Raw genomic sequence first — 57,671 nt, forward strand, 5'->3', positions numbered from 1 at the left:
CTGAACTGCAAGGATGTGGCTATGGACAAGCAGCAGGAATTCGTCCTCAGAACGCTTGAGGAGCGCGACATCCGCTTCGTACGGCTGTGGTTCACCGATGTCCTCGGCTACCTCAAATCCGTTGCCGTGGCCCCCGCCGAACTGGAACAGGCGTTTGACGAGGGCATCGGCTTCGACGGCTCGGCCATCGAGGGCTTCGCCCGGGTGTACGAGTCCGACATGATCGCCAAGCCGGACCCGGGCACGTTCCAGATCCTGCCGTGGCGCGCGGAGGCCCCCGGCACGGCCCGGATGTTCTGCGACATCCTGATGCCCGACGGCTCGCCGTCCTTCGCCGACCCCCGCTACGTCCTCAAGCGCATCCTCGCCAAGACCTCCGACCTGGGCTTCACCTTCTACACCCACCCGGAGATCGAGTTCTTCCTGCTGAAGAACAAGCCGGTGGACGGCAGCCGCCCCACCCCCGCCGACAGCTCCGGCTACTTCGACCACACCCCGCAGAACGTCGGCATGGACTTTCGCCGCCAGGCGATCACCATGCTCGAATCCATGGGCATCTCGGTCGAGTTCAGCCACCACGAGGGCGCCCCCGGCCAGCAGGAGATCGACCTGCGGTACGCGGACGCGCTCTCCACCGCCGACAACATCATGACCTTCCGCCTGGTGATGAAGCAGGTCGCGCTGGAGCAGGGCGTACAGGCGACGTTCATGCCGAAGCCGTTCTCCGAGTACCCCGGATCCGGCATGCACACCCACCTCTCCCTCTTCGAGGGCGACCGCAACGCCTTCTACGAGTCGGGCGCCGAGTACCAGCTGTCCAAGGTCGGCCGCTCCTTCATCGCCGGCCTGCTCACCCACGCCGCGGAGATCTCCGCCGTGACGAACCAGTGGGTCAACTCCTACAAGCGCATCTGGGGCGGCTCCTCCCGCGCCGCGGGCGCCGGCGGCGAGGCCCCCTCGTACATCTGCTGGGGCCACAACAACCGCTCCGCGCTCATCCGCGTCCCCATGTACAAGCCCGGCAAGACCGGCTCCGCCCGCGTCGAGGTCCGCTCCATCGACTCCGGCGCCAACCCCTACCTGACGTACGCGGTGCTGCTCGCCGCGGGCCTCAAGGGCATAGAGGAGGGCTACGAACTCCCGGCCGGCGCCGACGACGACGTGTGGGCACTGTCCGACGCGGAGCGCCGCGCGATGGGCATCGAGCCCCTGCCGCAGAACCTGGGCGAGGCGATCTCACTGATGGAGAAGAGCGAGCTGGTCGCCGAGACGCTCGGCGAGCACGTCTTCGACTTCTTCCTCCGCAACAAGAAGCAGGAGTGGGAGGAGTACCGCTCCGAGGTCACGGCCTTCGAGCTGAAGGCACTGCTGCCGGTGCTGTAGGCGCCGGTCGGCCGCATTGCGTCGATGCAGTGGCGCAAGGGTTCGGGCCGGAGGCGGTGTGCTTCCGGCCCCAGTCGCTCGTGTGACGACCGGCGACGCTCCCGCCCTCTTCCTCTTCGTGCGGCACCGCGTCGCGGAATCCGGTCCCGTGCCGCTTCCCGCTCAGTCGAACCGGCAGGCCATCTCGTCCAGGATCTCGTCGATCACCGCGGAGGGTTCGCGGGCCAGGTCCTCCTCGATCCACAGGTGCATGGCGATCCGCAGCGAGGACAGGAACGCCGTGGCCAGGACCAGGGGGCGGACCGCCTTCTCCGCCGGGCCCCGGCGCACTGCCACGGCATTGGCCAAGTCCCGTTCCAGGGTCGCGTGGTTGGCCAGTTGCCTGGCGAGCAGCGAGGGGTGCCGCATCGCCAGCCTGGTCCGCAGGGCCCACTCGCGCTCCGGCGGTGCGACCCGTTCGGCGAACTGTGTCATGGCTGCCCGCAGCGCCGCCCACGCGGTCTCCTCGGCGGGCCGTTCGCGCACGGTCCGGACGAGCTCCCTGATCTGTTGCTCCTCCCCGTACAGGAGGGCGTCCTCCTTGCCCGTGAAGTAGTTGGAGAACGTTCTGCGGGAGATCCCGGCCGCGTCCGCGACGGCCTCCACCGTGACGTGGTCGAAGCCGTGCTCCACGGTCAGCCGCAACGTCGCCTCGTGCACGGCCTGCCGCGTGGCTTCCTTCTTGCGTTCCCGCAGTCCCACAGCGCGCTCCATGGGGTCAGTATCGCCCGGCCAGGGATGATTGCGCAGGGCGCAAATCTGTGCGCGGTGGCCGTCCATGCCCCGGGCCGGGCCCGCCGGGCCGCCCCCCCGCTCCGAGACCGCCGCCGCGCGCGCCGCCGACGGGCCCGGGGCCGCCGTCCCGTGCGAGGGGACCCACGCCGAAGCCACGGCGGCGGGACGCGATCGGCTGTGCCGGCGCCCTTCGGGACATCTCCGGCAGGGGCACCGTCCGACGCCGCGGCTGCGGTAGTGTGACCCATCCCGAACACGGGGAACGACCAAGGAGGTGAGCCCCATTACCGCTGTATCAGGCTGGGTGCTCATCCCGCACGACCGCGTGGTCGACCCGACATAATCGGCCGCGGAGCGCCCATCGGCTTCCCGAAAGGCTGCGCTTCATGTCGGTTTCCGCTGCACCGCTCACCATTTCCTCCATCGTCACCACACTCCGCGCCGCCGGCTGCGTATTCGCCGAGGACGAGGCGAAGTTGATCGTCTCCACGGCTGCCGACCCCGCCGGACTCGCGGCCATGGTCGAACGGCGGGTAGCCGGTCTGCCTCTGGAACACGTCCTCGGCTGGGCCGAGTTCGGTGGTCTGCGGATCGCCGTGGACCCCGGCGTCTTCGTACCCCGCCGCCGCACCGAGTTCCTGGTGGGGCAGGCCGCCGCCCTCGCCGGGCCGGGGGCGGTCGTCGTCGACCTGTGCTGCGGCTCCGGAGCCCTCGGCGCCGCGCTCGCCGCGACGCTGGACCGGATCGAACTGCACGCCGCCGATGTCGAACCCGCGGCCGTACGGTGTGCCCGCCGCAACGTCGGTGACGCGGGCCGGGTCTACGAGGGCGACCTCTTCGACCCGCTGCCCGGCTCGTTGCGCGGCCGGGTGGAGATCCTGCTCGCCAATGTGCCGTACGTACCGACGGACGATGTCGAACTGCTTCCCCCGGAGGCCCGTATCCATGAGCCGCGCGTCGCACTCGACGGGGGCGCGGACGGCCTCGACGTCCTGCGGCGGGTCGCCGCCGAGGCTCCGCGGTGGCTGGCGCCGGGCGGGCATCTGCTGGTCGAGACGAGCGAGCGGCAGGCGGCGCGGGCCGAGGAGACCGTCGCCCGCAGTGGTCTGATCCCGCGCGTGGTCACCTCCGACGAGCTGTACGCCACCGTCGTCATCGCGACCCGGCCATCCCTGCCGCTCAGCCGAAGCGCCACCGCGTCTGGCTGAACGGGTGCTTGCCGAAGCCGAAGACCGTACGCGGAGCCACCTCGAACACCAGCGCCACATGGCCCGCGTGCCGGAACGTGCCGTCCTGGACGTCGAAGTGCCACCGAGGGCCGTACTTCGACTCCCAGGCCGCGGCCAGCCGGTTCAGCAGGTCCTCGTCCGTCACCCGCTCGGCCCGGCCCTCGACCACCACGTCGAACCCCTCCGACAGGGTGTTCCGACCGGTGGTCAGTACCACTTCCGGGTTGGCCGCCAGATTCCTGCCCTTGCGTTCCGACGCGCCCGTGCTGAAGTACAGCGCGCCCCGGGACCACACCCCGATCAGCGGGGTGACATGCGGGCGGCCGTCCGGCCGGACCGTGCTCAGCCAGTACGTCTGCGCGTCGGCCAGCAGCTCCTGTGCCGCCGGCCACGGGCGGGCCGTCGCACTCTCGTGGCTGTAGCGGGTGTCCAGTTCGGTGAGGGGTTCGAGTCCGGACATGGGGGCCTCCTGGTCGGGTCCTCGAAGCGATCCTGCCTGCGAAGTGTGGACCGCGCATCTGCTCCGAATTCATCGGTGCGGGACTAGGCTCGGAACGCTGGATGGTGTGGGCGGCGAGCAGGAGAGCGCGGAATGACGACGGTGCCGGGACGCAGGAGCAGTACGTTCACCCGACTGCTGCGGCACGGTTTCACCGACCCCTCCGCCGCCGAGCGCCTCCTCGATCTGCCCGTGCTGTCGTCCGTACGCTCCGATCCGGTGCTGCTCGACGCCCTCGGCGCCACGGCGGACCCCGATCTGGCGCTGCGCGGGGTCGTCCGGCTGGTGGAGTCTGAGGAGCCGGACGAGCGGCAGATCCTGCTGGACACCCTCGTCACCGCCAAACCGCTGCGGGACCGGCTGCTCGGAGTGCTGGGGGCGTCCGAGGCGCTCGGTGACCATCTGGCCCGCCACCCCCGCGACTGGCACGCGCTCGTCACCTACGAGGCCACCGATCTGCACCCCGGGGTGCACGAATTCGAGCAGGATCTCGCCGGAGCCGACGACCCCGACTCGCTGCGCGTCGCCTATCGCCGGTGCCTGCTGGCCATAGCGGCCCGCGACGTGTGCGGTACGACGGACGTCGCCGAGGCCGCCGCCGAACTGGCCGATCTGGCCACGGCGACCCTGCGGGCGGCACTCGCCATCGCCCGAACGGCCGCACCCGCCGACGCCGCCCTGTGCCGGCTCGCCGTCATCGCGATGGGCAAGTGCGGTGGGCACGAGCTGAACTATGTCTCCGACGTCGATGTCATCTTCGTCGCGGAACCGGCCGACGGCGTCGAGGAGAGCGCGGCCGTGCCGGCCGCCACCCGGCTGGCCGCGCACATGATGCGGATCTGCTCCGACACGACCGTCGAGGGCACCATCTGGCCCGTCGACGCCAACCTCCGCCCCGAGGGCCGCAACGGGCCCCTCGTCCGGACGCTGTCCTCGCATCTCGCGTACTACCAGCGCTGGGCCAAGACCTGGGAGTTCCAGGCGCTCCTCAAGGCCCGGCCGGTGGCCGGCGATCCCGAACTGGGCGCGGAGTACGTCGAGGCCGTCTCGCCGCTCGTGTGGCAGGCCGCGGACCGCGAGAACTTCGTCGCCGACGTGCAGAAGATGCGCCGGCGTGTCGTCGACAACATCCCCGCCGACCGCGTCGAGCGCGAGATCAAGCTCGGCCCCGGCGGGCTGCGGGACGTCGAGTTCGCCGTACAGCTCCTCCAGTTGGTGCACGGCCGCAGTGACGCCACGCTGCGCAGCGGCTCCACCCTGGAGGCGCTGCGGGCACTCGCCGCGGGCGGCTACGTGGGACGCGTGGACGCCGTGCAACTGGACGACGCGTACCGCTTCCTGCGCGCCATGGAGCACCGGATCCAGCTCTACCGGCTGCGCCGTACCCATCTGGTCCCGGAGGACGAGCGGGATCTGCGCCGGCTCGGGCGCTCCCTGGGAATGCGTACGGACCCGATCACCGAGCTCAACCAGGCGTGGAAGCGGCACGCCTCGGTGGTGCGGCGGCTGCACGAGAAGCTGTTCTACCGCCCGCTGCTCGATGCCGTCGCCCAGCTCGCGCCCGGCGAGACCCGGCTCAGCGCCGAGGCGGCCGGGCACCGGCTCGAAGCCCTCGGATACGCCGACCCGGCCGCCGCGCTGCGGCATCTGGAGGCACTGTCGTCCGGGGTCTCCCGCAAGGCCGCCATCCAGCGCACCCTGCTGCCCGTGCTGCTCGGCTGGTTCGCGGACTCCGCCGACCCGGACGCCGGACTGCTGGGCTTTCGCAAGGTGTCCGACGCACTCGGCAAGACCCCCTGGTACCTGCGGCTGCTGCGGGACGAGGGCGCCGCCGCCGAGAATCTCGCCCGGGTGCTGTCGGCCGGCCGGCTCGCCCCCGACCTGTTGCTGCGCGCCCCCGAGGCGGTGGCCCTGCTCGGCGATCCGCAGGGACTGAAGCCGCGCAGCCGGGAGCACCTGGAACAGGAGGTGCTGGCCGCGGTGGGGCGCGCGGAGGGCGCCGAATCCGCCGTCGCCGTGGTGCGCGGGGTGCGGCGGCGTGAGCTGTTCCGGACCGCGGCCGCGGACCTCATCGGCTCGTACGGTACGGAGGAGAGCCCCGCCGAGGAGGATCCCGGGGCCCTCGTCGACCGGGTCGGCAGCGCCGTCACCGATCTGAACGCCGTCACGATCGCGGGCGCCCTGCGCGCCGCCGTGCGCGAACAGTGGGGGGACACCCTGCCCACACGGTTCGCCGTCATCGGCGTGGGCCGATTCGGCGGGCACGAGCTCGGATACGGCTCCGACGCCGATGTGCTGTTCGTCCACTCACCGCGCGAGGGCGTGGACGAGCACGAGGCGGCGCGGGCCGCGAACGCGGTGGTCGCCGAGGTGCGCAGACTCTTGCAACTGCCCACCTCCGACCCGCCGTTGATCATTGACGCGGATCTGCGGCCGGAGGGCAAGAGCGGGCCGCTGGTGCGCACGCTGCGCTCGTACGAGGCGTACTACCGGCGCTGGTCGCTGGTCTGGGAGAGCCAGGCCCTGCTGCGCGCCGAACCGGTGGCGGGCGATGAGGAACTCGGCCGTGGCTTCATCGAGCTGATCGATCCGCTGCGCTACCCGATGGAGGGTCTCGGGGAGGACGCGATCCGCGAGATCCGCCGTCTGAAGGCCCGGATGGAGTCCGAGCGGCTGCCGCGCGGCGCGGACCCGACGCTCCACACCAAGCTGGGGCGCGGCGGGCTGAGCGACGTCGAGTGGACGGTCCAGCTGATGCAGATGCAGCACGGCTGGGTGGAACCGGGGCTGCGGACGACACGCACCCGCGAGGCGCTGGCCGCGGCGTGCGCGGCGGAGCTGATCCCGGTCGAGGACGCGCAGACGCTGGACGAGGCGTGGGTGCTGGCGACGCGCGTCCGCAACGCGGTGATGCTGGTACGGGGGCGGCCGGGCGACACGTTTCCGTCCGGGCCACGTGAACTCACCGCGGTGGGGCGGTACTTGGGGTACGAGCCGGGACATGTCGGGGACATGTTGGACGACTACCGGCGGATCACGCGACGGGCGCGGGCGGTGGTGGAGGAGCGGTTCTACGGGGCGTGAGGGGGTGGCCGCTGCGGCGCGGGGCCTTTCTCGGGGCTGCCGGCCCCGGGCCCCGGTCCTCAAGCGCCGGACGGGCTGAATAGTGTCCTCAAGCGCCGGACGGGCTCGGTTCTGCCCGGCGCACTGAAAAGTGTCCTCAAGCGCCGGACCGGCTTGATGCGTCCTCCGCGTCCAGCAGTGCGCGGCAGTGTCCCATGAAGGCACCCAGCGCCAGTTCGAACGCCGCGTCCGCCCGGCCCGGCCCGACCGCGGCCAGCGCCTCCGTGAGGCGGGGTGTGGTCGTGTCGTCCGGCAGTTCCCACATCGTCTCCGGGGCCGCCAGGTCCAGCGCGGAGCCGAGGACCAGGTTCTCCAGGGCGGTGATCACCGTCATCACCTCGCTCATGGCGAAGCCGACGCCCAGCAGCAGCCGTACCGCGCGCTCGTACTGCGCCAGGACCTTCGGGGCGCGCACGGGTGACGTCGTCAGCAGCGGGATCGCCTGCGGGTGGGCGGCGAACGCGGCACGGTAGGAACGGGCCCAGGCCGTCATCGCCGCGTCCCACGGCTCCACGTCCAGGGTCGCGGAGTCGATCGCCGCACAGACGCGCTCCCGGACGAGCTCGATGATTCCGCCCCTCCCGTCCACGTGGTGGTAGACCGACCCGGTCTGCACCCCGAGCCGCCGGGCTACCTGCGGGACGCTGAACTCACCCTGTTCATCGATGAGTTCGAGCGCCGTGGCAGTGATGCGCTCCCGGTCGAGCAGCGCCGTGCGCGGCCGTCCCATGTGCCGTTCTCCTGACGTATGCCTGCGGGCAAGTCTGCTGAAAGGTCTTCCCTGATGCCCGCGGACGAGGCTACATTGCCGAAACCGAAAGCCTTTAGGTTTCTGGTTCCCGGTCCTGCCCCGCCCGTCGCAGAAGGGCTTCCTTGCGTATGTCCGCGCCCACCCTCAGGAGAGGCACCCTCGGCACCGCCGACATCGCCTTCTTCGTCATCTCGGCCGCCGCACCGCTCACGGTGATGGCCGGGGTCGCCCCCATCGCCATCCTGCTCGGCGGCATCGGCGCCCCCGTCGGCTATCTGCTGGCGGGCATCACCCTCGCGGTCTTCGCCGTCGGGTTCACCACGATGAGCCGCCATGTCCGCAGCGCAGGCGCGTTCTACGCGTACATCACCCGAGGGCTGGGCCGCCCCCTCGGTATCGCCGCCGCCCTGCTCGCGATGCTCGGCTACAACGGCATGGAGATCGGCGTCTACGGGCTCCTCGGCTCGGCCACCGCCGACACCGCCCAGGCCCTGTGGGGCATCGACATCCCCTGGCTGCCGGTCTCCCTGGCCGGGCTGCTGCTCATCTGGTACGGAGGCTTCCGCTCCATCGACTTCGGCGCCAAGGTCCTCGGAGTGCTGCTCGTCGCCGAGACCGGCATCCTCGTGCTGCTCGCGGGCGGTGTGCTGCTGGACGGCGGAGCCGACGGGATCTCGCTCGCCTCGTTCTCGGCCGACCATGTCTTCGTACCGGGCATGGCGGCCGTACTGGCCTGCGCCTTCGCCGCGTTCACCGGGTTCGAGTCCACGGTGATCTACCGGCGCGAGGCGCGGAACCCGGACCGTACCGTGCCGCGCGCCACCTACATCGCCGTCGCGTTCCTCGGGCTCTTCTACTCGTTCATCGTCTGGACCGTCATCCAGGCTTTCGGTGACGCCCAGGTCGTCAAGGCCGCCGCCACCGACCCGGGCGGGCTGTTCTTCTCCGCCATCACCCACTACGTCGGCGGCTGGGCCGCGGACCTGATGCACATCCTCATCGTCACCAGCGTGCTCGCCTCGCTGCTCGCCTTCCACAACGCCATCAACCGGTACGGGCTCGCGCTCTCCGAGGAGGGGGTGCTGCCCGCCGCCCTCGGCCGCGTCCACCCCCGGCACCGTTCCCCGTACGTGGCCGGTGCGGCCCAGGTCGTGCTCGGCGCCGTGATCGTCATCGGCTTCGCGGCGGCCGGCGCCGACCCGTACGCGCAACTGCTGCTCTGGGTCAACACCCCGGGAATGATCGGCCTGATGGCGCTGCAACTGCTCGCCGCGATCGCCGTGCCGCTCTACTTCCGGCGGTTCGACCACGGCGAGGGCAGGCTCCGCACCGTCGTCGCGCCGGTCGTCGCGGCCGTGCTGCTCGCCGCCGCAATAGCCCTGGTCACGGACAACGTCGGTCTGTTCTCCGGGGCCTCGACCGGCGTGAACGTCGTGCTCGTCTCGCTGGTGCCCGCGGTCTTCCTGATCGGGCTCGCACTCGCGTACCGGCTCAAGCGCACCAGACCCGAGGTGTACGCCCGGTTCGCGGCCGAGCCGTCGCCGCCGGGAGAGGTCGGGGCCACGACCGTCCCCGACCCCATCACGCCCGCCTCCACCACCGTCTAAGGAGTCCCACCGTGCCCGCAGCCGATCTCCTCCTCACCGGAGCCCATGTCCGCACCCTCGACCCGGCCCGGCCCGAGGCCACCGCCGTGGCGGTCAAGGACGGGGTGATCACCGCCGTCGGCGACGAGGCCGGGCTGCGCGAGTGGCGCGGTACCGGCACCGAGCGCGTCGACCTGGCGGGGGCCACGCTCACGCCCGGCTTGGTCGACGCGCACAGCCACCCCGTCTGGGGCCTGGAGATGGCCGACGGCGCCGATCTCACCGCCGTCCGCGACCTCGACCAGCTGCGCGCCGCACTCGCCGGGGCCGAACGGACCGAGGGCTGGGTCATCGCCTGGGGACTGGACCACAACGCCTTCGGTGGCCGGCCCGTCGACCGGGCCCTCATCGAGGACGCCGTCGGCGGCGCCCCCGCCTTCATCCGGCTCTACGACGGACACTCCGCTCTGGTCAGCGGCGCGGCCCTGGAGCGCGCCGGAATCACGGGCCCACGCGCCTTCGCTCAGCGCTCCGCCGTCGTCTGCGACCCCGACGGGCGCCCCACCGGCCATCTCGTCGAGCACGCCGCGATGGATCTGGTCGCCGGACGGCTGCCCAGGCACTCGTCCGCCGAGCGCCGCGGCCGTCTCGTGGAACTCCTCTCCGGCATGGCCGCCACCGGTCTCACCGGAGCCCATGTGATGGACCTCGGCGACGGTTCCGTACCCGAGCTGCTGACCGCCGTGGAGGAGGAGACGGATCTGCCGGTACGGCTCCGGCTGGCCCCCTGGTGCATGCCGGGCGCCGACAAGGGGGCCCTGGACGAGCTGGTACGGGTGCAGAGCGAGGCGGGCCGGCTCTGGCGGGTCGGCGGCGTGAAGTTCTTCATGGACGGCACCGTCGAGGGCGGTACCGCGTGGCTGGAGCACGCCGACTGCCACGGGCAGGGCACCGAGGCGTTCTGGCCGGACCCGGCGGCGTACACCGCGGTCGTGCACCATCTGCACCGCGCCGGCGTGGGGACCGCCACGCACGCCATCGGGGACGCGGCCGTCCGGCATGTGCTGGACACGGTGGAGGCGCTGGGGGAGAGCGGCCGGCTCCGCCACCGCATCGAGCACATCGAGACCGTGCCGGACGGTCTGGCGGCGAGGTTCGCCTCACTCGGGGTGATCGCCTCGATGCAGCCCACGCACACCACGTACACGCGCGCCGACCACACCGACGAGTGGTCGAAGCGGCTCGGCGACGAGCGGGCCGGGCGGGCCTGGCGCTGCCGGGACCTGCGGGACGCCGGGGCGTACCTGGCGCTGGGCTCCGACTGGCCGATCGCCCCCTACGACGTACGGCAGGTGCTGGCCACGGCCCGGCTGCGCCGGCTGCCCGGGGCGTACGGCACCGAGCCGGTCACCGCCGAGCAGGCGCTGACCGGGCTGATGGCGCTGGAGGGCTGCACCTCGCACGCGGCGGTCGCCGCCGGGGAGCAGCGGGTCGCGGGGCGGGTCGCCGTGGGGTACCGGGCCGATCTGACGGCGCTCGGGGTGGACCCGGTGGCCGCACCGGCGGACGAGTTGGGACAGGCGCCGGTGCGGCTCACGGTGTGCGGGGGACGTGTGGTGCACCGGGGGTGAGGCGGTGGGGGAGCGGGTCCGCCGGGCGCCTGCTCCCCCGACGGCTTCCGCATCGGCCCCGGTCCTCGGACGGGCCGGCCGGTGCCCTCAGCGGCGTGCTGTCGCGTCCGCCGTCGGACGCGGCGTCCGGACCGGTGTGTCCGTGGACAGGCCGGCCGGCCTCGGCCTCTCCCGTGTCGGCGACACCCGTCTCGGCAGACGGTGCGGCAGCGAGCCGTGCCAGGCGTACGTGACCGCGTAACCGAAGGCCAGGCACGTCATACCGCCCAGCGCGTCCAGCCAGAAGTGATTGGCCGTCGACACGATCACGAACAGGGTGACCGCCGGGTAGAGCAGGCCCAGGACGCGGGCCCAGGGGGCGGAGACCAGCGCGAAGACGGTCAGGCCGCACCAGAGCGACCACCCGATGTGCATCGAGGGCATGGCCGCGTACTGGTTCGACATGTTCTTGAAGTTGCCCGAGGCCATCGAACCCCAGGTGTGATGGACCAGGACGGTGTCGATGAAATGGCCGCCGTTCATCAGGCGGGGCGGTGCCAGCGGAAACAGGTAGTAACCGAGCAACGCCACGGCCGTGGTCGCGAACAGCGCCAGCCGGGCCGCCGCGTAGCGGCCGGGGTGACGGTGGAACAGCCACACCAGCACGCAGACGGTGACGATGAAGTGCAGCGTCGCGTAGTAGTAGTTCATCGACACGATCAGCCATGTCACGGAATTCACCGCGTGGTTGACGGTCTGTTCCACGGAGACGCCCAGATAGGTCTCGGCCGACCAGATCCGGTCGGCGTTGCGCAGGGCCTCGGACTTCTGTTCCGGGACGGCGTTGCGCACCAGCGAGTACACCCAGTAACTGGCTGCGACGAGCAGGATTTCGAACCAGACGCGTGGCCGGCGAGGGGATCGCAGGGAACGCAGTCTCGCCAGGCCGCTGTCGCGCCGCCTGGCGTTCCGTTTCGCGTGAGCCGCCTCGTCCACGATGGGTGACGGGGTGGCCTCCGACCGGCCTTCCTGCGACGTCACACTCAATTCACCCATAGGTACAGAGTCTGCCAGAAATGTTGCTCCCGCCCGATCATCCGTCGCTCGGGAACGGGCCGCACATCTGACCGCCGGAACCGGGGAGTCCGCGCCGGAACTACGGGCTAGGAGCGGGCGTGCGATCCTGGAACGGATCCGGCCGCGGCGGTCGGACCGGGCCCGGGGCCCGCGGCCGTTGAACCGCGAACGACCAGCTCGGGCATGAAGACGAACTCGCTGTGCGGGGCGGGTGTCCCGCCGATCTCCTCAAGGAGGGTACGCACGGCGGCCTGGCCCATCGCCGTCACCGGCTGACGGATCGTGGTGAGCGGCGGATCGGTGAACGCTATGAGCGGTGAGTCGTCGAAGCCGACCACCGACAGATCGCGCGGCACCTCCAGCGACAGCCGCCGGGCGGCCCTGATCGCACCGAGCGCCATCATGTCGCTCGCGCACACCACCGCCGTGCAGCCCCGCTCCATCAGCGCCGACGCGGCGGCCTGACCACCCTCAAGGGTGAACAGCGAGTGCTGGATCAGCTCCTCCACCGCGTCCGGGGCGAGGTTCAACTGCTCCTGCACGGTGGCACGGAAGCCCTCGATCTTGCGAAGGACCGGCACGAACCGCTTGGGTCCGACCGCCAGGCCGATCCGCTGGTGGCCCAGCGACACCAGATGCGTCACCGCGAGCCGCATGGCGGCCCGGTCGTCCGGTGAGATGAACGGCGCCTGCACCTTGGGGGAGAAGCCGTTGACCAGGACGAACGGGACGCCCTGGGCGCGCAGTTGCTCGTAGCGCTGCATATCGGCCGAGGTGTCGGCGTGCAGCCCGGAGACGAAGATGATGCCCGAGACGCCGCGGTCGACCAGCATCTCGGTCAGCTCGTCCTCGGTGGAGCCGCCGGGGGTCTGGGTGGCCAGCACCGGGGTGTAGCCCTGCCGGGTCAGCGCCTGGCCGATGACCTGGGCCAGCGCCGGGAAGATGGGGTTCTCCAGCTCGGGCGTGATCAGCCCGACCAGCCCCGCGCTGCGCCTGCGCAGCCGTACCGGCCGTTCGTAGCCGAGAACGTCGAGCGCGGCGAGAACGGATTCACGGGTGGCCGCTGCGACACCGGGCTTGCCGTTCAGTACGCGGCTGACCGTCGCTTCGCTGACCCCCGCCTGAGTTGCGATATCGGCAAGCCGTGCGGTCATGGAAGTGGACTGTACCGGGCGTATGTCGGATTGCCCACCATCCACAGGAGTCGGACGACCGCACCCGACCGCTGGTCCGGGAGGGCGTCGCGGCAACTTCTTGCAAGGCCTTGCGGGCCCGGTTCGCCGACTGCGGTCAGATCGTCGTACCACGGGTTCGCGGGCTGTGGCCTGCCGCTGCCAGGAATCGACGGCCCCCGTCAAGAGGCTTGACGGCAACCGTGAGGACACGCGAATGTAACGATCGTCGAAGCTTGCAGAAATCTTCCGCAAACTCTTTCGGCGTTCTTTCATCCTTGTTACGTTCACGTCGACCCGGCGCCGCGACGGAGCGGTACGGCAGTTGAAGGAGTTCAGATGCGACGTGGCATAACGGCCACCGTCCTGGTCGCGGCCCTGGCGCTCGCGGCGACCGCCTGCGGCAGCGACGACAGCACCGACGGCACGAGCAAGAGCTCGGGCGAGCTCTCCGGCACGGTGACCTGGTGGGACACCTCCACCGCGGGCAGCGAGGACAAGGTCTTCAAGAAGCTCGCCGAGGGTTTCACCAAGCAGCACCCGAAGGTCCACGTCAAGTACGTCAACGTGCCCTTCGGTGACGCGCAGAACAAGTTCAAGAACGCGGCCCAGTCCGGCTCCGACGCCCCCGACGTCATCCGCTCCGAGGTCGCCTGGACGCCCGAGTTCGCGGACCTCGGCTACCTAGCCCCGCTCGACGGCACCGCCGCGCTGCAGAGGCCGGACGACTTCCTGAAGCAGGCCGCCGCGTCCACGAAGTACAACGGCAAGACGTACGCCGTGCCGCAGGTCATCGACTCCATGGGCATCTTCTACAACAAGAAGATCTTCAAGGACGCGGGGGTCGAGGTCCCCACGACCATCGACGAGCTGAAGACCGTCTCCAAGAAGATCAAGGACAAGACCGGCAAGACCGGCATGTACCTGCGCGGCGACGACGCGTACTGGTTCCTCTCCTTCCTCTACGGCGAGGGCGGCGACATGGTCGACGCCTCCACCAAGTCCGTCACCATCGACAACCCCGAGGGCGTCAAGGCGATGAAGGTCGTCAAGGACCTCGTCGACTCCGGTGCCGCCAAGACCGATGCCACGGACGGCTGGGAGAACATGCAGGCGTCCTTCAAGGACGGCAAGGTCGCCATGATCATCAACGGTCCGTGGGCCGTCGCCGACACCTACGCCGGCAAGGAGTTCAAGGACAAGGCCAACCTGGGCATCGCCCCGGTCCCGGCCGGCTCCGCCGCGCAGGGCGCCCCGCAGGGCGGTCACAACCTGGCCGTCTACGCCGGCTCCAAGAACCTCGACGCCTCCTACGCGTTCGTCGACTACATGACGTCCGCGGACACCCAGGCCCAGGTCACCAAGGAGCTGAGCCTCCTGCCGACCCGTACCTCCGCCTACGCCAAGCAGGACGTCGTCGACAACGAGATCGTCGGCTTCTTCAAGCCCGTCGTCGAGACCGCCGTCGAGCGCCCCTGGATCCCGGAGACCGGCAGCCTCTTCGCGCCGCTCGTCACCGAGTACACCAAGGTCCTGACCGGCCAGACCACGCCGGAGAAGGCCGTCAAGACGACCGGCGACTCCTACCGCAAGCTCCTCAAGGGCTGGAAGTAACAGGAAGGCAGGCCGGCTGATGGCTGTCCACACCAGCCAGTCGGTGGTGAAGGCCGCGGGCGACGACGTCGCCCGCGGCCGGAGCCGCGGTACTGGCACCCCCCCGCCGCCGAGCAGGCTCCGGCGGGCGCTGTCGACCCACTGGTACGCCTGGACCATGGTCGCCCCGGTCGTGCTCGTGATCGGCGTGATCATCGGCTATCCGCTGGTCCGCGGCATCTACCTGTCGATGACCGACGCCAACGAGCGCAATGTCGAACGGTCCATCGGTGTCAACCACATGCCCGCCACGTACAAATTCGTGGGCCTGGACAACTACACCGAAGCGCTCACGGGCAATCAGTTCCTCGGCACGCTCGGGTGGACCCTGGTGTGGACGGTCTCCTGCGTGGCCATCACCTTCTGCCTCGGCATGGCCCTCGCCAACATCCTCAACCGCCGGATCGCCGGCCGCTCCGCGTACCGGATGGCACTCATCCTGCCCTGGGCCATCCCCGGCTTCGTCTCCGTCTTCGCCTGGCGCTTCCTCTACAACGAGGACCGCGGGCTGCTCAACAAGATCCTCTCCGGCGGCGGGATCGACGCCGTCCCGTGGCTGAACGATCCCACCTGGGCGAAGTTCTCCGTCATCGCCGTCAATGTCTGGCTCGGCGTGCCGTTCATGATGGTCGCCCTGCTCGGCGGACTGCAGTCGATCCCCAGCGAGCAGTACGAGGCCGCGGAGATGGACGGCGCCACCGCCTGGCAGCGGTTCCGCCACATCACGCTGCCGGGACTGCGGCCGGTCTCCACCACGGTGATCCTGCTCTCCACCATCTGGACCTTCAACATGTTCCCGGTGATCTACCTGCTGACCCGCGGCGGACCCGGTGAGGCCACCCAGATCCTGGTCACCCAGGCGTACAAGTTCTCCTTCGAGATCAGCCCGCGCGACTTCGCGCAGTCCTCCACCTGGGGCGTACTGATCCTCGTACTCCTGCTGATCTTTGCCGCCGTCTACCGGCGAGTCCTGCGCACCCAGGGAGACGACTGGTGACCACCGCCCCCGCAACCGCCGCCCCCGCGACCGCCGCACGGCACCCCGCGCGCAAGGTCCGGCTGCGCGGCGAGCGTTCGCCGTTCGCCTCCGTCGGGCTGCACCTCACGCTGATCGTCGCGTCCGTGATCGCCGTCTTCCCCGTGCTGTGGGTGCTGCTCACCTCACTGAAGCCCGCCGCGTACGCGACCACCACGGACTTCTTCAAAGAGACCACGTTCGAGAACTACACGAACCTGATCCAGAACACGAAGTTCCTCACCTGGTTCGGCAACTCCCTGCTCGTCGCGGGACTCACCACACTGCTCGGCGTCATCGTCTCCGCCTCCACCGGCTATGCCGTCAGCCGCTTCCGCTTCCCCGGCAAGCGCGGGCTGATGTGGACGCTGCTGATCACCCAGATGTTCCCGGTCGCCGTCCTCATCGTGCCGATCTACAACATCATGGCCGGCATGGGGCTGCTGAATCAGCCCGCGGGCCTCGTCATCACCTACCTCACCATCTCGGTGCCGTTCTGCGCCTGGATGATGAAGGGCTTCTTCGACACCATTCCGCGCGAGATCGACGAGTCGGGGCAGGTCGACGGCCTCACCCCGTTCGGCACCTTCTGGCGGCTCATCCTGCCGCTCGCCAAGCCCGGCCTCGCCGTCACCGCGTTCTACTCCTTCATCACCGCGTGGGGCGAAGTGGCGTACGCCTCCGCCTTCATGGTCGGCGAGGACAACCTCACCCTCGCGGGCGGACTGCAGCTCTTCGTCAACCAGTACGGAGCCCAGTGGGGCGTGATGACGGCCGCGTCCGTGCTGATCGCGATACCCGCGGCCCTGGTCTTCCTCTTCGCCCAGCGCCATCTGGTCACCGGCATGTCCGCCGGAGCCGTCAAGGGCTGACGCGGCCCGCCCCGTACGCCCCGCACGCACCAAGTCACGGCGTCGCCGGTATCCCGACCCGGTCCGGCGACGCTCCCCACCCCAGACACCCCAGGGACGACATGACCCAGCACCTCGCTGCCCCCTCCACCGGCACGTCCGCCGACGCTCCGGCCCACCAGACCGGCTGGTGGCAGGACGCGGTGATCTACCAGGTCTATCCACGGAGCTTCGCCGACGGCAACGGCGACGGCATGGGCGATCTCGCAGGCGTACGCGGCAGACTCCAGCACCTCAAGGACCTCGGCGTGGACGCGGTCTGGCTCAGCCCGTTCTACGCGTCCCCGCAGGCCGACGCGGGCTACGACGTCGCCGACTACCGTGCTATCGACCCCATGTTCGGCACCCTGCTGGACGCCGACGCGCTGATCCGGGACGCCCACGACCTGGGCCTGCGGATCATCGTGGACCTGGTGCCCAACCACTCCTCCGACCAGCACGAGTGGTTCAAGCGCGCCCTCGCCGAGGGCCCCGGCTCCGCGCTGCGCGAGCGCTACCACTTCCGCCCCGGCAAGGGCGCGGACGGCGAACTGCCGCCCAACGACTGGGAGTCCATCTTCGGCGGCCCCGCCTGGACCCGGACCACCGACCCGGACGGCACCCCCGGCGACTGGTACCTCCACCTGTTCGCGCCCGAGCAGCCCGACTTCAACTGGGAACACCCGGCCGTCGCCGACGAGTTCCGCTCGATCCTGCGCTTCTGGCTCGACATGGGCGTCGACGGCTTCCGGGTCGATGTCGCCCACGGCCTCGTCAAGGCCGAGGGTCTGCCCGACCTCGGCACCCACGACCAGCTCAAGCTGCTCGGCAACGACGTCATGCCGTTCTTCGACCAGGACGGGGTCCACGAGATCTACCGCTCCTGGCGCACCATCCTCGATGAGTACCCCGCGAAGAAGGGGCCCGAAGGGCCTTCGTCGGAAGGGCGGTGGTGGGCGACGGGCGGGCGCATCCTCGTCGCCGAGGCATGGACCCCCACCGTCGAGCGCACGGCCAACTATGTGCGCCCCGACGAGATGCACCAGGCGTTCAACTTCCAGTACCTGTCCACCGCCTGGGACGCCGCCGAGCTGCGCAAGGTCATCGACAGCTCGCTCGACGCCATGCGGCCGGTCGGCGCCCCCACCACCTGGGTGCTGTCCAACCATGACGTGACCCGGCACACCACCCGGTTCGCCAACCCGCCCGGTCTCGGCACCCAGATCCGTCACGCCGGCGACCGTGAGCTGGGCCTGCGCCGCGCCCGCGCCGCCACCCTGCTGATGCTGGCGCTGCCCGGCTCGGCGTACGTCTACCAGGGCGAGGAGCTCGGCCTGCCCGATGTCACCGACCTGCCCGACGAGGCCCGCCAGGACCCGTCGTTCTTCCGCGCGGAGGGCCAGGACGGCTTCCGCGACGGCTGCCGCGTCCCGATCCCGTGGACCCGCGACGGCAGCAGTCACGGCTTCGGCAGCGGCGGCAGCTGGCTGCCCCAGCCCGACGGCTGGGGCGAGCTGAGCGTCGAGGCGCAGACCGGTGTCGCCGGTTCCACGCTGGAGCTGTACCGGGCCGCGATCGCCGCCCGCCGGGCGCACCCGGGGCTCGGCGCCGGGACCGGGGTGGAGTGGCTCCAGGCCCCCGAGGGGCTGCTGATCTTCGCCCGCCCCGGCTTCGTCTGCACGGTCAACACGACGTCCCGGCCGGTGCGCATCCCCGTGCGCGGCACCGTCCTGCTGTCCAGCACCCCGGTCGTCACCGACGGCGCCGAGATCGAGCTGCCCGCGGACACCACGGTGTGGTGGACGGTGTGACGGTCCCCCTGCCCAGGGCCTCTCTTCCGGATCGGGCCGAGCCCGGCAACCTCCGGAAGAAGGGCCCTGGAACCGGCGGTGCGCCGAGGCTCTCGGACATCGCCGGCCAGGCGGCGGTCAGCGAGGCGACCGTCAGCCGGGTGCTCAACGGGAAGCCCGGCGTCGCGGACACCACGCGTCAGCGGGTGCTCGCGGCGCTGGACATCCTGGGCTACGAACGCCCCGTACGGCTGCGTCGGCGCAGCGCGGGGCTGATCGGACTGGTGACGCCCGAACTCACCAACCCGATCTTCCCGGCCTTCGCGCAGTCCGTCGAACAGGTACTGGCCGGGCACGGCTACACGCCGGTGCTCTGCACTCAGACGCCCGGCGGCGCCACCGAGGACGAGCTCGTCGAGCAGCTCGTCGAACGCGGCGTCGGCGGGATCGTCTTCCTCTCCGGGCTGCACGCGGACCTCTCGACCGACCCCGCACGGTACGCCGCGCTCACCGAACGCGGCGTGCCGTTCGTCCTGATCAACGGCTACAACGAACGGATCAGCGCCCCGTTCGTCTCACCCGACGACTCCGCCGCCGTGCGGATGGCCGTCGGGCACCTCGCCGAACTCGGCCACCGCAGGGTCGGCCTGGCCGTCGGGCCACAGCGCTACGTGCCGTCCCGTCGCAAGCGGGAGGGCTTCGTCGCGGCGGCCGTGAACCTGCTGGGGCTGGACCGTGCCGAGGCCGAACTCCTGGTCTGCTCCGCGCTGTTCGGTGTCGAGGGCGGCCAGGTCGCGGCCGGTGCGCTGCTCGACCTGGGGTGCACGGGCATCGTCTGCGGCAGTGACCTGATGGCGCTGGGCGTGGTGCGTGCGGCGCGGGAGCGCGGGCTCGACGTGCCGCGCGACGTGTCGGTGGTGGGCTTCGACGACTCGCAGCTGATCGCGTTCACCGATCCGCCGCTGACGACGGTGCGTCAGCCCGTGCAGGCGATGGCGGCGGCCGCGGTGAGCGCCCTGCTGGAGGAGATCGGCGGCAGCCCCGTGCAGCGCACGGAGTACGTGTTCCAACCGGAGCTGGTGGTACGGGGATCCACCGCGGCGGTCCGAGGCATCTGAGGCCCGGCCGGGAGACGTCGGGCGTACGGGATCCGGGCGTACAGGAGAGGCACCGGGAGTCGGCCCTGAATGGGCCGGCGGGGAGTGAGCGACTCCGGGTGCCTCTCTTGTCCGTGACCGGCCCGGCCGGCCGGGCGCGTGGGGCCCCGGGGTCGCCGGAACCCCCGGCCGACCGGACCGGAGTCGGGACAAACGTAACAGCGCTGCAATGTGTTGCGTAAGTCCTTGCAGTAAGAAAACCGCTGGATTTCGTGGATGTAAGCGGACGGTGTCCAAAGGGTTGACCGGGACCGGGCGGGATCGTACGGTCTGCGCTGCGGCAAGGTTTGCATTCTTGCAGCAAGAACCTTCAGAAGCCTTGAGGGCAGGGCGCGTTGCCACGTGAGGCTGCACCGTCACCCGCATTTCCCCCCACAGCAGGAGGAAGCATGGCACGCAGACCACTGTCCGCGGCGCTCGCCCTGATAGCGGGCGCCGCCGCCCTGGTGGCCCCCACCACGACCGCCCAGGCGTCCACGCCGGGTGACAAGGACGTCACAGCCGTCCTCTTCGAGTGGAAGTTCGACTCCGTGGCCAAGGCCTGCACGGACTCCCTCGGTCCGGCCGGCTACGGCTATGTACAGGTCTCGCCGCCCCAGGAACACATCCAGGGCAGTCAGTGGTGGACCTCGTACCAACCGGTCAGCTACAAGATCGCCGGCCGGCTCGGCGACCGCGCGTCCTTCGCCCGCATGATCAACACCTGCCACAGCGCCGGAGTCAAGGTCGTCGCCGACTCCGTCATCAACCACATGACGGCGGGATCTGGTACCGGAACCGGCGGATCCTCGTACACCAAGTACAACTACCCCGGTGTGTACTCCGCGCCCGACATGGACGACTGCACGGCGCAGATCAGCAACTACCAGGACCGGGCCAACGTCCAGAACTGCGAACTCGTCGGCCTCGCCGACCTGGACACCGGCGAGGAGTACGTCCGCGGCAGGATCGCCGGCTACCTCGACGACCTCCTCTCCCTCGGCGTCGACGGCTTCCGCATCGACGCCGCCAAGCACATGCCTGCCGCCGACCTCGCCAACATCAAGTCGCGGCTGAGCAACCCGAACGCCTACTGGAAGCAGGAGGCGATCTTCGGGGCGGGCGAGGCCGTCTCGCCCGACGAGTACACCGGCACCGGGGACGTACAGGAGTTCCGGTACGCCCGCGGCCTCAAGCAGGTCTTCAACAACGAGAACCTCGCCCACCTGAAGAACTTCGGCGAGGGCTGGGGCTTCATGCCGTCCTCGAAGGCCGCGGTCTTCGTCGACAACCACGACACCGAGCGCGGTGGCGACACGCTGAACTACAAGGACGGCGCCGACTACACCCTCGCCAGTGTCTTCATGCTGGCCTGGCCGTACGGCTCGCCCGACGTCCACTCCGGCTACGAGTGGTCCGACAAGGACGCAGGCCCGCCCAATGGCGGTACGGTGAAAGCCTGTTACAGCGACGGCTGGAAGTGCCAGCACGCCTGGCGCGAGATCTCCTCCATGGTGGGCTTCCGCAACACCGCCCGCGGCGAGTCCGTCACCGACTGGTGGGACAACGGCGGCGACCGGATCGCGTTCGGCCGCGGCTCCAAGGCGTATGTCGCGATCAACCACGAGGGCTCCTCGCTGACCCGTACGTTCCAGACGTCGCTGCCCGCCGGTGACTACTGCGACATCCAGTCCGGCAAGGGCGTCACGGTCGACGGCTCGGGCCGGTTCACCGCGACGCTGGGCGCCGACACGGCCGTCGCGCTGCAGGTGAACGCCCGTACCTGCGCGGGCGGCGGCACCACGGAGCCCGGCACCGGCACCTCCGGCGCCTCCTTCGGCGTCGACGCCACGACCCAGCTCGGCCAGAACATCTACGTCACCGGCAACCAGTCGGCCCTCGGCAACTGGAACACCGGCAGCGCGCTCAAGCTCGACCCGGCGACGTACCCGGTCTGGAAGCTCGATGTGGACATGCCCGCGGGAACCTCGTTCGAGTACAAGTACCTCCGCAAGGACGCGAGCGGCAACGTCACCTGGGAGAGCGGCGCGAACCGCACCGCGACCGTTCCGTCGTCCGGCAGGGCGACGCTGACGGGCGACGTCTGGCGCAGCTGACGTCAAAGGCCGGTCCGGGGCCCACCCGCGGCGCCCCGGACCGGCGGACGGGCCGGGCCGCATCGGGGTGGCCGCCCCCGCCGCCCGGCAGTCCCGCCCGCCCCGAGATCCCCACCCCGCACACAAGGAGACCTTGCCCGTGTCCCGTTCCACCCTCGGACGGGGAGCCGTGGCCGCACTCTGCGCCGCGCTCCTCCCCGTCGTCCCGGCGGCATCCGCGTCCGCCGCGCCGAGACCCCCGGGCCCGCCCTCGGACGCCCGGCTGGCGGCCGAGCCCGCCCGTCACGATCTGACGCGTGAGCAGTTCTACTTCGTCATGCCCGACCGGTTCGCCAACGGGGACACCTCCAACGACCGCGGCGGGCTCACCGGTTCGCGCCTGGAGACCGGCTACGACCCCACGGACAAGGGCTTCTACCAGGGCGGCGACCTCAAGGGGCTGACCGAGCGGCTCGACTACATCAAGGGCCTCGGCACCACCGCCATCTGGCTCGCCCCGATCTTCAAGAACCGCCCCGTCCAGGGCACGGGTAAGGACGCGTCGGCCGGCTACCACGGCTACTGGATCACCGACTTCACCCAGGTCGACCCGCACTTCGGCACCAACGCCGACCTGTCGAAGCTCATCGACAAGGCCCACCGCAAGGGCATGAAGGTCTTCTTCGACGTCATCACCAACCACACCGCGGACACCGTCGACTACGCCGAGAAGACCTACGGCTACCGGCCCAAGGGCGCCTACCCGTACCTGGACCGGGACGGCCGCCCGTTCGACGACGGCAAGGGCCTGGCGAAGGTGGACGCGGACTCGTTCCCGTACACCCCCCGGAACACCGGGACCAAGGTCCCGTCCTGGCTCAACGACCCGACGATGTACCACAACCGCGGCGACTCGACCTACGCCGGCGAGTCCACCACGTACGGCGACTTCTCCGGGCTCGACGACCTGTGGACCGAGCGGCCCGAGGTCGTCTCCGGCATGGAGAAGATCTACGAGAAGTGGGTCCGGGACTTCGACATCGACGGCTTCCGGATCGACACCGTCAAACACGTCGACCTGGACTTCTGGACCCAGTGGGCGACGGCACTGGACACCTACGCGGCCCGGCACGGGCGCAAGGACTTCTTCATGTTCGGCGAGGTCTACTCCGCCGACACCGCGATCACCTCGCCGTACGTCACGCAGGGCCGGCTCGACGCGACGCTCGACTTCCCGTTCCAGGAAGCGGCCCGGCAGTACGCCTCGCAGGGCGCACCCGCCTCGAAGCTCGCGGCCGTCTTCGCCGACGACTACCGCTACACCACCGACAAGGCCAACGCCTACGAGCAGGTCACCTTCCTCGGCAACCACGACATGGGCCGCATCGGGTCGTTCCTCAAGCAGGACAACCCGAAGGCGGACGACGCGGAACTGCTCCAGCGGGCCCGGCTCGCCAACGAGTTGATGTTCCTCGGCCGGGGCAACCCCGTCGTCTACTACGGCGACGAACAGGGCTTCACCGGCGCGGGCGGCGACAAGGACGCCCGCCAGACCATGTTCGCCTCGAAGACCCCCGACTACCTCGACGACGACGAGCTGGGTACCGACCGCACCCATGCCTCCGACGCGTACGACACGAGCCACCCCCTGTACCGGAACATCGCCGCGCTCTCCGAGCTCACCAGGAAGAACCCGGCACTGCGCGACGGCGTCCAGACGGAGCGGTACGCCGAAGGCCCCGTCCACGCCTTCTCCCGTACGGACCCCGAGCAGGGACACGAGTACGTCGTCGCCACGAACAACGGCACCGGGCCGAGGACCGTCGAGCTTCCCACCGCGTCCGCCGATATGAACTTCCATACGCTGTACGGGGGTTCGGGAACGGTACGCAGCGGCGCCGACAAGAAGGTCACCGTGACGGTGCCCGCCCTGTCCAGCCTCGTCCTGCGCGCCGAGAAGACGATGGGCGAGCCCGCCGCCAAGCCCTCGATCACCCTCAAGGCCCCGGCCGCCGGAGCCACCGGCACCGTCGAGATCTCCGCGGACGTCGACGGCGGACAGCTCAACCGCGTGGTCTTCGCCGCTCGGACGGGCAACGGGAAGTGGGTCACCCTCGGTTCCGCCGACCACGCCCCGTACCGGGTCACCCAGACCGTGGGCGACACGGTCGCCGCCGGAACACCCCTGCGGTACAAGGCCGTTGTCGTCGACCGCGCCGGCCGGACCGCGAGTGCCCTCGCCTCGTCCACGGCCGGGCAGCCACCCGTCGCCGAGAAGCCCGTCGCGGTCGAACGCGACTACGCCGTCGTCCACTACCGGCGCGCGGACGGTGACTACGACGGCTGGCAGCTCAAGGCGGGCGACGAGGCCGCCGCGTTCACCGGGCGCGACGCCTACGGAGCCTTCGCCTGGGTCAAGCTCGCCGAGGGCGCCTCCTCCCTCCCGTACACCGTGGAGAAGTCCGGCACCGCCGACGGTCCGCAGCGCACCGTCGACCTCGCGAGGACCGGACAGGTCTGGATCGAGCAGGGCAAGGACGGCCAGGCGGACGAGGCGCCCGCAGGTGCCTACCCGCCGCAGGACACCACCAAGGCCGTACTGCACTACTACTGGGCCGACGGCGACTACGACGGCTGGGGGCTGCACACCTGGACCGGCGCCAAGAACCCCACCGACTGGGCCAAACCGCTCCAGCCGGTCAGGAAGGACGCCTCCGGCGTCACCTTCGAGGTCCCGCTGACCGACGGCGCCACCTCGCTCGGCTACATCCTGCACAAGGGCGACGAGAAGGACCTGCCGAGCGACCAGTCGCTCGACCTCGCCACCTACGGGCACGAGGTGTGGATGCTCGGCGCCACCCCCGGCTATCTGCTGCCGCAGACCGGCGGCGTACCCACGCCCGACCTGTCCGAGGCCGAGGCGCAGTGGATCGACTCCGACACCGTCGTGTGGAAGGTGAAGGCCACCGAAGCCACCAGCCAGCAGCTCGTTCACGCGAAGGACGGGGGCATCTCCGTCGTCGACGGGGCGCTCTCCGACGAGGGGCAGTGGCTGCGGCTCACGCCATCCGCGCTGACCGACGCGCAGAAGGCGAAGTACCCGCACCTCAAGGACTACCCGGCGTTCACCGTCGACGTCCGGGACCGGGACCGGGTGCGCGAGGCGCTGCGCGGCCAGCTGATCGCCACCCAGCGCGCCGCCAACGGCGCCCTGCTCGCCGCCACCGGCGTACAGAGCGCGGGGGTGCTCGACGACCTCTACGGGAAGAACGCGGCCACCGCCCGGCTCGGACCGGTCTTCGACCACGGCCGCCCCACGCTGTCCGTCTGGGCGCCCACCGCCCGTACCGTCGCCCTCGAACTCGACGGCCGAAGCGTCCCGATGCGCCGGGACGACCGCACCGGTGTCTGGTCCGTCACGGGCACGAAGAAGTGGACGGGCGAGCCCTACCGCTATGTGGTCGACGTCTGGGCGCCCACCGTCGGCAAGATGGTCACCAACCGGGTCACCGACCCCTACTCCACCGCCCTGACCACGGACTCCGCCCGCAGCCTCGTCGTCGACCTCGACGATCCGGACCTCGCGCCGAAGGGCTGGTCCGGGCTGCGGAAGCCCGCCGCCGTCCCGCTGCGCGACGCCGGGATCCAGGAGCTGCACATCCGTGACTTCTCGATCGCGGACCGCACCTCGAAGCATCCCGGCGAGTATCTCGCCTTCACCGACACCCGCTCCGACGGGATGCGGCACCTCAAGCGGCTCGCCGACGCCGGCACGAGCTACGTCCACCTGCTGCCCGCCTTCGACATCGGCACCGTTCCCGAGAAGAAGTCCGACCAGCGGAAACCGGACTGCGACCTGTCCGTGTACGCCCCCGACTCCGAGGAGCAGCAGGCCTGCGTCGCGAAGGCCGCGGCGCGGGACGGCTTCAACTGGGGCTACGACCCGCTGCACTACACCGTCCCGGAGGGCAGTTACGCCTCCGACCCGAACGGCACCCGGCGCACCGTCGAGTTCCGGCAGATGGTCCAGGGGCTGAACGGCGCGGGCCTGCGGACCGTCATGGACGTCGTCTACAACCACACCGTCGCCGCCGGCCAGGACGACAAGTCCGTACTCGACCGGATCGTGCCCGGCTACTACCAGCGGCTGCTGGACGACGGCACCGTCGCCACCTCCACCTGCTGCGCCAACACCGCGCCCGAGAACACCATGATGGGCAAGCTCGTCGTGGACTCGGTCGTCACCTGGGCCAAGGAGTACAAGGTCGACGGCTTCCGCTTCGACCTCATGGGCCACCACCCCAAGGCCAACATCCTCGCCGTCCGCAAGGCGCTGGACGCGCTGACCCCGGCGAAGGACGGCGTCGACGGGAAGAAGATCATCCTGTACGGGGAGGGCTGGAACTTCGGTGAGATCGCCGACGACACCCGCTTCGTCCAGGCCACCCAGAAGAACATGGCCGGCACCGGCATCGCCACCTTCTCCGACCGGGCCCGCGACGCCGTCCGAGGCGGCAGCCCCTTCGACGAGGACCCGGGCGTGCAGGGCTTCGCCACCGGCCTCTACACCGACCCCAACACCTCGACGGCCAACGGCACGAAGGCCGAACAGAAGGCCCGGCTGCTCCACTACCAGGACCTGATCAAGGTCGGCCTCACCGGCAACCTCGCCGACTACACCTTCACCGACTCCTCCGGGAGGACCGTCAAGGGGTCCGGCGTCGACTACAACGGCGCCCCCGCCGGATACGCCGCGGCCCCCGGCGACGCCCTCGCCTACGCGGACGCCCACGACAACGAGTCGCTGTACGACGCACTCGCCTTCAAGCTCCCGGCGGGCACCCCGGCGGCGGACCGGGCCCGCATGCAGGTGCTGGCGATGGCGACGGCCGCCCTCTCGCAGGGCCCCTCGCTCTCCCAGGCGGGCACCGACCTGCTGCGCTCCAAGTCCCTGGACCGCAACTCCTACGACAGCGGCGACTGGTTCAACGCCCTGCACTGGGACTGCCGCGACGGCAACGGCTTCGGCCGCGGGCTGCCGCCGGCCGCCGACAACGCGTCCAAGTGGTCCTTCGCACGGCCGCTGCTGGCGGACGCCGCGCTCAGGCCGGGGTGCGCGCAGATCGACGGCGCATCGGCCGCCTACCGGGACCTGCTCACCATCCGGGCGACGGAGAAGGACTTCGATCTCGCCACCACCGGGCAGGTGCAGTCCACTCTGTCCTTCCCGCTCTCCGGGAAGGACGAGACGCCGGGGGTGATCACCATGCGGCTCGGCAGGCTGGTGGTCGTCCTCAACGCGGCCCCCGGCACCGAGACCCAGCGGATCACCGGTCTGGCGGGGAAGCGGTACGCCCTGCATTCCGTCCAGGCCGCGGGCGCGGACCCTACCGTGAAGAAGTCCACGTATGAGCGGAGTTCGGGAAGCTTCACCGTCCCGGGACGCACAGTGGCGGTGTTTTCCCTGAACTGAGCCGCGACGGTCTACGTTGGGAGGCAGCAGCCGTCCGGGAGTGCCGCAGTACCGCACTTCCGGGCGCGCCCTCCCACCCCCGGCCGGTCCCGGCCCCCTCTCCGGTACGTCAGGTTCCTCCCATGCCTGAACCGTACGGAACCAGGGGCCGGGACCGGCCGGTCCATCTGTTTTCGGCGACGGTGACCATGGCGAGCAACATTCCCGAGGAGAGAACGAGCTTTGTCGGACGGAAAGCGGAACTTGCCCGGCTCGAACACACCCTCGCCACGCACCGGCTGACCACCCTCACCGGCAGCGGCGGCGTCGGCAAGACCAGGCTCGCGGTCCGTGCGGCCCGGCAGGCGGCGCCCGCACACCGCGACGGAGCCTGGTGGGCGGACCTCTCCCCGCTCCACGACGACGGACTGCTCATCGCGACCGTCTCCGACGCCGTCGGGCTCTCCGACCACACCCTGCGCACGCCCATCGACGCGCTGTGCGAATGGCTCGCCGACAAGGAACTGCTGCTGGTCCTCGACTCGTGCGAGCACCTGCGCTCCGCGTGCGCGCATCTGCTCGGCGAGATCCTCACCACGTCACCGGGCCTCACCGTGCTGGCGACCAGCCGGCAGCCCCTGGGCATCAGGGGCGAACGGCTCGTCGAGGTGCAACCGCTGTCCGTCGAGGGCGCCGGTGACGCACTGGCCCTGTTCCGGGACCGGGCGGCCGCGGCGGCTCCCCGGCAGGCCCTCGACGCGCCGGGCAACGCCGAGGCCGCCGAAGAGCTCTGCCGCCGTCTCGAAGGCATTCCGCTCGCCATCGAGCTCGCGGCCGGAGCCCTGGGCCGGGACACCGTCGAGCAGGTGGCCGTAAGGATCGGCTCCCGTTTCGACGTACCGACCGACGCGTCGGCCTGGCCGCCGCGCCACCGCGCACTGCGGACCGCCATCGGCTGGAGCCATGAGCTGTGCACCCCGCTGGAGCGGCTGCTCTGGGCGCGGCTGACTGTCCTGCGCGGCGACTTCGACGAGGCGGCGGCCCGCGAGATCTGCGCCGAGGGGCCGCTCACCGCGGACGGTGTGACCGAGGCGCTGAACGGCCTGGTCGCCAAGTCCGTCGTCAGACGGGACGGCGCGCGCCACCGGATGCTCAACACCATCCGCGAGTACGGACGGATGTGGCTCGCCGAACTCGGCGAGGAACGGGCCGCCGCCGACCGGCACGCCGCCTGCTTCCTCGGCCTGGCCCGCTACGCCCACGCGGGCTGGACCGGCGACGACCAGATCTTCTGGTACCACCGCATCGCCGAGTCGCACGCCGACCTGTGCGCCGCCCTCGACCACCTGCTGGCCCACGACACCGCGGCCGCCCAGGAGATGGCGGGCCGGATCGGCTTCTTCTGGTGCTGCTGCGGCCATCTGCCGCAGACCCGTGAATACGCGCAGCGCGCCCTGGACGTCGGACCGGCCGAGGGCCCCCACCGCACCCGCGTCCTGTGGGTGCTGGGCATCACCGTCATGCTCCAGGGCGACTACCCGGCAGCCCGGCGCCTGGGCAGGGAGTGCACCCGGTCGGCGGCGCACGACGGGACCGACGAAGGCATCCTCGCCGCCGCCTATCTGTGCGGGCTCACGCATCTGATGACCGGCCGCCCCGAGGCGAGTCTGCGCCAGGTCGACCGGGTGTTGCGCACCACCGGCGCCGCCACCCCGCTCGAATCGGCCTACCGGCTGCGCTGCCACCTGATCACGGTCTTCGCGCTGACCAGCCTGGGACGGCTGGACGAGGCGGTGAAGGCGGCCATGGCCCTGCGTGCGGCCTGCGAGGCCCAGGACGAGTGCTGGACCCGCAGCTACGTGGACTACCAACTCGCCCTGATCGCCCTGCTGCGGGGCGACGCCGAATCCTCCGCCTCCTACGCGCGCTCGATGCTCGCGGGCAAGCACCGCATGCGCGACAGCTTCGGTATCGCGCTCGGCCTGGACATCCTGGCCGCGGCGATCGCCGCCCAGGGCGCGGGCGCCCGCGCCGCCCGGGTGTACGGCACGGGACAGGTCTACTGGCGCATGGTCGGCCACCCGCAGCGCGGCACCCCGGAACTGGGCCCGTTGCGCGAGGCGTGCGAACGCCAGGCCCGTGCGGCGGTCGGCGACGCCGCCTATCAGCGCGCCTTCGACCGGGGCCGGACGGACAACGCGGAGGTCGGCCTGGCGGCCGCGCTCCAGGGCGAACTGCTCAGCTGAGGGCCGTCCCGGCCAGGGGTTACGGGACAGCCCTTACGGCAGTCGCTGCACGGGAACGCCCGGCACGGCGGGTGCCAGCGCGGAGAGCCGCTTCAACAGCTCCCCGAACGGCCCGTCCGCCGGTTCCTGCCCGAGGACCCGCAGCACGACGCCCGCCATCTCCGTGCTGTACGCGGCACTCACCGCGGCCAGCGCCGCGAAGTCGTGCACCAGCTGCAACTCCAGCTCCTCGCGCGCGATCTGCCGCCCGTCCAGCCAGATCAGCGCCGTCGACTCGGCCAGTGACACCCAGGAGCGCACGACCAACTCCAGCCGCGCCGGGGGATCCTCGACCCCCAGATGGGCCAGGATCTGCTCGTACGCAGCCTGCCGCACCCCGTCGATCATCGCGTTGGCCGCCGATGACCCGACCGCGGGTCCGCCCCGCATCAGTGCCGAGAATCCCGGCCCGTGTTCGTCGACGAAGTCGAAGAACCGGCCCATCACCCTCAACAGCCGTTCCCCGAGGGGGCCTTCGCGCGGCTCCACGAACCGCGTCGCCAGCTCGTCGGCCGCCCGTCGCAGCGCCGCCTCGTACAGGCTCTGCTTTCCCGGGAAGTAGTGGTAGACCAACGGCCGCGAGATCCCGGCGGCGGCCGCGATCTCGTCGATCGACACCTCGTCCGGGGAGCGGTGACTGAACAGTTCCAGCGCGACACCGATCAGCTGCTGCCTGCGCTCCTCGACGCCCATCCTGCGCCGCACCCCGGTCGTCATGGTGGACAGCGTACCGAGTGGGGGCCGTGGGGGAGGGGGCGGGCCGGGGCGGCCCACCGCGCCGGGCGACATCCGGCCATCCGCCGTCAAAGGTCCAGCACCAGCCGTTTACCCCGGCACCGCGACACGCAGATCAGCATCGAATCGTCCCGTTCCGAGTCCGTCAGTGCGGCGCCGGTGACGAGGACGGCGGTGCGCAGGCGGGGCAGGGGGAGCGGCATGGTCAGCTGGTTCCCGTCGTACGGGCCTCGGCGGCCGTGGCCGCGGGCGACTGGGCGAGATAGTCGACGGCCTGGGCGGTGCTGCCCTCCTGCGAGGGGTGGTAGGCATGGCTCAGGTAGCGGGGGATGGAGCGCAGCAGATCACCCGTCGCGGGCAGAGTGCCGCGCCTGCCGCTGGTGTAGAAGTCCTTGAACGAGGCCTTGCCGTGCAGCAGGGTCGGGTCGTTCTCCATGAAGAAACGCGTGCCGCGCTGCCAGAAGAAGAGCAGTGCGGTGAACGCCGTGGCCCAGGTCCGTACCCGCCGCCGGTAGCTGCCGTCGACATGCATGAACACGTCGAACGCGACCGAGCGGTGCTCGACCTCCTCCGCGCCGTGCCAGCGCAGCAGGTCCAGCATCGTCGGATCGGCGCCGCGCCGGTCCAACTCGTCGGCGTTCAGCACCCAGTCGCCCAGGAAGGCGGTGTAGTGCTCGATCGCCGCGATCGTCGCCACCCGCTCCATGAGCCACCACCTGCGCGCCCGGCCCGGCGGCAGCGTCCGGTCGCCCAGCAGCTTCTCGAAGAACCAGTCGACCTGCGCGGTGTACGGCGTCGGATCGAGACCGAGCTCCTTCAGACGCGGCAGGACGTCGTCGTGCGCCTGGGAGTGCACGGCTTCCTGGCCGATGAACCCGATGACGTCCCGGCGCAGCTGCTCGTCATGGATGTACGGCAGCACCTGCCGGTACACATGGATGAACCATCGCTCCCCGGCGGGCAGCAGCAGATGGAGCACATTGATGGTGTGCGTGGTGAACGGATCGCCCGGCACCCAGTGCAAGGGCGTCTTCTCCCAGGCGAAGGAGACCTTGCGGGCCATGAGGTGCGCCCGCTCGGACGCGACCGGCGCCGGCTGCGTGTTAGACATGATGTCAATGTACTGATGGGTAAGCCACGGGAACAGAGGCGTGCGTGGAAATTCCCGGCCCTCCCCGGGAGTTCGGGGCCGTCAGCGCAGGGCGCCCATCCGGTCGCCGTCCGCCAGTGTCCCGTGCAGCCGTGCCCGGTCGCCCGCCGCGGCGGGTACGGCGAGGAACCGGCTGTCGGACCTCCCCTCCACCCCGCCCGACGTGGTCAACGAGACGAACTGCTCGCTACCCGCGGCCAGTACGTACCAGTGGCCGCCGTGCGACTTCCACAGCACCCCGGCCAGCACCCGCGGATCGCGCGTTCCGCACGCCGGTGAGTCCTCGGCACGGGCCGCGACCGCTCCGGGCGGCCCGCCCGTCGCCACGGACGGGGCCGACGGGGCCTGGAACTGGGCGAACACCCGGCTCCCGGCGCCCCGCCAGGTCTCCGCCCTGGTGCACAGCCAGCGCGCCGAGCCGTTGCCCTCGGGCAGCGGCTGCTCGGCGTACTGCCAGGAGTTCACCGCTCGCACACCGTGCGAGCGGACCGCCGGCAGCAGGCAGGCGGTCCGCGCCCAACTGTCCCGCTCCGCCCGCCCCTCGACATCGTGCGGTGCGGACGGTGGGCCCGACGTCAGTCGGACGGGGGTCAGTTCGCCGAGATCCGTCATCAGCCGGGTCGTCGAGCCGTCCCGCAGTTCGATCGCGTCCCAGACACGACAGCTCCGGGCCATGACCGTGCTCCTCAGCGCGGCGGTCAGGCCGTCGGCGGTGCGGCGCAGGGGCCGCGCGCCGCCGCCCGGAGCGAGCAGATTCCGTACGGACACCGCACGCACCCAGGGCGCGGTGAGGTAGCGGATCCGGTTGCCCGTACGGCCCGCGACCAGGGCGCCCGCCGAGGCCCTGTCGGCACTGTCGACCCGGGCGAAGTCGAGCGCCGCGCCCACGGCCGGAGCGGCATCGCGCGGTTCCGCGTACCGCACGACGCGCAGCCCGTCGTAGAACAGCACCACCGTCGCCCGGCCCACCCCGCCCGCGTACAGCAGCTGAGGAGCGCCCATCGGCGGACCCGTGGGAGTGCCCGCGGTCGCCGACACGCGCACCGCGCCGTCCGGCCGCGCCCACGCGGTGAGCGCGCGGCGCAGCAGCCGGAGGTCCCGGGCGCGGTCACCCCGGGTGGGCCAGGAGCTGAAGTCGGTACGGGGCGAGCGCCGCCAGTACGTCGTCGGCACCCGGCCCAACGCGCCGGGATCCGGGGTCTGTGCGGCGGAGGCCTGACGGGCGCGCGGCGCCGCGGGCGACGTGCCGCGTCCCCAGCCGCCGCCCGGCAGCCCCAGCAGTGCCGCACACACCAGCAGCGCGGCGACGGCCGCCACCGCTGCCTTCGCGCGCCGGCGACGGCGCGGCAGATCCGGCGGGCGGGCCTGGAGCGAACAGGGATCGAACTCCGGGGACGCGAGGAGCGCGTACGGCGCCGACACGCCGTCCGCCTCCGCGAGCGCCGCATGCGGGTCCGCCACCCCGGCAGCCGCCAGCACCCGCCGTACCTCGGCGTCGGCCAGCCGCTCCAGGCCGCGCAGGACATGGGCGGCGCGCCCGGGACCGGACAACGTCGACAGGGCGTGCTCCAGGGCGAGTTCGTCCGATCCGCCCGAGTGCGGCAACAGCCGCAGCCCCCACACCAGCGGGAGGAGCGGCGGCAGTGGGACGCGGTGCCATGGACGGCCCGCCGCCAGCGCCGCACGCAGCACCCGCCCCCGGACATGGGCGTAGGACGGATCCTCTGCCGGGCCGCCGGGCCGGCGCGGAAGCGGGACGCGGTCCTCGGCCGCACCCCCTTCCCGGCGCACCGACAACAGCGACCGCTGGGCCAGCGTGTGCGCCGTCAGAACGCGGCGATGGCTGCCGAGGGACGGCGACAGCACGAGATAGCCGAGCCGGACCAGCCGCGGATAGTGCGCGACGAGCGCGGCCTGCGCCGCCCCGGCAGGGGCGGCTGCGGAAGATACCTCGGGCAGTGGGCGCACGATCGGCAGAACGAGCGAATCGTGCGATGGTCACCCCGGCGCGTCACGGTGTGCCCCGGCGCATGCGCGCACGCGGCGTCCGGGCACATGCGACAACAGGTGTGTGCGGTGCGCAACTCAATGACGGGGGAAGGGGTGGGCAATGGGGTGTGCGGCGGTTCGCCCCGATCCAGACGTTCGGCCGCCGCAACCGGGTGGGAGGGCCGCCGTCGCGGCCACGGGGGCCGGGCCGCCTCTCCCTGAGGGGAGAGAGGCGGCGGCCAAGGATCAGGCGAAGGCGGCCATGTGGGGATCCAGCGACGCCCCCGTCATCCGGTTGCCCAGCGTCGACATCGTGTACGCACCGATGCCCAGGACCACTTCGAGGGCGTTGCGGGCGGTGTACCCGTGGGCCAGGAACGCCTGGAGCGTCCCGTCGTCCACGGCTCCGGCCGTCGCGATCACGGACAGAGTGAACTGCCGTATCGCTTCCAGCCGTTCGTCCGGGACCACGCGCTGCTCGCGCAGCGCGGCGAGCACCTCGGGGCCGGCGTCGAGGGCGGTGAGCTTCGCGCTGTGCATCGCCACGCAGACGTGGCACTCGTTGCGGACCGCCATCGTCATGATCAGGGCCTCGCGGGAGAGCGGGTCCAGGGTGGTCGACTCGAAGAGCGCGCTGATCTTCAGGAAGCCGTCGAGCAGTTCGGGGGACGAGGCGAGCCGGGCGACCGCGGAGGGCAGGTAGCCCTGTTTCCGCGACACCGCCTCCATGGCGCGGCGGGCGGCGGGCGGGGCGGATTCGAGGGTGTGGTCGGGGAACGTGGGCATGGGCATGGGCATGGGTGACCTCTCGTGGTGGGCTCTCACCGTGGGTGCTCACGTTAAACTCGACAACGTGATTGACGAAAAAGTAAACCAGGTTGTCGAGTTTTGCAATGACTGAACCGAGAGCCGGGGCGGCGGGCCGGTCGTCCGCGGGCGCCGGGGCGGGCTTCGAGCTGCCCCTGCTGATGTTCGCCGGATTCCGGTCGATCATCGACGAGTTGCACCGTGAGCTCGCCGAGCGGGGCCACCCCGATGTGCGGCCCGCGTACGGTTTCGCGCTCCAGGCCGTCGGCCGTGACGGGGCGACGGCCAGCGAGATCGGCCGACGGCTCGGGGTCTCCAAACAGGCCGCGGGCAAGACCGTCGAGAAGCTGGAGGGGCTCGGTTACGTGGAGCGCGTCGACGACCCCCGCGACGGCCGGCGCAAGCTGGTCCGGCTGACGGCGCGGGGCGTCGACGTCCTGGTCGCATCGGCCGAGGGCTTCGACCGGCTGCGTGCCGAATGGGTCCGGGCGCTCGGCGAGGGCCGGGTGCGCGCACTGGAGGACGATCTGCGCGCGATGGTGCCCGCGGGTGCGTTCCGGCTGGACGTGCCGGGCTGGTTCGGCGACTGAGGCGGGCGCGGGCGCGGGTGCCGGGATCCGGTCCCGGCCCGGGTTCCACGCTTGGACTTTAGGGGCGAGAGATGGGATGTATGTTGTGCGCGCCCTTCCCGTGAGCCGTTTCGTGCGGCAGCATGCGCACGTCGACACCCAAGAGATCCGACCAATGCTGGCCGGGAATGGGAGGGAACCATGGCACGACGTACCCGTGTGCTCAGTGCGCTCGCACTGGCGGCGGCCGCCGCGCTCGTCCCCGTACAGGCCGTCGCGCAGCAGCCCGCGAACCAGCGGTCTGCGCCACCGGGCACCCCGTGCACCGCGCCCGTGAGACCCGCCTCGCAGATGACCGTCGAGTCCTGCGACAGCCCGTACCGGATCATCGAGAAGGCCGCGAACATCGTTCCCACCCGCGGCCAACTCGCCTGGCAGCAGCGGGAGGTCACCGCCTTCACGCATTTCGGGATGAACACGTTCACCGGCCGCGAGTGGGGCTCCGGCACGGAGGACGAGAAACTCTTCGCCCCCAAGGCCATCGACGCCGACCAGTGGATGCGCGCCTACAAGGCCGCCGGTGTCGAGCAGGTCATGCTCACCGCCAAGCACCACGACGGCTTCGTGCTCTACCCGAGCCGGTACACCGACCACTCGGTCGCGCTCAGCCCCGGCAGCCCCGATGTCGTGGCCGCGTACGTGAAGGCCGCCCGCAAGGCGGGCCTGAAGGTCGGGCTCTACCTCTCGCCCTCCGACGGCGCCGAACTCCCGCACGCCTGGCACGCGCAGTGGGTCGACTCGATCCGCGAGAAGCAGGCCGAGGGCAAGCCGCTCAGCCTGCCCGAGCGCATGGCCCTGGAGGACGGCGACCGCGCCCCGGCGGGTGAGGGCCGCTTCGGCAACGGCAGCGCGGTCACCCGGCGCACCATTCCCACCCTCGTCCCCGGCGACGACCGGGCCGCCGCGGTCGAGCGCGGCAAGCTGCCCACCTTCACGGTGATGGCCGACGACTACGACGCGTACTACCTCAACCAGCTCTACGAACTCTTCACCCAGTACGGGCCGATCGAGGAACTCTGGCTGGACGGCGCCAACCCCTGGTCCGGCTCCGGCATCACCCAGAAGTACGACGTCAAGCAGTGGTTCGACATGGTCAAGGCGCTCTCGCCGAACACCGTCGTCTTCCAGGGCCCGCAGGGCGTGCGCTGGGTCGGCAACGAGAGCGGCATCGCCCGCGAGACCGAGTGGAGCGTCACCCCGCACGTCACCGACCCGTGGACCGGACTCGGCAGCCTCCCCAACGACTCGACCGACCCCGACATCGGCTCCCGGGCCAGGATCCTCGACCCGGCCGTCAACTACCTGCAGTGGTACCCGGCCGAGGCCGACGTCTCGATCAGGCCCGGCTGGTTCCACCACCCGAACGAGAAGCCCAAGACGCCTGCGCAGTTGATGAATCTGTACGAGAAGAGCGTCGGCCGCAATGCCTCCCTGTTGCTCAACGTCCCGCCGGGCAAGGACGGCCGGATCGACGACGCCGATGTCGCGTCACTGACCGCCTTCGGTTCCGACGTACGCCGGATCTACGGCACCGACGTGCGCAAGCAGGGCCCGGCCCCGTACACCTTCGACCGGGTCGCCGTCCGTGAGGACATCCGGCACGGGCAGCGGGTGGAGAGGTTCGCCGTGGAGGCCCGGATCGGTGGGACCTGGCAGCGGATCGCCGAGGGGACGACGATCGGTCACCGCCGCATCCTGCCCCTGGCCGCTCCGGTCACCGCCACCTCGGTACGGGTGAAGGTGCTGGAGTCCCGGGCGACACCGCATCCGGGGGCGACGACACTGCACCTGACCACGGCGCCGTGACCGCCGGGGCCGCGCACCCCATGGGGACTGCGCGGCCCACGGCCGCGGGCCCGGTTCAGCCCCGGTCGAGGTAGGCGAGCACCGCGAGAACGCGGCGGTTGTCGTCGTCGGACGGCGGCAGGCCGAGCTTCCCGAAGATGTTCGAGGTGTGCTTGGCCACCGCCCGCTCCGTGATCACCATCTGCGAGGCGATCGCCGCGTTGGAACGGCCCTGGGCCATCAGCTCCATGACCTCCAGCTCACGCGGGGTCAGCCCGCCCATCGGCTTGTCCTGCGCGCGCCGCGACAGCAGCTGCGAGATCACCTGCGGGTCCATCGCGGTGCCGCCCGCGGCGACCCTGCGTACCGCGTCGATGAACTGGTCGGCGTCGAAGACCCGGTCCTTGAGCAGATAGCCGATGCCGCCGTTGCCGTCCGCCAGCAGCTCACGTGCGTACAACTGCTCCACGTGCTGCGAGAGCACGAGCACCGGCAGCCCCGGCCTGGCCCGCCGGGCCGCCAGCGCGCACTGCAGGCCCTCGTCCGTGTGCGACGGCGGAAGCCGGACGTCGACGACCGCGACGTCCGGCGCCGACTCGGCCAGGGCCCGGGTCAGTTCGGGCCCGGTCTCCACAGCTGCCGCGATCTCGAAGTCGTACGCCTCCAGCAGCCGGACCAGGCCGTCGCGCAGCAGGAAGAGATCTTCGGCTAGGACAACTCGCAAGGGATCTCCATGGTCACCATGGTGGGACCGCCCGCGGGGCTGCTGACGGCCATGATGCCGTCGAATGTACCGAGTCGGCGTTCGATTCCGCTCAGACCCGAGCCGGCTCCGACCGCGGCACCGCCCTTGCCGTTGTCCGTGACGGTGACCCGCAGCAACGCGTCCGCGTGGTGGATGTCCACCCAGATCCGGTCGGCCCCCGAGTGCTTGGCGGTGTTGGTCAGCGTCTCGCTCACCGCGAAGTACGCCGCCGACTCGACCGCGGCGTCCGCCCGTCCGCTCAGCTCCACCCGGACCTCCGACTCGATCGGCAGCCGCAGCGCCAACGCCTTGACCGCGTCCCCCAGTCCGCGCTCGGCGAGGACCGGCGGGTGGATGCCGCGGACCAGATCGCGCAGCTCCGTGAGGGCTTCGGCCGACGACTCGCGGGCCATGGCCAGGAGCTTCTTCGCCTGCGCCGGGTCCTTCTCGATGAGCGCCTCCACGGTGCCCAGGTTCATGCCCATGGCGACCAGCCGGGCCTGCGCCCCGTCGTGCAGGTCCCGCTCGATGCGCCGCAGTTCGGAGGCGGCGGTGTCCACGGCCTCGTGCCGCGTCTCGGTCAGCCGGTCGATGCGCCGGGCCAGCTCCTGCTCTTGGGTGGGGGCCAGCATCGAGCGGGCGATCACGAAGTGCAGCCGCAGCAGCGGTTGGCCGACCAGCAGACCGATCGCGAAGAACACCACACCGAGCGCGGCGGCGGCAAGGCCCGTCGCCTGGCTGTCGACCGGTACGAACGCGTACCAGTAACGGTCGTCGGTGAAGACCCGCCACAACCCGGCCGCCAGGACGAAGCCCTCCACCGGGTACACCAGCAGCGCGGAGGCCAGGACCGCCACCAGATAGCCGGCGGTCATGTCGACCAGCAGCCACTGGATGTCACGCCAGGTCGCCGGGTCCTTCAGCATCAGCGTCGTCCGCTCCACCTGTCCGGTGAAGCCGGAGCGCACATCCTTCGGGAAGGGGCGGTACGGGACCGGAATGCGGACGTCGCACCAGGTGACCGCGAGCAGTCGGCGCCGGTTGGCGTGCTTGCGGACCAGCTCCAGCACATAGGGGGTGGTGACCAGGCCGATGCCCAGCGGGATGAAGGCGATGGAGAGCACGGCCCACACGAAGAGGGTGATCGACCCGATCAGGCTGGCGATCGACACCACGACGCCCCGCCAGGCTGCCAGCAGCGCACCCCGTGTCCGGGTTCGTATCGCGTTCATCTCGGTCCGTCTCTCCTCGCCGGGCCCTCCTGCCGGACCCGTCCGAAGACAGTCTCACCCGGCCGGCTCCCCGGACGTCAGCCGTTTCGCCACCCGGGCGGGGTGTACCCAGCACCACCCCGCCGGCCTCGCCCTACGGCTCCGCCGGAGGGGGCTTCGACGGCTGGGGCGGACGGCTGACCCTTCCTAGATTCATCAGCGTCCGTCAGCGACGCGTTCGGCGTCGACTGCCTTTCCCTTCCTTCTGACTTCTGGGGGCGAACACGCCATGAGGCGCAACCTCGCGGCACGCATCGGTGTGTGGAGTGCACACCACCGCAAAACCGCTGTTCTCGGCTGGCTTCTCTTCGTCGTGCTCGCCGCGGGCATCGGCGGCGCATCCGGTCTGGTCGAGATGTCCGACGCGGAGAACGCCGCGGGTGATTCGGCGCGGGCCGAGCAGATCCTCGACGACGCCGGGCTCGGACAGCCCGCCGGCGAGCTGGTCATGGTGTCCACCACGAAGGCGGGTGACTGGCGGGGCGCCGCCCAAGACGTCTCCGCGGCCATCGGCAGGACCGGTGAGGTGGCGAACCTCGCGGGGCCGATCCCCTCCAAGGACGGCAAGGACGCACTGATCACCTTTGACCTGAAGGGCGACGCGGCGACCGCGCCGGACAGGGTGCAGCCCGTGCTCGACGCCGTGTCCGGTGTCCGGGCGGACCACCCCGACGTCACCATCCACCAGTTCGGCGAGGCCAGCGCCGGGAAGTGGCTCGGCGACCTGCTCGCCGAGGACTTCAAGAAGGCAGAATTCACCGCCGTACCCCTGGCCCTGGGCATTCTGCTGGTCGCCTTCGGGGCCGTCGTCGCGGCGCTGCTCCCGGTCGGGCTGGCACTGACGGCGTGCATGGCCGCCTTCGGGCTGCTGTCGCTCGCCAGCCACCAACTGCACCTGTTCCAGACCACGTACTCCGTGATGTTCCTGATGGGCTTCGCCGTCGGTGTCGACTACTGCCTCTTCTACCTGCGGCGCGAGCGCGACGAGCGGGCGGCGGGACGCGACGCCGAAACGGCGCTGCGGATCGCGGCGGCGACCAGCGGCCGGGCCGTGCTCGTCTCCGGGCTCACGGTCATGGTCGCGATGGCCGGCATGTTCCTCTCCGGACTGATGCTGTTCAAGGGCTTCGCCCTCGCCACGATCACCGTGGTCCTCATCGCGATGCTGGGTTCGGTGACGGTGCTGCCCGCGCTGCTGTCCTGGCTGGGTGACCGGATCGACGCCGGACGTGTGCCTCTCCTCGGCAGGCGAGGGGGCCGGCGCGCACGCACGAGTGGCGGATTCGCCGGCACGGTACTCAGGCCGGTCCTGTCCAGGCCGAAGGTCTTCGCGGTCGCCTCGGTCGTCGTCCTGCTCGCCCTGGCCGCGCCCGCCCTCGGCATGAAGACCGAACAGCTGGGCCTGGAGAAGCAGTTCGGCTCCGACTCGCAGCTCTCGGTCGCCTACCGGCAGATCAACGAGAACTTCCCCGGCGGCCCCGCTCCGGCACACGTGGTGGTCAAGGCCGACAACATCGAGGCACCCGCGCTGCGCGAGGCGCTCGGCGGCTTCGACAAGGTGACCGTCCACCGGACGCGGAACGTCGCCGAGATCGAGGTACCGCTCCCCGGCGGCGCGGCCGACCTCGCCGAACTGCGCGAGGAGCGGCTGCCCGCCGCGTTCGACGGGACGGGCGCCCAGGTGTACGTGACCGGGGAGATCGCCGGGTCCGTCGACTTCAACGACCAGCTGAAGCGCGGCATCGTCCCCGTCTTCGTCTTCATCACGGCGGTGACCTTCCTGCTGATGCTGTTCTGCTTCCGCTCGTACGTCATCGCCGTGACCTCGATCCTGCTCAACCTGCTCTCCGTGGCCGCCGCGTACGGAGTGATGGTCGCCGTCTTCCAGCACGGCTGGGGGGCCTCGCTGATCGGTTCGGAGGGGGTCGGCGCGATCGAGGCCTGGATTCCGCTGTTCGTCCTGGTCGTCCTGTTCGGACTCTCCATGGACTACCACGTGTTCGTGGTCTCCCGGATCCGTGAGGCCCGCGACCGCGGTCTGCACACCCGGGCCGCGATCGACGAGGGCATCCGGGCGACGGCGGGCGCGGTGACCGGTGCCGCGGTGATCATGGTCGCGGTGTTCGCGGTCTTCGGGACGCTGTCGATGCAGGACATGCAGCAGATGGGCGTCGGCCTCGCCGTCGCGGTACTGCTGGACGCCACGATCGTACGGATGATCCTGCTGCCCTCGGTGATGGCGCTGCTGGGGGAGCGGAACTGGCGTACCCCGCGCGGACTGGCCCGGCTGCCGGGCCTGGAGCACGGCGAGCCGGAGACGGGCACGTCCGAGGCGCTGGTGACGTCGGGGACGCGCGGCTGACCGACGGCCCCGGGACGCGGAGCGGCCCCGGTCCGCTACCCACCGGACCGGGGCCGCTCCGCACGGCTTCAGCGCTGTCAGGGGGCGTACTTGTAGCCGACGCGCCGCACCGTCTGGATCGACCGGCGGTGCTCGGCGCCCAGCTTGCGGCGCAGCCGGGCGACGTGGACGTCGACGGTGCGCCCGTCGCCCACGTGCCCGTAGCCCCAGACCGTGGTCACCAACTGGTCGCGGGTGTGCACCCGGTGCGGGTGTGCGACCAGATGGGCGAGCAGCTCGAACTCCAGGAAGGTGAGGTCGAGGATGTTGCCGTCCACCGTCGCGGCGCGCTGCACGGGGTCGATGCGCACCGGACCGGTGGCCGGGTCCTCCACCGGCGTCGGCACCACGTACTGGGCGGCCGCGGCGGCTGCCGCCGTGACGGCGGGCTGCTGGTCGGCCGGTACGAGCACCAGGTAGCCGATCATCGGCGGCCGGCCCGGCAGCGCCGGAACGGTGTGCTGGGGTGCGGGCAGCCAGGTGGCACCCGGCGGCAGGAACCCGGCCACATCGGCCAGCTGGACGACCTCGTCGGGGTCGACGGCACGCAGCCGGTGGCGGTTGGGGGAGAGGGAGCGGGCGGAGGTGGTGGCCGCAGCGGTCGCCGAAGGCGCCGGGGTGACGGCGGCTGCGGCGGAGAAGGTACGAGTGTTCGCCATGAGGGTCAGCTCTTTCGCGCGAAGGAGTCGTCGAGGGACGGACTTGCTTGCGTGCGCGCGGACCGAAGGCCGGGTGAGCGGCTTTAGAGGGCCTGCGCGTTCAACGCGCGGCAACACACCCGGTCGAAGTCATGATGCTGACGGGAAGGCCAGAACGGTTCGAGGTCGCTGCGACCTGTCGAGGTGTACTGGATGCCGACCATGCCCCCATTGAACCAGAGAACGCGACGGCGCAGCAGACCTCTCCCACCCGTCGATACGGACCCTTTGCGTTACCTTCCTCACCCCGGGCCGCCGCGGCCGACGGGCCGGTGCCCCCGTCGGCCCGAGGCCGGTGCCCCGCTCAACCCACCAGCCGCTTGCGCCAGTCCAGCCCGGTCAGCTCGATCGCCCGGTCCGGCGACCCGTCCCACTCCACCGTCAGCCCCGCGTCGCCGAGCGCCTCGACGACCTCCCGGCCCACGGCGGCGGTCGCGTCCGCCGCCCCGTCGAACCCCCCGTAGTACAGCGCGAGGCCGTGCCCGGACGCGGCGCCCTCGGTGCCCTGCGTGTGGAAGAAGACGAAGTCGCGCGCATCCTCACGCCCGGCGCCCCGGATCTCGGTGACACCGCACGACCGGCAGCAGGTGAAATGCTCCCTCGCCGTGATCCCGCCCCGGTCCAGCCGGGCGAACGCCCGCTTCAGCCGGTCCGCGTCGGTCACGTCCGGCCACTGCCGCTGCTCCTCGATCCGCTCCAGCCACAGCCGCTCCACCAACTGCCATGCCTGCGCGTACGTCACCGGACCTCTCGGAGTTCTCGGTCTCCACCTTGATGCCGAGCATGCGCCAACCCTGACACGGGCCACTGACAACGGCCCGGGATCAGACCTGGTCGGCCTTCTCCAATGCGGCGCAGCAGGTGTCGACGATCAGCCGCGTGACGACGTACGGGTCGACGTTGGCGTTCGGGCGGCGGTCCTCGATGTAGCCCTTCCGGTCCTGCTCGACCTGCCACGGGATACGGACCGAGGCGCCGCGATCGGAGACACCGTAGCTGTACTCGTTCCACGCCGCGGTCTCGTGCAGACCGGTCAGCCGGTCGTCGATGCCCGCGCCGTAGTTCTTGACGTGGTCCATCGGCTTCGAGCCCTCGCCCAGTGACTCGCAGGCCGTGATGATCGCGGCATAGCCCTCAGGTCCTTCGCGCATCGCCTTGGTGGAGAAGTTGGTGTGCGCGCCCGCGCCGTTCCAGTCGCCCTTGACCGGCTTCGGGTCGAGGGTCGCGGAGACGTCGAAGTCCTCGGCGGTGCGGTACAGCAGCCAGCGGGCGATCCACAGCTGGTCGGAGACCTCCAGCGGGGACAGCGGGCCGACCTGGAACTCCCACTGGCCGGGCATGACCTCGGCGTTGATGCCGCAGATGCCGAGGCCCGCCCGCAGACAGTTGTCGAGGTGCTTCTCGACGATCTCGCGGCCGAAGATCTCGTCGGCGCCGACACCGCAGTAGTAGCCGCCCTGCGCGGCCGGGAAGCCGCCCTCGGGGAAACCGAGCGGCCGGTGGCCGTCGAAGAAGGTGTACTCCTGCTCGATGCCGAAGATCGGCTCCTGGCCGGCGAACCGCTCGGCCACCGGGCGCAGCGCGGCACGGGTGTTGGACGCGTGCGGCGACATGTCGATGTCGAAGACCTCGCACAGCACGAGGACGTCCTCGCCGCCGCGGATCGGGTCCGGGCAGATGAAGACCGGCTTCAGCACCCGGTCGGAGGCGTGGCCCTCCGCCTGGTTGGTGCTCGAACCGTCGAAGCCCCAGATCGGCAGCCGGGCCACGTCCCGCGACGGGCTGCCGGCCATGATCTTCGTCTTCGAACGGAGCTTGGCGGTCGGCTCGGTGCCGTCGATCCAGATGTACTCAGCCTTGAACGTCACGGAAGCCATCCTTTGCGCGTGCTGCGGTGCTGCGGGTCCGGTCTCTGCAGCGCAGCTTCGCAAGCCGCGATTTCCCGTCCGTTGCCCGACTGTGAACCCCGTGTTACCGAGGTTCCTTCGTTACGCGCGGGACCTGAGCAGCGACTCGAAACCGGCGGCACGGATCCGGCGCACCAGTTCCTCCTCGGTCGTGCCCAGCGCCTCGGCCGCCCCCGCGAGCCGCCAGTCCGCGTCGGCGAGCCGGTGCAGCAGATGGCCGCGCCTGATCTGCGCCTCGGACAGCCGGAACGTCTTCAGGTACGCGACCTGCCCCTTGTGGTCGGTGATCGTCTCACCGATGTGCTGCCCCGCCCCACCCGTCAGGAACGGCGGCAGGAACCGCCACAGCGTGAACGAACCCATCCGGTAGACCCGGTCGAAGGCGTACGAGGTGTTCAGCAGCTCACCCGCGAACAGGGTGTCGTGCGCCTCGGCCCACTCCTGCTCCTGCGCCCGCGCCGCCGCCCGCAGACCGGCGAGCGTCCGCAGCCGCGGACCGTCGGGTATCCGCGCTGTGAACTCCGGCACCGGAGCGCCGTACAGCGCGTACTGGTGGATCAGCTCGCCGTACAGGTCCTCGACGAGCGACGGGTGCAGCAGCCGGTAGTCGTCCGGGTGCGGCAGCACGAACGCGGCGGCGAGCGCGTCGGCCGCGTACACCATCACCCCGCACTGGCCGGGATGGATCTCGAAGACCCGCAGCGCGTCACCGAGCCCGCGCACCGACCACCCCATGTACGTGTCCTCGGCGCGCGGCGAGAGCCCGTCACGCAGCGCCTGCCGCGACCACTCCTCCCAGGCGATGGCGGGGCCGCCGAAGTGCAGGGAGAGGTAGCCCTCCAGAGCGAGGTGCAGCGGCAGGAAACGCAGCCGGTCGCCCTGCCGGCGCTTCGCCATCCGGTGGTGGCGGTGGCGCTGGAGCCGCGCGGTCCGGGGCGTCGGCCGGCTCCCGGCCGGGGAGCCCGCCGCGGCGCCGAGCTGCGTGCCGTACGCGGCGGACTGCTCGCCCTCGCCGGACCAGTCGGCGACGAAGCCGTGCGGGACGACCGAGGCGTAGTGCGTGCGCGGCCCGACGTCCACGACGGCGTGTCCGTAGTCCGTGTAGAGCTCCTCATGCAGCCGCAGCCCTTCGACGGGCTGTTCGCGCACCAGCGGCACCAGCCGGATGCCGCCCCACACCTGGGCGGGGCGGGTGGCGAGCCCGGTCAGTTCGAGCCTGTTCACGAGGTCGCTCCTGCCCCGTCGGCTCCCACGAAGCGTGTCACCTGCCGGTCCAGGTAGGCGTACAGCGCCGCCGCTCCCGTACGTCCCTCGGCGAACCCCGCGATCTCCACCAGCGCCGGCAGGTCCTCCGCGTCCCGGACACCCGCCGTGGGCACGCTCGGCGCGAGGCGACGCACATCGAAACCGTCCGCGTCGTATACGGGGTTCACATGCACCACCGCCGTGCGCCGGTCCGGGTCGAGCCGGGTCCGCCAGACCCGAAGCACCTCGCCCGCGAGTCCGGGCGGCGCGTTGTCCCAGCCGTCCGAGATGATGACCAGCCGGTCGGGGCCGAGCTCCAGGGCGTCCAGCACACGGGTGCCGAGCGGGGTCGGGCCCCAGGGCCTGACCAGCAGTGGATCGGTACGGCCCGATGTCCACAGCGAGGTGTACGCGCCCGGCGCGGCCAGCGCCTCCAGCAGGAAGTGGCAGGCCAGCGCCACGGCGAGCGGGCGGCGCCGCTTCTCGCCCGACCCGGAGGACGAGTAGCTGTCGTCCAGCACGGCGGCGACCCGGCCCCAGCTCCTGGCATGCGGGCCCGCCGCGCGACGGGCCGCCGCGCGGAGCGCGTGGGTCAGCTCCTCGCGGCGTAGCCGCCGCGCCTCGAATCCGAGCGACAGCACGTACAGGGCGAGCCGGGTCAGCGGCATCACGGTCAGGTCCACATCCGCGGGCGACCGCCCGTCGTCTCCGGCAGCGCGCTGCCCCAGGGTCCGCAGCCGCTCCAGCCGGGTCATCCGCGGCACCATACGCTCCAGGAACACCTCCCGCTTCATCCCGCGCCGGGCGGCGAAGCCCTCGGCGACGGTGAACGGCAGTTCCTCGACGGCCCCCTGCTCGTAGTGGGCGCGCCGCCAGGCGTCGAGCAGCTGGTGCCGGTAGCGCGGCCGGTGCCCCGGCCGGAACAGGAAGTCCCCCGTCTCGTCCGGCTCCCCGGTCCCGCCGAATCGGAGATGGACATGGCGGGCGGCGGTCTTCAGGCCGGAGCGGTACTTCACCGCGTCATGCGCCCGGTCGGGCCGGGCGGCCAGCCAGTCCCGCATGATCGCGCGGGTGCGCCGGTTGTTGACCCCGGCCGCGCGCAGTGCCCGGAACAGCCGGTACACGCGCTGCGGGGGCAGCTTCGCCAGCCGGGCGGCGATCAGCCGGCCCTCGGGGCGCTTCTCCTCGGCGCTCGCGTCGGCGGCGTGCTCCAGCAGGCCCCGGACGATGAGCACGGCGTTGTGGTCGTTGATGTCGAGGGCGAGCGCCGCGGCGTACACCCGGCGGTAGTTGACCCGTACGTACTCGTGGAGGAAGTCCAGCGAGAGCTGCTGCTGATACGCGGTGGAGCGGAACTCGCGCTGCCCGGTCGCTGTGATTGCCGCGTTGACGAAGAGCAGCACGTCCTCGGCCGCGACGAGGCCCGCGTCGGTTCCGGTGCTGTTGGTCATGGCTTCCCCCGTGGTGTCACGCGCCGCCGTACGAAGAGGCGGAGCGCCGGCCGGGGAATGGGGGCGCGAACAGCGAAATCACTGCTTCAGAGGCAAGTCCCGGAAGTCGCAGCCGGAGTCCCGCGGCCGGCCCCGCAAACGTAACCACCGACACCGCCCCGCGCCAACTCAATACGGGACCGGCCCGGCGAACCCGGCAGACTTGCCCCCATGACGACACTCCCCCCGACCCCCCTGCGCATCGGCCTCGTCGGTACGGGCCCCTGGGCCCGCAACACCCAGGCTCCCGCCCTCGCCGCCCACCCTGGCGTCGCACTGAGCGGTGTGTGGGGCCGCCGCCCCGAGGCCGCGAACGTTCTGGCCGCCGCCCACGGCACGACGGCGTACAGCGGTGAGACGGGCATCGACGAGCTCTTCGCGGCCAGCGACGCCATCGCGTTCGCCGTGCCGCCGGACGTCCAGGCCCCGCTCGCCGCCCGTGCCGCGGCCACCGGCCGCCACCTGCTGATGGACAAGCCGATCGCGACCACCGTCACGGGAGCCCGCGAGATCGCCCGCGCCGCCGAGGAGACCGGGGTCGCGTCCATCGTCTTCTGCACCCTGCGGTTCGCGGCCGAGACCTCCGCCTGGATCAGCGAACAGGCCGCCCTGGACGGCTGGTTCACCGCCCGCGCCGAGTGGATCGGGGCGCTGTTCGCCCCCGGCGCGACCAGTGAGTACGCCGCCTCGCCCTGGCGCCGCGAGAAGGGCGGCCTGTGGGACGTCGGCCCGCACGTCCTGTCGGTCCTGATCCCGGTACTGGGCGACGTCACGCGGCTGACCGCGGCCCGGGGCCCGTCCGACACCACCCATCTGATCCTCCGCCACACCTCCGGCGCGTCGAGCACGGTGACGCTCGCACTGGGTGCCCCGGTGGGCGCGGTCGACACGGAGCTCGTGCTCAGGGGGGAAGAGGGAACTTCCGCACTGCCGCGGTGGGGCGACGTGGTCGGCTCCTTCCGGGTCGCGGTGGACGCGTTGATCGAGGCGGTCCGCACGGGGGAGCCGCACTCCTGCGACGTCCGGTTCGGACTGCGCCTGACACAACTGCTGGCCGAGGCGGAGGCGCAGGCGCGGGCGTAGGGGACGGGCGGCGCGCGTCGGTCTCCCCGCGTACGGGGCGGCAGGTTCTCCCTACAGAAGACAGGTCCTATGCGGGGCAGGCGGGTCCGTTCGTAGGGGAGGCGGGTTCTACGGGACGGGCGACGGGTCTTTCGGGACGGGAGGCGGGCCCGTTCGCCTCGGACGCTGCGTTCTCTTCGACCGCCCCGTCAGTACTCGGCGGGGGCGCGGGAGGAGCGGGAGGCGCCGTGACGGCCTGGTGAGCGGTGTGCAGAAAGCGCCGGACCGCCGCCGTCTCACGCGCGTCGAAGTCGCGCAGCACCGCCACCGTGTTCTCGATCAGCGGCCCGAAGAAGGACTGGCCCAGCTCCACCGCGCAGGGCGTCACGCCGAGCAGGACCCGTCGCCGGTCCCGCGCGTCACGGGTGCGGTGGAGGTGGCCCAGGCGCTCCAGGCGGTCGATGAGAGATGTGGTGCCCGCGGAGTTGAGGCCGAGCTGGGCGCCGAGCCAACCGGCGGTGGCGTCCGTACCGGCCCGCTCGGCGTCCAGCAGGCAGATCAGGGCGCGGACATCGGTGCTGTGCATTCCGTGCAGAGTCGCGAACTCGGCCTGGCGCAGCCCGAATTCGACCGTCACCTTGCGCAGCAGATGGACGATCTCGCGCTCGGGTTCTTGGGCGGTCACCGAGGCGTCTCCTTCCTCACTCGCCCTTATTATCTCGCTGAGCGAGATAATATCCGAGAGCATCCGACCAGGGAGGCGCCCATGAGCACCGCCATGTCGTTCCTCACGGCGTACGACGAGGTCCTGACAGCCAAGTGGCCCGCCGGAACGACGCACTCCGAGGCTCGCACCCCGTACGGCACCACCCGCATCAACAGCTGTGGCCCCGAGGACGCCCCGCCCCTGGTGCTGCTGGCCGGCGGCGGATCCACCTCCACCGTCTGGTACGCCCAGGCCGCCCACCTGGGCCGCACCCATCGCGTCCACGCGGTCGACCTCGTCGGAGATCCGGGCCGCAGCGTCGCGGGGGAGCGTCCGATCCGTACGGTGGAGGACCTGACGACGTGGCTCGACGCGGTGCTGGACCGACTGGGCGCCGACCACGGCGCGCTGTGCGGGCATTCGTACGGGGCCTGGATCGCCCTCCACTACGCCCTGCAGGCGCAGCCCCCGCGCGTCCGGAAGCTGATCCTCCTCGATCCGACCCAGTGCTTCGCCGGTTTCCGGCCGGGCTATCTGCTGCACGCGCTGCCGATGCTGCTCCGGCCCGGGGCGAAACGGACGCGCACCTTCCTGGAGTGGGAGACGGGCGGAGCGGCGCTCGATCCGACGTGGCTGCGACTGCGTTGCGCCGCAGCCGGCTTCCCGTCCGCCCGTCCCGTCACCGGACCCCGCCCCGCATCCGAAGCCCTGGGCGGACTGGGGGTGCCGACCCTGATCCTGCTGGCCGAACACAGCCGGGCCCATCACCCGACCCGCGTCGCCGCCGCCGCGGCCCGGCTGCTCCCGCACGCGCACACGGCGACGATCCCCGGCGCGACGCACCACACCCTGCCGCTGCACGAGCCGACGGCCACCGCGCTGAACCGCAGGATCGAGGAGTTCCTGACGGCCCGATAGCCCACACCGCGCGGGGACTCAGCGCCCCATGGCGTCCCGTACCGCCTCGTCCGTGCGTGCCACGACGGCGGTCCCGTCGTCCGCCGTGATGATCGGCCGCTGGATCAGCTTCGGATGACCGGCGAGCGCCGAGATCCACCGCTCCCGCGAACCGGCCTCGCGCGGCCACTCCTTGAGCCCGAGCTCCTTCGCCTCCGCCTCCTGCGTCCGCGTGATGTCCCACGGCTCCAGCCCGAGCCGGTCGAGCACGGCCCGGATCTCGTCCGGCGACGGCACATCCTCCAGATAGCGGCGGACGGTGTATTCGGCACCTTCCGCGTCGAGCAACTGCACCGCGCCGCGGCACTTCGAACAAGCGGGATTGATCCAGATCTCCATGGGGCCAACGGTACGGGAGGGATGCCGCGAAAGCCCTTCTGGCCAGCGCCGATTGTCAGTGGTGGGCCGTAAAATAGAGGTAGTTCGTGAGGGTTTCACGACCGCGCCAGGAGGATGCCCATGGCCGTTGCCGCAGTCACGACCAAGCCGCTCCACAAGCCCCTGCAGAAGAAGCCGCTCCCCGCGGGCCGGCCCCGTGAGTGGTACATCACCCACAATCGCCGCCTGAAGGCCATGCGCCTGGCGATCGCCCTGCTCGACACGGGCGTCTACTACCCGTCGACCGCGACCAACGACAAGATACGTACGACTGCCGAGCGCATCGGTATCCACCCGCCGTCCGACACGACCTGCCGCATGGTCCGCGCCCTGATCCGCTACGGCCGCTGACCGTCGGCACCTGACCCCCCGACAGCCGACAGCCGACAGTCGCTGGCCGACAGCCGCTGGCCGACTGCTGAGGAACGACAGCTCATGTACCTGAAGGAGCCCGTGCCCCTCGGACCTCCGGGGGGCACGGGTGCGCCCGGCGGTACCTTGTGCTGTGGCCGGAAGGGATGCCGGGATGCTCGCGGCGTCCGGTGCGGTGCCGCTCATGCCATCAGAGTCGGCTGTCCTCCGGTACGCCACGACTCCATCAGGTGCCCATTTTGTGAGCTCCTCTGAGGGCCTTCCGCTCCGTCCCGGCTCCTCACCCGTCCGGCGTACACGGCATGCGGCTTTGCCCACCGCACCTTTGACTGGGGCGACGGGCGAGTGCTGGGAGGCACGATGACGAGGAAAGCCGCGCGAGGCCTGTGGGCCGTAGTGCTGGCGACGACCGTGATGTCGACGGCCGCCGCCTGTTCCGGCGAGGGCGGAAAGGCCTCCAGCACGGCGTCGAAGGCCGCGTCCGCCGCAGCGTCGGTGGCGTCCAGGGGCTCCGATGTGGTGGCCTCGGCCACCGCGGCCGCGGGTGAGAAGCTGAAGGGCTTCAAGAACGGCGTGAACGCCAAGAGCGACGTCAAGTTGGGCCCACCGGGCACCGCCCCCGACGGCCACGCCACCGCGAAGGTCACTGCGACCAACAGCGCCGACTCGTCGAAGTCGTACGCCGTGCAGATCAACTTCCGCGATTCCAAAGGGAATCTGCTCGACACGGTGGTGGTGACCGTCGACGACGTCGGCCCCAGGACAGCCAAGAACGCCACGGCCCGCAGCAACCGCAAGCTGTCGGGCGCCATCAAGGTGGACGTGGGAACGGCCCTGCGGCACTGACCGATTCTCGAATCGGCACCGGCGTGACAGCGAAGTCAGAAGTGGTGTCTGTGCTGTTCCCATGAAATCGGCCTGCGCAGGGCACGCCAGGGTGGAATTTTTATCCGCTGGGACCGGCAGCAGAGCGCCATCAGCTTGTTCTCGGTGCCGGTGCCTGGCTGTGGTATCTCCAGAATGATCCGCCGGCCCGAGTGGTCGTCGACGATGAGTGCGCTCTCCTCCAGCACCATGTGGCCGGCAAAGGGATGCTTCACCTCGCGGGCCGTGACATGGTGCTTTTCGATTTCGTGCTGCTGCCACCACGCGCGGAACTCCTGGCTGTTCCGGCTCAGGTCCCGCACCAGTTCCGTGAACCATGGCTCATGGACGTACAGACCGGTGGCCGCGCGGAAATCGGCCAGCACGGACCGGGCGCTCGGTTCCCAGTTCTGAATCAGCTCGCGCATGTAGCCGCCGAAGAACAGCCACAGCATGTGACGGTGCTCAGGCGGGATTTTTTCCAGATCCCCGTAGACATCCGTTCTGGCCTGGTTCCAGGCCAGAATGTTGAAACGGGGACCGAGAGCGAATGCCGGATGCGGATGCTGGCTGTCCAGGATGCGTTGGAGCGCCGGAGGCACGCCGTCCGTGGGAATGCTCGCGCTGGAACGGGTTTCCTTGCTCGACAGGGCCAGGAGATGGTCGCGCTCTTCGGCATTGAGGCGAAGGGCCTCGGCCAGAGAATTGAGGACATGATCGGACACCCGGATGTTCCGGGCCTGTTCGAGGCGGGAGTACCAGCAGGCGCTGATACCCGCGAGATCGGCCACGTCTTCCCGTCGCAGACCGGGGGTTCGCCGTGATGTCCGTGGTGGCAGGCCGACCTCTTCCGGCTGAAGGGCAAGCCGTCGTGTTTTGAGGAAGTCCGCGAGCTCCGCTCGCCGGTGGTCATAATTCATCCGTTGTTTCCCTCTGCTGGGCGACTCATGCGGATGGTTATTACCTGGGACCTCTGCTCCTAGGATAATCGGTTTCTGGCTGCGCGCTCAGCAGGGTGTGATGCTGCTTGCTGGACGTGACGTTCGACCGTACGGCGTGCGGAAAAACGACACCGTTCGAGAGCGAGCGTCCGTCTTCCGTTCCAGTGGTCGAAGGGAGAAAGTCATGCGCGGCAAGCGGTATCTCGTCCGGCTCAGCCCGGTCCTCATCGCCTCTCTGGCATTCCCAGCGGGTTTCGCCGGGGAAGCATTCGGCGCCCCAGCCCCGGCCGCTGCGACAACAGCGCCGACAGCGGCCCCCTCGAAAGCACCCTCGGTAGGGCCCGGCGATCCGGGGTTCGGCAGCGGCGTGGCTCGTGGTGAGGTCGACGGCCAGCTGTGCGTGAACCGGGTGGGGAACTACCTGGCGATGTTCCCGCTGAACCAGCAAGCGGCGTTCACGGCGGGCTACGACCTGGGCTTCAAGTCGGTGTGCAGGCCTGGGCTGGCACAACCGCAGCGGCTGCAGCCTCGACAGCACCAGCAGCAACGGCAGCAGCAGTCGCAGTCGCAGCAATTGCGGCTGGAGCTGAACCTGCCTCTGCAGCCGGCGACGCCGCGCGCTACACCTCCGGTGACGAATCCGCCCGTGACGCCGCCTGTGACGACGCCCCCGGCTACGCCGCCCGTGACGCCGCCTGTGACGACGCCGCCGGCTACGCCGCCCGTGACGCCGCCTGTGACGACGCCGCCGGCTACGCCGCCCGTGACGCCGCCCGTGACGACGCCCCCGGCTACGCCTCCGGTGACGACGCCTGTGACGCCCCCTGTGACGACGCCGCCGGCCACGCCCCCTGTGACGACGCCTCCCGCGCCGCCGCCGGCCACGCCTCCCATGACGACGCCTCCGGCTACGCCGCCTGTGGGACCTCCCGCCACTCCGCAGCAGTAGCTGCAGCAGTCACCTAGGCGAACTGCCGCGTGGACCCGAACAAGAGGTAGCGCGTGACCCGCGGGTTACGCGCTACCGCCACGCTCTGACGGTTCTCGACGGCAGCAGACACCTGGGCATGTGGTTGGAAAAGACATCTTTGTCCGAAGCGCGCCGGCCACCCTTTTCATAGGGAAATTGATGCATGGTCACGTCTGCCGGCCTGCTGTTTGACGATCGCTCGGAAATTGCCTGGAGCCGCTACTCCTGGGATATCCGGTTTCTTGATGCGTCCCGTGCCCCATGTGATCCTGCTGCTGAAAGCGGCGTTCGCCTTTACGGGTGCTGAGAAAAGGCACCGTTCATGAACGAACGACCGTCTTTCCTTCTGGCGATCGAAGCGAGAAAGTCATGCGTGGCAAGCGGTACCTCATCCGACTCAGCCCAGTGCTCATCGCCTCGCTGCGGGTTTCGCCGGGCAGGCGTTCGGCGCCGCACCCCCAGCCGCTGTGGTGGCCTCGGCCCCAGCGAAGGCACCCCACGTCGATCCCGACCCCTCGTTCGCGGCGGGCTTCAACGCCGGGTTGGGGGTGCGTCCGTGTAGGACCACGACATTCTTGGTGCCGCAGCACCAGCAGCGGCAATAGGTTGCCTGGTCGAGCCGTCCGGCCGACACACGCCGCCTGAGGGCACATATCCCGCTGTACATGCGGGTGGCGCGAGATACGCCCCCGCTCAGCCGGTTCTCAGTTGCAGTCTCAGCGGCAGCACGACGGGGGTCGCTGCCCCGAGGTGTGGGGCAGCGACCCCCGCTGCTCTGCCGTAGATGAGATCAGGCCGACGGGCCGCCCCCCCCAGCGACGCATGAACGCGCAGGGGGCAGGGCCGACCCCGCCTCCTAGAGGTCGAAGTAGAGCTCGAACTCGTGCGGGTGCGGGCGCAGCTGGATCGGGGCGATCTCGTTGGTGCGCTTGTAGTCGATCCACGTCTCGATCAGGTCGGCGGTGAAGACGCCACCGGCCTGCAGGTACTCGTTGTCCGCCTCCAGCGCCTCCAGGACGGCCGGGAGGGAGGTCGGGACCTGCTGGACGTTCGCGTGCTCCTCGGGAGCCAGCTCGTAGAGGTCCTTGTCGATCGGCTCGGCGGGCTCGATCTTGTTCTTGATGCCGTCGAGGCCCGCCATCAGCAGGGCGGAGAAGGCGAGGTACGGGTTCGACGACGGGTCCGGGGCGCGGAACTCGACGCGCTTGGCCTTCGGGTTGGAGCCCGTGATCGGGATACGCATCGCGGCGGAACGGTTGCGCTGCGAGTACACCATGTTGACCGGGGCCTCGAAGCCGGGAACCAGGCGGTGGTACGAGTTCACCGTCGGGTTGGTGAAGGCCAGCAGCGACGGGGCGTGCTTGAGGATGCCGCCGATGTAGTAGCGGGCGATGTCCGAGAGTCCCGCGTAACCCTGCTCGTCGTAGAACAGCGGGTCGCCGCCGGCCCACAGGGACTGGTGGACGTGCATGCCCGAGCCGTTGTCGCCGAAGATCGGCTTCGGCATGAAGGTCGCGGTCTTGCCGTTGCGCCAGGCGACGTTCTTCACGATGTACTTGAACAGCATCAGGTCGTCGGCCGCGGCGAGCAGCGTGTTGAACTTGTAGTTGATCTCGGCCTGGCCGGCGGTGCCGACCTCGTGGTGCTGGCGCTCGATCTGGAGGCCGCTCTTCTCCAGTTCCAGGGACATCTCGGCGCGCAGGTCGGCGAAGTGGTCGACCGGCGGGACCGGGAAGTAGCCGCCCTTGTAACGGACCTTGTACCCACGGTTGTTCTCGACCGCACCGGTGTTCCAGGCGCCGGCCTCGGAGTCGATGTGGTAGAAGCTCTCGTTCGCAGACGTCTGGAAGCGGACGTTGTCGAAGACGTAGAACTCGGCCTCGGGGCCGAAGTACGCGGTGTCGGCGATGCCGGTGGAGGCGAGGTACGCCTCGGCCTTCTTGGCCACGTTCCGCGGGTCACGGCTGTACTGCTCGCCGGTGATCGGGTCGTGGATGAAGAAGTTGATGTTGATGGTCTTGTCGCGGCGGAAGGGGTCGACACGGGCGGTCGACAGGTCCGCGCGCAGCGCCATGTCGGACTCGTGGATGGCCTGGAAGCCGCGGATCGACGAGCCGTCGAAGGCAAGCTCTTCGGCCGGGTCGAAGGTCGCCGCCGGGACAGTGACGTGCTGCATCACACCGGGCAGGTCACAGAACCGGACATCGATGAACTTGACGTCTTCGTCGGCGATGAACTTCTTCGCGTCGTCGGCGTTCTGGAACATCCAACTCCTCCTACTCCCGGCCCGGGAGGGACGGGGTTGTAGCTCGTGGTGCGGCCAGTGCGGTGGCACACGCTGGACCCGACCATAGGCAGACCGGATTTCTCAAGCATGACCCATTTGTTTCGCAGAAGTTAACCGAGCCGGGTGTGAGCGGCACCTCGTGGCCTGTTCCGGGCCTCTCCCGAGGGCCGCGGCGCAGGCCCTCGGCGGCCCCCCGCCCGGCGGGTGACACGGGCGGGCGCAGTACCGTGGTCGGGTGGACAACAGGCAAGCAATCGGATCGTGGCTCTCAGGGCCGCGCGCGGCCGCCGAGGAAATGGGGGCCGACTTCGGCTACCGGGGCAAGCGGCTCGGCCTGCCCGAGCACGGCCCGGGATCCGTGGCTCCGCTCGGCCGGCGCTTCGGCGCGATCTTCATCGACTGGGCCCTGTGCCTGGTGATCGCATACGGGCTGCTCGCTCGCGGTGACCAGCAGGCGGCCGGAAACTGGGCGCTCGGCGTCTTTCTCGTACTGAGTGTGCTCACCGTCGGCACCATCGGCTGCACGCCCGGCAAGCGGCTCCTGGGCATCAGGGTCATCGCCGAGAGCGGTGGCCGGCTCACGTTCGGCCGAGTGGTCGTCCGGAGCGTGCTGCTGTGCATCGTGATCCCGGCCCTGGTCTGGGACCGCGACGGCCGGGGTCTGCACGACCGGCTGGCCCGCGCGGTTCAGGTGCGTATCTGAGCCGGGACCGGAAGGCCGAGGACGGACGCCGAGGAAGCGGAAGCCGGGGCCACGACGCCGGGGACGGAACAGGGAAGGGGGCGGGTTGCGAACCGGTTCGGTTCGCAACCCGCCCCCTTCCTGCGTGCGGCGGCCATGTGCGGATGCGCAGGAACAGCAGGTACGACGGACGCGTCAGCGCATCTTCCCGCCGCGCGGCATCCGCGTCCCCTTCGGCATCGGGCCCTTGGGCAGCGGCATGTTGCTCATCAGGTCGCCCATCGCGCGCAGCCGGTCGTTGGCGGCCGTCACCTGCGGGCCGGCCAGCACGCGCGGCAGCTTCAGCATCTTGGTGCGCACCTTCTTGAGCGGCACCTGGCCCTCGTCGTTGCCGACGACGATGTCGTGCACCGGTACGTCGACCAGGATGCGCGCCATCTTCTTCTTCTCGGCCGCGAGCAGCAGCTTCACCCGATTCGGGTTGCCCTCGCCGACCAGCACGATGCCCGCCTTGCCGACGGCACGGTGGACGACGTCCTGGCTGCGGTTCATCGCGACCGCGGGTGTCGTGGTCCAGCCACGGCCCACCCGGTCCAGCACCGCCGCCGCGGCGCCCGGCTGTCCTTCCATCTGCCCGAAGGCCGCGCGCTCGGCACGCCGTCCGAAGACGATCGCCATCGCGAGGAGGGCCAGCACGAAGCCCAGGATGCCCAGGTAGACCGGGTGGTCGATCACGAAGCCGACCGCAAGAAGGACACCGAAGGTGACGATTCCCACACCCGCGACGACAAGACCGATCTTGGAGTCGGTCCGCCGGGTCATCTTGTAGGTCAGGGCGATCTGCTTGAGCCGCCCCGCGTTCTCGGCGCTGTCCGCGCCTTCAGTGTTTGCCTTCCTCGCCATGTACAGAAGTTTACGTGGCTCAAGAACGGTGGTCGGCCGCGGCCTCCAGTACGTACTCGGTCTCGACCCGGTCCTTGGCCCGGCGCCGGTCCTCCAGGACGGCGGTCCAGGCATTGCGGCGGGCGGTGCGCTGGCCGCTGCTCAGCAGCAGCGACTCGACGGCACGGAGAGCATCGGTGACGGAAGGGATGGCGGTGGCGCGTACCGGCACGGCCTGCATCGTGGAAATCTCCTCGGAGCGGATGTGCGGACTGAGTGGCGTGGACTCAGCTGCCCGGGTTGAGCTACCCGGGACTGCGTTGCGCGAAGTGGGTGGCGTGCGTCGGGTGCGAGAAGCGGCGGTGGCAGCGGCCTGTGGAACCACTGCACCGTATGCACCCAGCGTCACTGCCCGGTGTTACCAGCGCATGACCGGTCGGTCAAACACCAATGAAACCTTGATCCGGGCGCAGCGCACGTCGACGCGGCCCATACGCGCCCCCGACCTGCGGGGAGCGTACGGGCCGCGTCGAATCGACTGTTACCGAGCGGTAGCCACTTGTGCTCGGATTCACACGGTGGGCGCCGCCGCGACGGCGCCGCGGCGCTCGATCGCCTGCTGGAAAAGACGGCCCGCGCGGTACGAGGAGCGGACCAGCGGCCCGGACATCACGCCGGAGTAGCCGATCTCGTCGGCCTCCTCCTTCAGCTCCACGAACTCCTGCGGCTTCACCCAGCGCTCGACCGGGTGGTGACGCACGGACGGCCGCAGATACTGCGTGATCGTGATCAGCTCGCAGCCCGCGTCGTACAGGTCCTGGAGCGCCTCGCTGATTTCCTCGCGGGTCTCGCCCATGCCGAGGATCAGGTTGGACTTGGTCACCAGGCCGGCCTCGCGGGCCCGCGTGATGACCTCCAGGGAGCGCTCGTAACGGAAGCCGGGGCGGATCCGCTTGAAGATCCGCGGCACCGTCTCGACGTTGTGCGCGAGCACCTCGGGGCGGGCGGAGAAGACCTCGGCGAGCTGCTCGGGAACCGCGTTGAAGTCGGGGATCAGCAGCTCGACCTTGGTGCGGCCGGCCTCCCGCTCCGCGGTCAGCGCGTGGATCCGGCGCACGGTCTCCGCGTACAGCCAGGCACCGCCGTCCTCCAGGTCGTCGCGTGCGACGCCGGTGATGGTGGCGTAGTTCAGGTCCA

General features: G+C 70.6%; 44 protein-coding genes and 2 pseudogenes (1 of these 46 cut by a window edge). 22 read left to right on the forward strand and 24 right to left on the reverse strand.

Annotated elements, in window-relative coordinates; all coding sequences use genetic code 11:
• The first annotated feature begins 21 nt into the window (after nucleotides 1-21).
• Nucleotides 22-1,383: a type I glutamate--ammonia ligase gene (glnA, locus tag ABZ826_RS16150; RefSeq protein ID WP_361447595.1), complete on the forward strand. Its 1,362-nt coding sequence runs from the start codon at nucleotides 22-24 to the stop codon at nucleotides 1,381-1,383.
• Between the two features lie 162 nt (nucleotides 1,384-1,545).
• Here the strand turns inward: glnA (ABZ826_RS16150) and ABZ826_RS16155 are convergent, their stop codons facing one another.
• Nucleotides 1,546-2,136 carry a TetR family transcriptional regulator gene (locus tag ABZ826_RS16155; RefSeq protein WP_361447597.1) on the reverse strand — a complete coding sequence of 197 codons (591 nt, stop codon included), beginning with the start codon at nucleotides 2,134-2,136 and terminating at the stop codon, nucleotides 1,546-1,548.
• A 407-nt stretch (nucleotides 2,137-2,543) separates the two neighbouring features.
• On the opposite strand from ABZ826_RS16155, the gene ABZ826_RS16160 reads away from it, so the two are divergent.
• Nucleotides 2,544-3,365, forward strand: a complete 822-nt coding sequence (locus tag ABZ826_RS16160) for a putative protein N(5)-glutamine methyltransferase (protein ID WP_361447599.1) — start codon at nucleotides 2,544-2,546, stop codon at nucleotides 3,363-3,365.
• Here ABZ826_RS16160 and ABZ826_RS16165 read toward each other — a convergent pair.
• A complete protein-coding gene (locus ABZ826_RS16165; protein ID WP_361447602.1) occupies nucleotides 3,337-3,846 on the reverse strand; it encodes a pyridoxamine 5'-phosphate oxidase family protein in 510 nt (169 codons plus the stop codon). The two genes, ABZ826_RS16160 and ABZ826_RS16165, sit on opposite strands and share 29 nt — an antisense overlap.
• Nucleotides 3,847-3,978: 132 nt before the next feature.
• Here ABZ826_RS16165 and ABZ826_RS16170 point away from each other — a divergent pair, with 132 nt between their 5' ends.
• Entirely contained in the window at nucleotides 3,979-6,969 is a 2,991-nt protein-coding gene (locus ABZ826_RS16170) for a bifunctional [glutamine synthetase] adenylyltransferase/[glutamine synthetase]-adenylyl-L-tyrosine phosphorylase (RefSeq protein WP_361447604.1), read from the forward strand.
• Between the two features lie 136 nt (nucleotides 6,970-7,105).
• Here the strand turns inward: ABZ826_RS16170 and ABZ826_RS16175 are convergent, their stop codons facing one another.
• The gene (locus ABZ826_RS16175; RefSeq protein ID WP_361447606.1) at nucleotides 7,106-7,738 is read right to left on the reverse strand and encodes a TetR/AcrR family transcriptional regulator C-terminal domain-containing protein; all 633 of its coding nucleotides are present in this window, start codon (nucleotides 7,736-7,738) and stop codon (nucleotides 7,106-7,108) included.
• A gap of 149 nt (nucleotides 7,739-7,887) precedes the next feature.
• Here ABZ826_RS16175 and ABZ826_RS16180 point away from each other — a divergent pair, with 149 nt between their 5' ends.
• Together ABZ826_RS16180 and ABZ826_RS16185 are read left to right on the forward strand one after the other, a co-directional pair.
• On the forward strand, nucleotides 7,888-9,366 hold the full coding sequence (locus ABZ826_RS16180) for an APC family permease (RefSeq protein WP_361447608.1): 1,479 nt from the start codon (nucleotides 7,888-7,890) through the stop codon (nucleotides 9,364-9,366).
• A gap of 11 nt (nucleotides 9,367-9,377) precedes the next feature.
• The gene (locus tag ABZ826_RS16185; RefSeq protein ID WP_361447610.1) at nucleotides 9,378-10,976 is read left to right on the forward strand and encodes an amidohydrolase; all 1,599 of its coding nucleotides are present in this window, start codon (nucleotides 9,378-9,380) and stop codon (nucleotides 10,974-10,976) included.
• An 87-nt stretch (nucleotides 10,977-11,063) separates the two neighbouring features.
• Here ABZ826_RS16185 and ABZ826_RS16190 read toward each other — a convergent pair whose 3' ends face one another.
• Both ABZ826_RS16190 and ABZ826_RS16195 read right to left on the reverse strand, forming a co-directional pair.
• Nucleotides 11,064-12,011 carry a phosphatase PAP2 family protein gene (locus ABZ826_RS16190; RefSeq protein ID WP_361447612.1) on the reverse strand — a complete coding sequence of 316 codons (948 nt, stop codon included), beginning with the start codon at nucleotides 12,009-12,011 and terminating at the stop codon, nucleotides 11,064-11,066.
• Nucleotides 12,012-12,118: 107 nt separating this feature from the next.
• Nucleotides 12,119-13,186 (reverse strand): LacI family DNA-binding transcriptional regulator, encoded by a 1,068-nt coding sequence (locus tag ABZ826_RS16195; protein ID WP_361447614.1) that lies wholly within the window; start codon nucleotides 13,184-13,186, stop codon nucleotides 12,119-12,121.
• A 357-nt stretch (nucleotides 13,187-13,543) separates the two neighbouring features.
• On the opposite strand from ABZ826_RS16195, the gene ABZ826_RS16200 reads away from it, so the two are divergent.
• From ABZ826_RS16200 to ABZ826_RS16235, 8 genes are all read left to right on the forward strand, one after another.
• The gene (locus ABZ826_RS16200; protein WP_361447616.1) at nucleotides 13,544-14,818 is read left to right on the forward strand and encodes an extracellular solute-binding protein; all 1,275 of its coding nucleotides are present in this window, start codon (nucleotides 13,544-13,546) and stop codon (nucleotides 14,816-14,818) included.
• Nucleotides 14,819-14,837: 19 nt separating this feature from the next.
• Nucleotides 14,838-15,854 (forward strand): sugar ABC transporter permease, encoded by a 1,017-nt coding sequence (locus ABZ826_RS16205; RefSeq protein WP_361447618.1) that lies wholly within the window; start codon nucleotides 14,838-14,840, stop codon nucleotides 15,852-15,854.
• On the forward strand, nucleotides 15,851-16,744 hold the full coding sequence (locus ABZ826_RS16210) for a carbohydrate ABC transporter permease (RefSeq protein WP_361447620.1): 894 nt from the start codon (nucleotides 15,851-15,853) through the stop codon (nucleotides 16,742-16,744). The genes ABZ826_RS16205 and ABZ826_RS16210 overlap by 4 nt, the downstream gene beginning before the upstream one ends.
• 101 nt (nucleotides 16,745-16,845) lie before the next feature.
• A complete protein-coding gene (locus tag ABZ826_RS16215; RefSeq protein ID WP_361447622.1) occupies nucleotides 16,846-18,573 on the forward strand; it encodes a glycoside hydrolase family 13 protein in 1,728 nt (575 codons plus the stop codon).
• 98 nt (nucleotides 18,574-18,671) lie between these two features.
• On the forward strand, nucleotides 18,672-19,670 hold the full coding sequence (locus ABZ826_RS16220; protein WP_361447739.1) for a LacI family DNA-binding transcriptional regulator: 999 nt from the start codon (nucleotides 18,672-18,674) through the stop codon (nucleotides 19,668-19,670).
• Nucleotides 19,671-20,098: 428 nt separating this feature from the next.
• The gene (locus ABZ826_RS16225; protein ID WP_361447624.1) at nucleotides 20,099-21,805 is read left to right on the forward strand and encodes a carbohydrate-binding module family 20 domain-containing protein; all 1,707 of its coding nucleotides are present in this window, start codon (nucleotides 20,099-20,101) and stop codon (nucleotides 21,803-21,805) included.
• Nucleotides 21,806-21,944: 139 nt separating this feature from the next.
• A complete protein-coding gene (gene pulA, locus ABZ826_RS16230; protein WP_361447626.1) occupies nucleotides 21,945-27,257 on the forward strand; it encodes a pullulanase-type alpha-1,6-glucosidase in 5,313 nt (1,770 codons plus the stop codon).
• 188 nt (nucleotides 27,258-27,445) lie between these two features.
• Nucleotides 27,446-29,482, forward strand: coding sequence for an NB-ARC domain-containing protein (locus ABZ826_RS16235; protein WP_361447742.1), 2,037 nt, complete (start codon nucleotides 27,446-27,448; stop codon nucleotides 29,480-29,482).
• A gap of 33 nt (nucleotides 29,483-29,515) precedes the next feature.
• Here the strand turns inward: ABZ826_RS16235 and ABZ826_RS16240 are convergent, their stop codons facing one another.
• The 5 genes from ABZ826_RS16240 to ABZ826_RS16260 form a co-directional block, all read right to left on the reverse strand.
• On the reverse strand, nucleotides 29,516-30,238 hold the full coding sequence (locus ABZ826_RS16240; RefSeq protein ID WP_361447628.1) for a TetR/AcrR family transcriptional regulator: 723 nt from the start codon (nucleotides 30,236-30,238) through the stop codon (nucleotides 29,516-29,518).
• An 86-nt stretch (nucleotides 30,239-30,324) separates the two neighbouring features.
• Nucleotides 30,325-30,459, reverse strand: coding sequence for a hypothetical protein (locus tag ABZ826_RS16245; RefSeq protein ID WP_361447751.1), 135 nt, complete (start codon nucleotides 30,457-30,459; stop codon nucleotides 30,325-30,327).
• Nucleotides 30,460-30,461: 2 nt separating this feature from the next.
• Entirely contained in the window at nucleotides 30,462-31,367 is a 906-nt protein-coding gene (locus ABZ826_RS16250; protein WP_361447630.1) for a metal-dependent hydrolase, read from the reverse strand.
• 81 nt (nucleotides 31,368-31,448) lie between these two features.
• A complete protein-coding gene (locus ABZ826_RS16255; RefSeq protein ID WP_361447632.1) occupies nucleotides 31,449-33,374 on the reverse strand; it encodes a hypothetical protein in 1,926 nt (641 codons plus the stop codon).
• A 267-nt stretch (nucleotides 33,375-33,641) separates the two neighbouring features.
• Nucleotides 33,642-34,187: a carboxymuconolactone decarboxylase family protein gene (locus ABZ826_RS16260; protein ID WP_361447634.1), complete on the reverse strand. Its 546-nt coding sequence runs from the start codon at nucleotides 34,185-34,187 to the stop codon at nucleotides 33,642-33,644.
• Nucleotides 34,188-34,288: 101 nt separating this feature from the next.
• Here ABZ826_RS16260 and ABZ826_RS16265 point away from each other — a divergent pair, with 101 nt between their 5' ends.
• Nucleotides 34,289-34,792 (forward strand): MarR family transcriptional regulator, encoded by a 504-nt coding sequence (locus tag ABZ826_RS16265; protein ID WP_361447636.1) that lies wholly within the window; start codon nucleotides 34,289-34,291, stop codon nucleotides 34,790-34,792.
• Nucleotides 34,793-34,972: 180 nt separating this feature from the next.
• Nucleotides 34,973-36,637 carry an alpha-L-fucosidase gene (locus ABZ826_RS16270; RefSeq protein WP_361447638.1) on the forward strand — a complete coding sequence of 555 codons (1,665 nt, stop codon included), beginning with the start codon at nucleotides 34,973-34,975 and terminating at the stop codon, nucleotides 36,635-36,637.
• A 55-nt stretch (nucleotides 36,638-36,692) separates the two neighbouring features.
• On the opposite strand, the gene ABZ826_RS16275 is transcribed toward ABZ826_RS16270, so the two are convergent.
• Nucleotides 36,693-37,340, reverse strand: coding sequence for a response regulator transcription factor (locus tag ABZ826_RS16275; RefSeq protein WP_361447640.1), 648 nt, complete (start codon nucleotides 37,338-37,340; stop codon nucleotides 36,693-36,695).
• The gene (locus tag ABZ826_RS16280) at nucleotides 37,325-38,593 is read right to left on the reverse strand and encodes a sensor domain-containing protein (RefSeq protein WP_361447642.1); all 1,269 of its coding nucleotides are present in this window, start codon (nucleotides 38,591-38,593) and stop codon (nucleotides 37,325-37,327) included. Before ABZ826_RS16280 ends, ABZ826_RS16275 begins: the two co-directional genes overlap by 16 nt.
• A 268-nt stretch (nucleotides 38,594-38,861) precedes the next feature.
• On the opposite strand from ABZ826_RS16280, the gene ABZ826_RS16285 reads away from it, so the two are divergent.
• A complete protein-coding gene (locus ABZ826_RS16285) occupies nucleotides 38,862-40,994 on the forward strand; it encodes an MMPL family transporter (protein WP_361447644.1) in 2,133 nt (710 codons plus the stop codon).
• Nucleotides 40,995-41,071: 77 nt separating this feature from the next.
• On the opposite strand, the gene ABZ826_RS16290 is transcribed toward ABZ826_RS16285, so the two are convergent.
• The 5 genes and pseudogenes from ABZ826_RS16290 to ABZ826_RS16310 form a co-directional block, all read right to left on the reverse strand.
• Nucleotides 41,072-41,692 (reverse strand): winged helix-turn-helix domain-containing protein, encoded by a 621-nt coding sequence (locus ABZ826_RS16290; protein ID WP_361447645.1) that lies wholly within the window; start codon nucleotides 41,690-41,692, stop codon nucleotides 41,072-41,074.
• Nucleotides 41,693-42,035: 343 nt separating this feature from the next.
• Nucleotides 42,036-42,476, reverse strand: a pseudogene (locus tag ABZ826_RS16295) (hypothetical protein); the annotation flags it as partial.
• Nucleotides 42,477-42,555: 79 nt separating this feature from the next.
• Nucleotides 42,556-43,599 carry a glutamine synthetase gene (gene glnII, locus ABZ826_RS16300; RefSeq protein WP_361447647.1) on the reverse strand — a complete coding sequence of 348 codons (1,044 nt, stop codon included), beginning with the start codon at nucleotides 43,597-43,599 and terminating at the stop codon, nucleotides 42,556-42,558.
• Nucleotides 43,600-43,719: 120 nt separating this feature from the next.
• On the reverse strand, nucleotides 43,720-44,862 hold the full coding sequence (locus ABZ826_RS16305; RefSeq protein ID WP_361447649.1) for a hypothetical protein: 1,143 nt from the start codon (nucleotides 44,860-44,862) through the stop codon (nucleotides 43,720-43,722).
• Nucleotides 44,859-46,334, reverse strand: coding sequence for a hypothetical protein (locus ABZ826_RS16310; protein ID WP_361447651.1), 1,476 nt, complete (start codon nucleotides 46,332-46,334; stop codon nucleotides 44,859-44,861). The genes ABZ826_RS16305 and ABZ826_RS16310 overlap by 4 nt, the downstream gene beginning before the upstream one ends.
• Nucleotides 46,335-46,544: 210 nt before the next feature.
• Here ABZ826_RS16310 and ABZ826_RS16315 point away from each other — a divergent pair, with 210 nt between their 5' ends.
• The gene (locus ABZ826_RS16315) at nucleotides 46,545-47,456 is read left to right on the forward strand and encodes a Gfo/Idh/MocA family oxidoreductase (RefSeq protein WP_361447653.1); all 912 of its coding nucleotides are present in this window, start codon (nucleotides 46,545-46,547) and stop codon (nucleotides 47,454-47,456) included.
• 250 nt (nucleotides 47,457-47,706) lie between these two features.
• Here ABZ826_RS16315 and ABZ826_RS16320 read toward each other — a convergent pair.
• Nucleotides 47,707-48,120 (reverse strand): annotated as a pseudogene (locus ABZ826_RS16320) (MarR family transcriptional regulator); the annotation flags it as partial.
• Between the two features lie 81 nt (nucleotides 48,121-48,201).
• On the opposite strand from ABZ826_RS16320, the gene ABZ826_RS16325 reads away from it, so the two are divergent.
• Nucleotides 48,202-49,059 (forward strand): alpha/beta hydrolase, encoded by an 858-nt coding sequence (locus tag ABZ826_RS16325; RefSeq protein WP_361447655.1) that lies wholly within the window; start codon nucleotides 48,202-48,204, stop codon nucleotides 49,057-49,059.
• Between the two features lie 18 nt (nucleotides 49,060-49,077).
• On the opposite strand, the gene ABZ826_RS16330 is transcribed toward ABZ826_RS16325, so the two are convergent.
• Complete coding sequence (locus ABZ826_RS16330) at nucleotides 49,078-49,437, reverse strand: arsenate reductase family protein (RefSeq protein ID WP_361447657.1); 360 nt, start codon at nucleotides 49,435-49,437, stop codon at nucleotides 49,078-49,080.
• A gap of 120 nt (nucleotides 49,438-49,557) precedes the next feature.
• Here ABZ826_RS16330 and ABZ826_RS16335 point away from each other — a divergent pair, with 120 nt between their 5' ends.
• Nucleotides 49,558-49,827: a hypothetical protein gene (locus ABZ826_RS16335; protein ID WP_361447659.1), complete on the forward strand. Its 270-nt coding sequence runs from the start codon at nucleotides 49,558-49,560 to the stop codon at nucleotides 49,825-49,827.
• A gap of 381 nt (nucleotides 49,828-50,208) precedes the next feature.
• Entirely contained in the window at nucleotides 50,209-50,694 is a 486-nt protein-coding gene (locus tag ABZ826_RS16340) for a hypothetical protein (RefSeq protein WP_361447661.1), read from the forward strand.
• Nucleotides 50,695-50,729: 35 nt separating this feature from the next.
• Here the strand turns inward: ABZ826_RS16340 and ABZ826_RS16345 are convergent, their stop codons facing one another.
• Nucleotides 50,730-51,632 carry a helix-turn-helix transcriptional regulator gene (locus ABZ826_RS16345; protein WP_361447663.1) on the reverse strand — a complete coding sequence of 301 codons (903 nt, stop codon included), beginning with the start codon at nucleotides 51,630-51,632 and terminating at the stop codon, nucleotides 50,730-50,732.
• A 510-nt stretch (nucleotides 51,633-52,142) separates the two neighbouring features.
• On the opposite strand from ABZ826_RS16345, the gene ABZ826_RS16350 reads away from it, so the two are divergent.
• A complete protein-coding gene (locus tag ABZ826_RS16350) occupies nucleotides 52,143-52,619 on the forward strand; it encodes a hypothetical protein (protein ID WP_361447665.1) in 477 nt (158 codons plus the stop codon).
• Between the two features lie 860 nt (nucleotides 52,620-53,479).
• Here the strand turns inward: ABZ826_RS16350 and glnA (ABZ826_RS16355) are convergent.
• Nucleotides 53,480-54,889: a type I glutamate--ammonia ligase gene (gene glnA / locus ABZ826_RS16355; RefSeq protein ID WP_361447667.1), complete on the reverse strand. Its 1,410-nt coding sequence runs from the start codon at nucleotides 54,887-54,889 to the stop codon at nucleotides 53,480-53,482.
• Between the two features lie 256 nt (nucleotides 54,890-55,145).
• Between glnA (ABZ826_RS16355) and ABZ826_RS16360 the strand changes: the two genes are divergently transcribed.
• Nucleotides 55,146-55,613 carry an RDD family protein gene (locus tag ABZ826_RS16360; protein WP_361447669.1) on the forward strand — a complete coding sequence of 156 codons (468 nt, stop codon included), beginning with the start codon at nucleotides 55,146-55,148 and terminating at the stop codon, nucleotides 55,611-55,613.
• Between the two features lie 174 nt (nucleotides 55,614-55,787).
• Here the strand turns inward: ABZ826_RS16360 and ABZ826_RS16365 are convergent, their stop codons facing one another.
• The 3 genes from ABZ826_RS16365 to lipA form a co-directional block, all read right to left on the reverse strand.
• The gene (locus ABZ826_RS16365) at nucleotides 55,788-56,495 is read right to left on the reverse strand and encodes a DUF4191 domain-containing protein (RefSeq protein ID WP_361447671.1); all 708 of its coding nucleotides are present in this window, start codon (nucleotides 56,493-56,495) and stop codon (nucleotides 55,788-55,790) included.
• Nucleotides 56,496-56,514: 19 nt separating this feature from the next.
• Complete coding sequence (locus tag ABZ826_RS16370) at nucleotides 56,515-56,715, reverse strand: hypothetical protein (protein WP_114244165.1); 201 nt, start codon at nucleotides 56,713-56,715, stop codon at nucleotides 56,515-56,517.
• A 330-nt stretch (nucleotides 56,716-57,045) separates the two neighbouring features.
• Nucleotides 57,046-57,671, reverse strand: partial view of a lipoyl synthase gene (lipA, locus tag ABZ826_RS16375; protein WP_361447673.1) — the 3' portion only. Its footprint extends 340 nt past the window's final position; only the last 626 of its 966 coding nucleotides appear in the window; its start codon lies off the right edge, out of view; the stop codon is at nucleotides 57,046-57,048.

This window comes from Streptomyces sp. NPDC047515 (assembly GCF_040643055.1).
In the GTDB taxonomy this organism is placed as follows: domain Bacteria; phylum Actinomycetota; class Actinomycetes; order Streptomycetales; family Streptomycetaceae; genus Streptomyces.

Bases quoted from the DNA above. Each gene is read 5' to 3' on its own strand.
- glnA (WP_361447595.1), top strand. From the start codon at position 22: ATGGACAAGCAGCAGGAATTCGTCCTCAGAACGCTTGAGGAGCGCGAC.
- ABZ826_RS16155 (WP_361447597.1), bottom strand. From the start codon at position 2,136: ATGGAGCGCGCTGTGGGACTGCGGGAACGCAAGAAGGAAGCCACGCGG.
- ABZ826_RS16160 (WP_361447599.1), top strand. From the start codon at position 2,544: ATGTCGGTTTCCGCTGCACCGCTCACCATTTCCTCCATCGTCACCACA.
- ABZ826_RS16165 (WP_361447602.1), bottom strand. From the start codon at position 3,846: ATGTCCGGACTCGAACCCCTCACCGAACTGGACACCCGCTACAGCCAC.
- ABZ826_RS16170 (WP_361447604.1), top strand. From the start codon at position 3,979: ATGACGACGGTGCCGGGACGCAGGAGCAGTACGTTCACCCGACTGCTG.
- ABZ826_RS16175 (WP_361447606.1), bottom strand. From the start codon at position 7,738: ATGGGACGGCCGCGCACGGCGCTGCTCGACCGGGAGCGCATCACTGCC.
- ABZ826_RS16180 (WP_361447608.1), top strand. From the start codon at position 7,888: ATGTCCGCGCCCACCCTCAGGAGAGGCACCCTCGGCACCGCCGACATC.
- ABZ826_RS16190 (WP_361447612.1), bottom strand. From the start codon at position 12,011: ATGGGTGAATTGAGTGTGACGTCGCAGGAAGGCCGGTCGGAGGCCACC.
- ABZ826_RS16195 (WP_361447614.1), bottom strand. From the start codon at position 13,186: ATGACCGCACGGCTTGCCGATATCGCAACTCAGGCGGGGGTCAGCGAA.
- ABZ826_RS16200 (WP_361447616.1), top strand. From the start codon at position 13,544: ATGCGACGTGGCATAACGGCCACCGTCCTGGTCGCGGCCCTGGCGCTC.
- ABZ826_RS16205 (WP_361447618.1), top strand. From the start codon at position 14,838: ATGGCTGTCCACACCAGCCAGTCGGTGGTGAAGGCCGCGGGCGACGAC.
- ABZ826_RS16215 (WP_361447622.1), top strand. From the start codon at position 16,846: ATGACCCAGCACCTCGCTGCCCCCTCCACCGGCACGTCCGCCGACGCT.
- ABZ826_RS16225 (WP_361447624.1), top strand. From the start codon at position 20,099: ATGGCACGCAGACCACTGTCCGCGGCGCTCGCCCTGATAGCGGGCGCC.
- ABZ826_RS16235 (WP_361447742.1), top strand. From the start codon at position 27,446: ATGGCGAGCAACATTCCCGAGGAGAGAACGAGCTTTGTCGGACGGAAA.
- ABZ826_RS16240 (WP_361447628.1), bottom strand. From the start codon at position 30,238: ATGACGACCGGGGTGCGGCGCAGGATGGGCGTCGAGGAGCGCAGGCAG.
- ABZ826_RS16245 (WP_361447751.1), bottom strand. From the start codon at position 30,459: ATGCCGCTCCCCCTGCCCCGCCTGCGCACCGCCGTCCTCGTCACCGGC.
- ABZ826_RS16250 (WP_361447630.1), bottom strand. From the start codon at position 31,367: ATGTCTAACACGCAGCCGGCGCCGGTCGCGTCCGAGCGGGCGCACCTC.
- ABZ826_RS16260 (WP_361447634.1), bottom strand. From the start codon at position 34,187: ATGCCCATGCCCACGTTCCCCGACCACACCCTCGAATCCGCCCCGCCC.
- ABZ826_RS16265 (WP_361447636.1), top strand. From the start codon at position 34,289: ATGACTGAACCGAGAGCCGGGGCGGCGGGCCGGTCGTCCGCGGGCGCC.
- ABZ826_RS16270 (WP_361447638.1), top strand. From the start codon at position 34,973: ATGGCACGACGTACCCGTGTGCTCAGTGCGCTCGCACTGGCGGCGGCC.
- ABZ826_RS16280 (WP_361447642.1), bottom strand. From the start codon at position 38,593: ATGAACGCGATACGAACCCGGACACGGGGTGCGCTGCTGGCAGCCTGG.
- ABZ826_RS16285 (WP_361447644.1), top strand. From the start codon at position 38,862: ATGAGGCGCAACCTCGCGGCACGCATCGGTGTGTGGAGTGCACACCAC.
- ABZ826_RS16290 (WP_361447645.1), bottom strand. From the start codon at position 41,692: ATGGCGAACACTCGTACCTTCTCCGCCGCAGCCGCCGTCACCCCGGCG.
- ABZ826_RS16310 (WP_361447651.1), bottom strand. From the start codon at position 46,334: ATGACCAACAGCACCGGAACCGACGCGGGCCTCGTCGCGGCCGAGGAC.
- ABZ826_RS16315 (WP_361447653.1), top strand. From the start codon at position 46,545: ATGACGACACTCCCCCCGACCCCCCTGCGCATCGGCCTCGTCGGTACG.
- ABZ826_RS16325 (WP_361447655.1), top strand. From the start codon at position 48,202: ATGAGCACCGCCATGTCGTTCCTCACGGCGTACGACGAGGTCCTGACA.
- ABZ826_RS16330 (WP_361447657.1), bottom strand. From the start codon at position 49,437: ATGGAGATCTGGATCAATCCCGCTTGTTCGAAGTGCCGCGGCGCGGTG.
- ABZ826_RS16335 (WP_361447659.1), top strand. From the start codon at position 49,558: ATGGCCGTTGCCGCAGTCACGACCAAGCCGCTCCACAAGCCCCTGCAG.
- ABZ826_RS16340 (WP_361447661.1), top strand. From the start codon at position 50,209: ATGACGAGGAAAGCCGCGCGAGGCCTGTGGGCCGTAGTGCTGGCGACG.
- ABZ826_RS16345 (WP_361447663.1), bottom strand. From the start codon at position 51,632: ATGAATTATGACCACCGGCGAGCGGAGCTCGCGGACTTCCTCAAAACA.
- glnA (WP_361447667.1), bottom strand. From the start codon at position 54,889: ATGTTCCAGAACGCCGACGACGCGAAGAAGTTCATCGCCGACGAAGAC.
- ABZ826_RS16365 (WP_361447671.1), bottom strand. From the start codon at position 56,495: ATGGCGAGGAAGGCAAACACTGAAGGCGCGGACAGCGCCGAGAACGCG.
- ABZ826_RS16370 (WP_114244165.1), bottom strand. From the start codon at position 56,715: ATGCAGGCCGTGCCGGTACGCGCCACCGCCATCCCTTCCGTCACCGAT.